A 56,408-nucleotide genomic window follows, 5' to 3' on the forward strand; every position below is an offset into this window, starting at 1 on the left:
AAGGGCCTCGCCGACTCGGTCGCGAGCCGGGCCCGGCAGGCCGGCTGGACCGTGTCCGGCTCGCCGGACAACTGGCACGGCAAGGTCGTCGAGAGCACCGTGTACTACCCGCCCGGCATGCTCGCCGCCGCCAACCAACTCGCCCACGACCTCGGTGTCGGCCGGTCCAAGGGCGCCCTGGACAACATGAAGAAGGACCGCCTGACCGTGATCCTCACCTCGGACTACGCGGGTTGATGGCGCGATGAGCACTCCGGTCCTGCAGACCGACGCCGGCCGCGACGGCTGGGAAGCCATCGTCACCGACCCGGCGAGCGCGGTGATCGCGACCGACTTCGACGGCGTCCTCTCGCCGCTGGTCGAGGACCCGGCGAGGTCCCGCCCGGTCGACGGCGCCCTGGACGCGCTCGCCCGGCTGGCGAAGTCCGTGAACCAGGTCGCGATCGTCACCGGCCGGCCCGCACTGGTCGCCACCGAGCTGTCCGGCGTCAGCGGCCACCCGGGCCCTCGGGCGGCTCGTCGTACTCGGGCACTACGGCCTGGAGCGCTGGGACGCGACGACCGGCAGGGTGACCAGCGCGCCGGTGCCCGCGGGCGTGGCGACGGCCCGCGACCGGTTGCCCGGTCTGCTCCGCGAAGCCGGCGTACCGGATGCGTTCGTGGAGGACAAGGACAGCTCGCTGGCCGTGCACACCCGTCGGCTGGACGATCCTTCGGGTTCGTTCGAGCTGTTGCGCGGGCCGTTGACAGCGCTCGCCGCGGAGACCGAGCTGCGGCTGGAGCCCGGCAACCTGGTCCTCGAACTGCGACCGCCCGGTATCGACAAGGGCGTCGCGATCCACGGCCTGCTCGAGTCCACCGGCGCCCGGTCGATCCTGTACGCCGGTGACGACCTGGGCGACCTGGCCGCGTTCCGGGCGATCCAGGCGCGGCGGGCCGACGGGCTGTCCGCCGTACTGCTGGCCACCCGGTCCTCGAACGCGACCGAGCTGATCGACGCCGCGGACATCGTCGTCGACGACCCGAGCGGCGTGGTGACCGTCCTCACGGCCCTTTCGGACGCGATCGCAGCCCGCTGAACGCCTGCGTCACGGTCCGCCCGAGCGGCTGGACCGGATGCTCGACGTACCCGCCGTCCTTCAGATTCGCGAGCCGCTCGAACGGGTTCCGGGACGCCGGGTCGCCGGTGAGCAGGAACGAGACGACGACGCCGACGACGTACAGCGGCAGCATCGGCAGGCCGAGCAGACAGAAGTACTGCCACGAGTGCCGCTCTTCGTGCCGCACGAGCCTGGCGTCGTCGAAGTACGAGCGGTCGTGCTTGCTGAGAATCACATTCCCGATCGTGAACGCCCCCGCCACCGGAAAACCCAGCCGGTACCCGTTGGCGAAGAACAACCCCCGAGGCCCCCGGCTGAACTCAGCCCGCCCGACCACCCCGACCAGCCCACCGGCAAGCGTGGACAAATTGAGAAAGTTCCCCACCAACTTCACCCACTGCCAGCCACTCATGCCGCTCAGTATCGAGCGGATGTCCCAATGTCTCAATTCTTAGGACATGGCCCGCGACAGGTTGATCGGACGTCGGCGACGTGACGGGCCGCTTGCCCCGCGGTGTTCCTGCATGCAGGCAAACTCTGAAAACTGGGCCGAAACGCCCTCAACACGTGGGTTTTGCCTGCGTGGCGGTCCAGCCGGCCGCGGATTGTCGGTGGGGTGGGTAACACTTGGGCGGTGAGTTCGGTGGTGCGGGTCTGGCGTCCGGGGCGGGTGGTGGACCCGCAGTCGGTGATCGGTGGGTTGCGGAAGGGGCCCGGGGATCCGGCGTACGTGTTCGACCCGGGGCGGCGGACCGTGTGGCGGGCTACGCGGACGCCTGCGGGGCCGGTGCTGTTGCGGTTGACGCCGTACGCCGGGGCTGTCGAGGCGGAGGCGTGGGGACCGGGTGCCGAGTGGGCGTTGGACGGCGTACCGGAGTTGCTGGGGGACGGGGACAGCTGGGACGGGTTCGAGCCGCTGCCGGAGCACCGGGTGCTGGTGGACGCGGCGCGGCGGTTCCCGGACGTGCGGGTGCCGCGGTCGCGGGCGGTGTTCGAGGCGATGGCGGCGGCCGGGATCGAGCAGGTGGTGACCGGCAAGGAGGCGTTCCGCGCGTGGCGGCTGCTGCTGCGCGAGTACGGCGAGCCCGCGCCGGGGCCTCATGAGCAGGGCAACCGGGTGATGATGGTGCCGCCGGCGCCGGAGGAGTGGCGGCTGATCCCGTCGTGGCAGTTCCTGCGGGCCGGGGTCGAGAGCAGGCGGTCGCGGGTGGTGCTGACGGCGGCGTCCCGGGCGGGCGCTCTGGAGCGGACGCTCGAGCTGACCGACGGCGCGGAGATCGAGCGGCGGCTGCGGTCGCTGCCCGGGGTGGGCGTGTGGACGGCGGCCGAAGTACGGCAGCGCGCCCACGGGGACGCGGACGCGTTCTCGTTCGCGGACTACCACGTGTCCCGGAATGTGTCGTACGCCCTGATCGGCGAGGAACTGGACGACGACGGCTGCGCCGAACTGATCGAGCCGTACCGCGGCCACCGCTTCCGCGTCCAGCGCCTGATAGAGCTCACCGGCATCGGCCACCCCCGCTTCGGCCCCCGCAAATCACTCCCCACCCACACCCCGGGAGCGACCCACCGCTTGTGAGATCGCGTGTCTCGAATGATGGGATCACAGGACACAATATGGACCCGATTGGGTAATCTCGGGGGAGCTCATCCAGAGGGACTGAGGGAAACGGCCCGTTGACGTCCCGGCAACCCTCCCCGTCGAGACCCCGTCCGGGGCGCTCAGCGAGGGACCGGTGCCAAATCCGTCCCACGCCGAGATCCGGCGCCCGGGGAAGATGAGAGGGGAACCTCACTCATGAGCCTGACCGCCACCCACACGATCCGTGAAGGTGCCTTCGGCAACGGTACGCACCTGAGCTGTCGCGCCTGTGGGGCGAAGTCGCCGCTCGGTCCGTTCTACGCCTGTATGGAGTGTTTCGGTCCGCTCGAGGTCGGATACGAGTACCCGACGATCACCCGCGAGCAGATCGAGGCCGGCCCGAAGAACATCTGGCGCTACCAGCCGCTGCTCCCCGTCCCGGTCGATGTGGCGAGCTTCCCGAACACCGAGCCCGGCTACACCCGGCTCGTCGACGCGCAGAATCTCGCCCGTGAACTCGGGCTCAAGAAGCTCTGGGTGAAGGACGACTCCGGCAACCCGACCCACTCCTTCAAGGACCGGGTGGTTGCCTCGGCGCTCAGCGCGACCCGCGAGCTGGGTATGAAGGTGTTCGCCTGCCCCTCCACCGGCAACCTCGCGAACGCCGTCGCCGCGGCCGCCGCCCGGGCCGGCATCCGCTCGGTGGTCTTCATCCCGAAGGACCTCGAGCGGCCCAAGATCATCACCACCGCCGTGTACGGCGGGACGCTGGTCGCCGTCGACGGCAACTACGACGACGTGAACAAGCTGGCCTCCGAGATCGCCGGCGAGGAGGAGGGCTGGGCGTTCGTCAACGTCAACGTCCGCCCGTACTACTCCGAAGGCTCCAAGACGCTCGCCTTCGAGATCGCCGAGCAGCTCGGCTGGCGGCTGCCGCAGCAGATCGTGATCCCGGTCGCGTCCGGCTCGCAGCTGACCAAGATCGACAAGGGCTTCACCGAGCTCGGCAAGCTCGGGCTGGTCGACGCCACCGACTACAAGGTGTACGGCGCGCAGGCGACCGGGTGCTCGCCGATCGCGCAGGCGTTCCGCGACGGCCACGACGTGGTCAAGCCGGTGAAGCCGGACACGATCGCGAAGTCGCTGGCGATCGGCAACCCGGCCGACGGGCCGTACGTGCTGGACGTGGCCCGCCGTACCGGTGGCGCGATCGAGGACGTCAGCGACGAAGAGGTCGTCGAGGGTATCCAGCTGCTGGCCCGGACCGAGGGCATCTTCGCCGAGACCGCGGGCGGGGTGACGGTCGCGACGCTGCGGAAGCTGATCGCCACCGGGCAGCTCGACCCCGAGGCCGAGACGGTGATCATCAACTCCGGCGACGGGCTGAAGACGCTCGACGCCGTGGCCGACCGGGTCGGCCCCAAGGTGACCATTCCCGCGTCGTACGACGCCTTCGTGAAGGCAGGCCTGCAGTGAGTGTGAGCGTTCGGGTTCCGACCATCCTGCGTCCGTACACCAAGGGCGTGTCCGAAGTGTCCGCGGAGGGCTCGACGCTGACGGAGGTGCTCGACTCGCTGGACACGTCGTACCCGGGGATCAAGGGCCGCGTCCTGGACGAGTCCGGCGAACTGCGCCGCTTCGTCAACGTGTACGTCGACGACGACGACGTACGCTTCGCCGAAGGCCTCCAGACCTCCATCAAGGACGGCGGCCAGGTCTCGATCATCCCCGCAGTCGCCGGCGGCTGATCCGCTGCCCGGTTCCGGGCGTCGTTCGTCCGGAACCGGGTCTATCGTCGCCCGGTATGGCGATCAAGTGGACGATCGGCGGGGATGCGACCGAACCGCTGCGGCTGGCCGAGGGGCAACGAGTTCTGCATCGGCTGATCCGCCGTCCCTGCGTTGAGTCGTGGATTGGGGTTGTGAGATCGGGGTTTTCGGCGCCGAATTCCACGATTCGCGGATGCGGGTGGGAACCAATTGCCACGAGTCGGCGGGGCTTTAGGATTCGGGGATGCGTGCTGTTGTGGTTGAGGCGTACGGCGTGGTGCCTGTCGTACGGGAGGTACCGCGGCCGGAGCCGGTGGATGGCGGCGTTGTTCTGAAGGTCGAGGCGACCGGGCTGTGCCGGAGCGACTGGCACGGATGGATGGGGCACGACTCGGACATCGTCCTGCCGCACGTGCCTGGGCATGAGTTTGCGGGGACGATCGCCGCGGTCGGTGCCGGCGTGTCGGGGTGGGCGGTCGGCGATCGGGTGACGACGCCGTTCATCTGTGCGTGCGGGAAGTGCGAGCAGTGCCTCGACGGTAACCAGCAGGTGTGTCCGAACCAGCTCCAGCCGGGGTTCAACTACTGGGGCTCGTTCGCCGAGTACGTCGCCGTACCGTACGCCGAGGTGAACCTGGTGCGGCTGCCCGACGACCTCGACTTCGCCACCGCCGCCGGCCTCGGCTGTCGCTTCGCCACCTCGTTCCGCGCCGTCCACCAGGTAGCGCGGGTAACCGCCGGCGAACGCGTCGCCGTCTTCGGCTGCGGCGGAGTAGGCCTGTCCGCCGTCATGATCGCCTCCGCCCTGGGCGCCGAGGTGATCGCCATCGACACCAACCCAGCCGCCTTAGCCCTGGCCCGCACGTACGGCGCCACCCACACAATCCAAGCCCCAACCCAGCCCACGCCAACTACACCCGGCCCCGACCCGGCTGCGACCGGCCCCCACCCGGCGCCGACTGGCTCCGACCCGGCTGCGACTGGCTCCGACCCGGCTGCGACCGGCGCCTATCCGGCGCCGACCCGCCCTCACTCGGCTGCGACCGGCCCGCACCCGGCGCTGGCCGGCGACCGGTCGGGCTCGGTGGTCGCACGGCTCGGGGAGCTGGGGCGTCCGCAGGTCACCATCGACGCTCTGGGTTCCGGTGACATCGTCCAGCAGGCCCTGCGGTCGCTCCGCCCCCGCGGCCGCCACGTCCAGGTCGGCCTCCTCCCAGACGGCGTACAACTGGACGTCTCCCGCCTGATCAGCCAGGAACTCACCTGGCTCGGCAGCCACGGCATGCCCGCCCACGCCTACTCCGAAATGCTCAACCTAGTTGCCACCGGCAACCTCAACCCCCACCAACTGATCACCCGCACCATCCGCCTCGAAGAAGCCCCAGCCGCCCTCGCAGCCCTCTCGAACGGCACCCCCGCCGGCGTCACCGTCATCACCCCGTAGCGCGGCACTGCCGACGAGACCGTGCCGTACGAGCATGCTGGTACGACGTGGCGGCGCGGTTCTTCGCGGAGGTGTTGCTCGGGTAGTCCTGTCTGGGTTTGCGGAACATCTTCGTCGCCAGGTGCGGAATTGTTACCGCAAACCGGCCGGCGGGTCGCGCTACAGGCGGATCAGGTAGACCGTGGGTGGGCGGCCGGTGCGGCCGTGTTGGTGGGTGCCGGTGGGGGCGGCGAGGCCGGCGCGTTCCAGGCGTTTCAGTACGCGGCGGGCGGTACGGAGTTGGACGGCCAGGTGGTCGGCGACGTCCTGGGTGGTGAGGCCGTCGGGGAGGGTGGCGGTGAGTTCCCGCATTCGGGCGAGGGTCTGGGTGTTGAGGCCGACCCGGCGGGCCAGCAGCGGGAGGCTCTCGGTGCCGCGGACACTCAAAGCCTGGTCGCCGGTGGGTTCGATGACGATCTCGACGTCGTCGGACATCGACACCACGCCCGCGACGGTACCGATCGACGCGGCCCGGCCGACTGCCCGGCGGGCGAGTGCCTCGGCCTCGGCGGCGGTCCGGCCGATGCCGAACCCGACGTACGCCGTGCTGTGCCGCGCGGCCAGGTGGTCGAGCAGCGGCATCCGGGAGAACTGCTCGGTCGCCTGCTCCAGCAGACCGCGCGTGGTGACGACGAGATGCCGGCCGTCGGGGAGCGCAGCCAGGCTGCCGCCGAGCGTGATCAGGTCGGCCGCGAGCGCGTCGTCCGGCTCCGGGAGGTCGATGACGCCGAGCGCGACCTGCGCGTCGCCGACGTGCTGCCCGGTGGTCGTCAGTACCAGCGCCTGCAGAGTCGAGCGGATCGAGTACCGCGACGGGGCGAGCCGCACCGACGGCATCTCGTTCTCGATCAGGTGGAACGCGGACCCAAGGCAGCTGATCGCGACCTTCGTGTCGTGCTTGTCCCGCGCCGTCCGATGGAACGAGACGATGTCGTCCGACGTCAGCCCGGGCCGGTACGGCAGGACGTGGATCCGGTCGGTCGGCAGCTTCGCCTCGATCAGCGTCTCCAGTACTTCGGAACGCCGGAGCGTGTCGATCGAGAACTGCGTGACGTTGTGCCCGAGCCGGAGCAGCTCGACGAGGGCCCGCAGCAGCGTCGCGCCGTCGTACGAGACGTACATCGCCGGCCGGTCGATCGCCCCGGCCTCGGTGGCGATCGTGTACGGGACGACGCCGGTGAACAGGAACGCGTCGACGTCTCCCTGCGCCTGCCGGACCAGGTCGACCGCCTCGGTCTCGTGCCGGTACGGGAGCGGGACCAGCGTCGTACCGCTCGGCGCGCCGACCGCGGTCACCCGCTGGACCAGATCCTCCGGCCCGACGACCCCGACCGCGAGCGCCATCAGTTCACGTCCGGAGCTGAGCAGATCCCCACGGCGATCCTCCGACGACTTCTGGTCTGGCCCTCAAGTCCCCTCAGAACGCAGAATAGCGCAGCCGGGTCCGAGATCTTGACGTTCGGCCGGTACTCTCCTAGTTTCGGTCAAGACCACAATTACCGCCACCCCCTGAGGCGGGTCCAGGGCGGCGTCGGTGTGGTGGAGCGAAGGAGGGAGCGCGCCACCTCACTGCCAGCCCGATCAGTGCAGTTCCTCCAGGCAGCGGATCACGAGCTCACGCTCGCTCGGCGGAAGCGATGGTCCGTACGGATCGTAAGCGGCCGCGGCCGGCACCAGCCCCTCCCACTCGGCCGCCCAGAGCATCCGCTGCACGTAGCCCTCGATCGGCGCGTAGAACGTCGCCGCCGCGAATCGGTCCAGCCGCTCCGACGCGGCCAGGAACTCCGAGTGCGCACCGGCCGTCCAGGCCCGCAGTACGGCGGCCGACAGCTCGACCTGTGCCGACGCGATCCCGACCAGCGCGGTGTCCGCGCCCCACATGAACGACGGCCCGTACATCCGGTCCTCGCCGGTGATCAGCAGCTTCCCGGTCCCGCGGCCGGCCCAGATCGCGTCCTGGCAGCCGATCGCCCGGTCCAGCGTCGCGGTCTTCACACCGAGCATCGCGTCCAACGACAACAGGTCTCGGATCAACGCAGGAGAGTACGGGTACCCGCCGGCCTCGCCGTGCAGGTAGAACCCGACCAGCGGCAGCCCGCTCTCCGCCGCCACCCGCTCGTGCAACGCCACCGCCTGCGCGTGCCCGTCCTCCAACTCACCGAGCGCCGCCAGCGGGTAGACCATCACCGCATCGGCCCCGCCCGCCGCCGCGGCCCGGGCCATCTCGACCGTCGCGTCGGCGGCCTCCTGCAGCGTCTGCGCCGACCGGTCCCGAGGTATGCCGACACCTGCCACGATCGGTACGTCGGTCGCCGTGCGCCAGGTCTCGAGCACCTTGGCCCGGTCGCCCGGCGACAGGTACAGCCCGCGGCCGGTGTGCGCCCACACCGCGACCCCGCCGATCGCCTGCTTCGTCAGCGTCACGGCGTACGCGGACAGGGCGTCGTACGCGACGACCCCGTCCTGGTCCATCGGGGTGACGACCGCGGGGAGGAGCGTGCCGCGGAGCCGTTCTACGAGCGGATGCATCAGATGACCTCTCTCAGAGGGTGTCGTGGAACGACACCCTCAGACATCGTGACCGAGACCGGGGCGTTTGGGTACGTCGATCCAGCCGTCGCAATCGGCGAACACGGTCGGGGCCAGCGGGTCCTCGTCGACCATCAGCGGGCCCACCAGGTCGGCCGCGACGGTGGCGCCCGGCACGGCCGCGGCCAGATGGACGGCGGCCAGCGTGGCGACGCCCAGCTCCGGCATCGAGCCTACCTTCACCGCGAGCCCGGCGGCCTCGGCGACCGCGGCGATCTGCAGCGCACGGTGCAGGCCGCCGACCTTGAGGATCTTGATGTTCAGTACGTCGGCGGCGCCGCGGCGGGCGATCTCCAGGGCGTCGTGCAGCGAGTGCATGCTCTCGTCGACCATCACCCGGACGTCGAGGCGGTCGCGGAGGCGGACCAGCCCGGTCAGGTCCCAGCGTGGCAGCGGCTGCTCGAGCAGGGTGAGGCCGGCGGCGCTCATCTTCGCGAGGTACGGGAGCGCGGTCGTGGCGTCGTACCCCTCGTTGGCGTCCAGGCAGAGCTCGGCGTCGGCGGGGATCGCGGCCCGGACCGCGCGGATCAGCTCGAGGTCCTTCGCCGGGTCCTGGCCGCCCTTGACCTTCAGGTGCATGAACCCGCGGCCGGCGTACTCCGCGGCCTCGGCGGCCATCTCGTCGAGCGTGCCGAGGCCGACGACCCAGGTGGTCTGCACGCGGTCCCGGACGCTGCCGCCGAGCAGCGCGTGCACCGGCCAGCCGCTGAGGCGCCCGGCGAGGTCGAAGAGCGCGATGTCGAGACCGGCCTTGGCGACCTGCTGACCGCGCAGTACGCCGTCCATCACGACGTGCGCGCCGGCCCGGTCGAGCGGGTCGCGGCCGATCAGCGCCGGGGCCAGGTGCTCCTCGATCGCCGCCTGGACACCGGCCAGCGTCTCACCCGTGTACGCCGTCATCGGGGACGTCTCGCCGATCCCGGCCGCGCCGTCCGCGGTGTGCACCTCGACGACCAGGCTGATCAGCTCGTTGCTGACACCGCTGCTGATCCGGAACGGCCGCCGGTACGGCGCGCTCACCACCCGGGTCTTGATCGCGCTGATCGGCGCCGCTGTTCCTCCGTCCGGCAACCCGGCCGGCGCTGGTGCAAGACTCATCGAGAGCTCCGGAAGCAGCCCCGTGGTTCAGCGTCGGGAAAAGTCCTCGATGGCCTGGGATGGTGCTGGAACTGTCGGTGGCGCATGGCAGTGTTCCTTTCGTGTCCAGGTTTCGTCTCGCACCCACTACGGAGCAAGAGGCGGCTCTGCTGGGGCTCTGCAGTCATACGCGGTTCATCTGGAACCTCGCTCTCGAGCAGTGGTCGATGTGGCGACCGGGCCGCCGTACCGCATCCCCCGGATACAACGCGCAATCGGCGCAACTGACCGAGGCGCGCGCGGTCAACGACTGGCTGCGGGCGGGATCGCAGACTGTGCAGCAGCAGGCATTGCGAGACTTCGGTCAAGCTGTCGAGAATTTCTACATTGGCACCCATCGGCGGCCGACTTGGCGGCGAGCCGGAGTCCATGAGGGGTTTAGGGTCGTCGGTCCACAGGCCGAGCGGGTAGAGCGGTTGTCGCGAAAATGGGGTCGGGTGCTCGTCCCGAAGATCGGATGGGTTCGGTTCCGGATTACGCGGGCGCTGCCTGCCGCGAAGGCCTACCGGATCACCCGTGACCGTTCGGGACGCTGGCACCTCGCGTTCGCCGCGATCCCGGAACCTATCCCCGCCCCGGGGACCGGTGCGGTGGTCGGTGTTGATCGCGGTGTCGTGGTCTCGGCGGCGCTGTCGACGGGGGAGATCCTCGCTGTCCCGGGGCTGCGGTGTAGCGAACGGCGTCGGTTGCTGCGGTTGCAACGCAGGCTGGCGCGGGCGCGGCGCGGGTCGAACCGCCGCAGGAGATTGCGGGTCGCGATCGCGAAGGTGAAGGCCCGCGAAACGGACCGGCGGACGAACTGGGCCGAACAGACGTCCACTGATCTGGCGCGCAGGTTCGATGTCATCGGGGTCGAGGACCTCCGCATCGCGCAGATGACTCGTTCTGGGCGCGGCACCATCGGGGAACCCGGCCGGAATGTCGCCCAGAAGGCGGGTTTGAACCGGGGCATTCTCGCGAACGCCTGGGGCATGCTTGTGACCCGTCTGGAGCAGAAGGCGCCGGGGCGGGTTGAGAGGGTCAATCCTGCCTATACGAGTCAGACGTGTTCGCGGTGCGGGGTCGTGGATCGAGAGGCGCGCGAGAGCCAAGCCGCCTTCCGGTGCCGATCCTGCGGTTATAGCGCGAACGCTGACGTGAACGCAGCCTGCAACCTTGCAGCACGCAGTATCGCGGCCGGACGGGCCGTGACAGCACGCCGAGATCCGATGACTGGGTCCGAGAAGCGTGAACCTCAACTCGCCACCTCCGCGTAGCGCAGTTGGAATCCTCTCCTGCAGAGAGAGGAGGACGTCAAGACCGGCTCCTAGCGTTCTGGGCGGAAAGCATTTACGGTCAAGACCGTAAATACCCCGAGCGCTCCCTGTCAACGGAAGGTGGCACCCCTGATGCGGCTGGGTCTGTATCTGAACCTCTACGGCACCCCGGACGAGCGGCCGCAACTGGCGGACGCGGTCGAGCAGGCGAAGCTGGCCGAACAGGCCGGGTTCGAGTGGGTGGTGCTCGGCGAACGGCACCTGCACCGGCCCGGGTACCACGAGATCCTCACGTCGATGACCTGGCTGGCCGCGCACACCTCGCGGATCGGGATCGCGACGGCCGGGATCGTGGCGCCGCTGTACGACCCGGTGGTGCTGGCGGAGACGCTCGCGCATATCGACGTACTGTCCGGTGGGCGGCTGACGGCCGGGTTCGTGCTCGGGTACCGTCCGGAGGAGTTCGCGCTGTACGGCGTACGGCAGCCGGAGCGGGTCGCGCGGTTCGAGGAAGGGCTGGAGATCCTCACCCGGTTGTGGACGTCGGACGAGGTGTCGTACGACGGGAAGTTCACGTCGATCCAGGACGCGTACCTGTCGCCGCGGCCGGTGCAGTCGCCGCGCCCGCGGTTGTGGAACGGCGGCCGGGTGTCCGCCGTACTGGAACGGACCGCGCGGATGTGCGACGGCTGGACCACGTCCTTCAACGAACTCGACGCCGACCTGCCCGACAAGATCGCCGAGTACCTGTCATATCCCCAAGGCCCTGAGTCGCTCGGCCACGAGGTCATCCTGTGCCGCGAGGGCTATTGCGCCGACACGTCCCAGGAGGCCCGCACAGCCCTCGATGAGCCGCTGCGGGACCTGTACGACGCCTACACCGGCTGGAAGCGTACGTCGACGGACGTGTCCCGCTACACCCAGGGCTGGGACGACATCACCGCCCGCAGCGTCATCGGCTCCAAGGCCGAATGCGCCGACCGCCTCGCCCACTACGAGGAACTGGGCGCCGACGGCATCATCCTCCGCATCCAGCCCCCGGGCATGAGCCAGTCCGACACCCTCAAATCCATCGAAAACTTCGGCAACCTCCTGTAAGCCGCCGGCGAGTTGCGGGCTGCCGCCCGCGATCTGCTCGCTGCGCTCGCGCGAGTGACCACCCAACGGACCGTGATACCGCCGACGCGACACACTCCGGCCGGAGGTGGTGTCCGGCCCCAACCGGTCGTGAGCCGTTGCCCTCAACAAACTCCCCGTACCGCCTGGCGTACTTTCCCGATGCTGACCTCGGAGTCCTCGGGCCAACGTTCGTCACGCCCTGGCAGGGGCAGACGACTTCCTCGGGCTCGCCTCGCCGAAGGAGCTCGTTCACCGGTCAGGGCACCCTCGGCAGAGTCCATTCGACCCCGCGCCCCTCGAGCCGAATGTGTTGCGAGTCGGGCTGCACGGAGATGGTGAACTGGACGCGGGCCGGCCGGCCGAGGCCTTCCCACTGTTCGTACGCTACCTCCACGGCGTTCCAGATCTGCTGATCCCCGGCCTGTGCGACCGTGCCGTTGTCGAGTCTGGCCCACGAGCCGTCCCGATGGGTGAAGATCGTGACCCCGGTCGGCAGTTTGCTCAGGAACCGCAGGCCGGGGAGCGCTGCGGCCAGCACGAAACTGAAGTCGTCGTCGAACCAGATCTTCTCGTCGAGGTCGGTCGTTCGGGTCGATCCGCTGTCCGGAGCGCCAAGGTTCTCATCGCTCTGTGCGTCATAACCGGAACGCTAAGCGACCACAGGATGAGAAAGTTTCCTGAGCGGAAACTGGGTCCGGTAGCGTTGGCTGCATGGACAACGACCTGGCGAACCTGGGCCAAGAGATCCGCCGCCTGCGCAAGTGGCGCAACATGACTCTTGATGCCCTCGCCGGTCAGGCCGGCATCACCAAGGGCTACCTGTCCAAGATCGAGAACGGCAACGCCAACCTCGAACGCCGCAAGACAATCAAGGCCATCGCGGATGCGCTCCGCGTGAGCGTGGCCGACCTGACGGGTGACCACTTCATCGCCGACCGCGCGAACAGCGACGCGCACGCCGCGATCCCAGACATCCGCATCGCGCTGATGGCGACGACGCTTGAGTTGCCGCACGGCGCACCCCTTCGAACCATCGAAGAGTTGAACCAGGAGACCCAGCGCCTCGCCGAAGCCCGCGCCGACAGCCAAGATGCCCTGGTCGGCCATGCTCTCCCGCCGCTGCTCAGGGACCTGCACGCCGCCGCAACGATCGACAGCAACGATCGCCTACCGGCCCTCAGGTCGTTGGTGCAGGCCACCAACTCGACGGCCCACTTCCTGAAGAACCTTGGTGCGATCGACCTCGCCTGGGTCGCGGCCGAGCGCGGTCACCAGGCCGCGCAGATTCTCGAAGATCCGCTGTACATCGCCGCCGCCGACTACACCCGGGCGCAGGCCCTGATCGGACTCAACGCCTACGACCGCGCCGATGCCATCGCGCGCAACGCCGTCTCCCTGCTGACCCCGGACAGCGTCGCCGCGACAGAGGTCCACGGCATGAACTTCCTGGCGACCGCGTTCTGTTCGGAGATGCTGGGCGAAGACCCCGAGGCCGCTCTCCAGGAAGCCCAGGAGAGCGCGGACCGGATCGACCCGCAGAACGCCTTCTGGCTGAACTTCTCCCGCGTGAACGTCGAGCTGTGGCGGACATCGATCGCGCTTGAGGCCGGCGACCACGTCAAGGCCGCGGAGATTGCCGCCGACATACGCCCCGAGGACATCCCGACCAAGGGCCGACGCATCCGATTCCTGATCGACCACGCACGGGCACTGCACGGCCTCAGAGGACGAGACGAGGACGTCACCCGGCTACTGCGACAGGCCGAGAAGCTGGGCGCGACCCGCACGCGACACAGCATCTGGGCCCGAGAAATCGTGAGCGAGATGGTCCTCCGCGCTCGCCGTGATGCAGGCGGCCGGGAGCTGCGCGGCCTGGCCGACCGCATGGGAATGCTTGCCGCGATCTGAGGAGCATTGCCCAGTGTCGGCTGTTCTTGGCATCTCTCAGTGCATCCTCTCGTCACGGCCGGCTCTGCCGACCATCCGTCTGGTGCCGAGGCGCATCGTCTCCACGTCTCGGCCCGGACAGGGGTCTGACACTCCCGATCGGCGCGATCAGATGAAGGCTGCGTGCCCTGGTGGCGACGCCTCGCGGACGCGTAGACACGTTTGCCCGCGACGATACGGGCGCCGGCGTACGCACCTCACCGCGTCCGCTCGGTAGAACAGTCGCGTCGGGCTCATCGCGGTCGGTTGGGTAGTCACTCGCGAGCGCCAGCGAGCAACTCGTCGGCGGTAGCCGGCAGCAGTCCGGGCGCTGGCCCGGGGGTGGGTGGGAGCGCGCGGAGCGGCCGCGTCTGAGGAGCGGAGCGACGAAGCTAGCGGCTGCGTAGCACGCGTGGGGCTCTTTAGGCCTTCAGGCCGGACATGGCGATGCTGTCGGTCAGGTAGCGCTGGAGGAGGCCGAAGACCAGGAGGCTGGGGACGACTGTGATGGTGGCCCCGGCCATGATCTGGTTGATGGGGACGGCTTGGCCTTGGAGGGTGGCGAGGCCGACCGTGAGGGTCTGCATCTTGCCGGACTGGCCGATGACCAGCGGCCAGAGGAAGTCGTTCCAGTGCCAGAGGAAGACGAAGATTCCCAAGGTGGCCAGGACGGGGCGGATCAGCGGCATCACGATCATCGTGAAGATGCGCCACTCGCCGGCGCCGTCGATCTCGGCGGCCTCGAAGAGTTCGTCGGGAAGTTGCAGGATGAACTGGCGCATCAGGAAGACGGCCTGCGAGTTCGCCAGCGTCGGGACGATCAAGCCCCAGTAGCTGTCCACCCAGTTCAGGTTCGCGACCAGGATGTACGTCGGGATCAGCGTCGCCTGGAACGGGACCATCAAGGTCGCGAGGAACGCCCAGAACATGATCTCCCGGCCGGGGAACTTCTTCTTCGCGAAGGCGTACCCGGCCATCGACGCGAACAGCAGTACGCACGCCACCGACACCAGTGAGTACAGCAGCGAGTTCACCGTCCAGCGTGGGATGTCCGAGCTGGACAGCACGTTCCGGAAGTTCTCCAGCGTGAAGTGTGCCGGGTTCAGCGCGCCTGGAAACGTCTGCCCGCTCGGTGGCGCGAACGCGACCAGCACCATCGCCGCGAACGGCACGATGGTCACGATCGCGGTCAGCGTCAGCAGGGTCGGCAAGGTCAGCCGGGCCGCCGTACGCCGACCCACGGTCTGCGTGTCGACCACCGAGCCGGCCTCGAGTACCTGAGCCATCTAGTCGTCCCTCCCGACGAGCCGGCGCTGTACGAGCGAGACGATCAGCACGATCAGGAACAGCACCAGACCGATCGCGCTGGCGTAGCCGAAGTCGAAGTACTTGAAACCGCTGTCGTACAGGAAGTACACGATCGAGTAGCTGGCGTGCACGGGCCCGCCGCCGGTCATCACGTACATCGCGTCGAAGACCTGGAACGCACCGATGGTCTCGATCACCAGCACGAAGAACAGGACCGGCCGCAGCTGCGGCAGCGTCACGTACCGGAACCGTTGCCAGGTCCCCGCACCGTCGATCATCGCCGCTTCGAGGTACGACTTCGGTACCGCCTGCAGGCCCGCGAGCAGGATCAGCATCGAGTACCCGAAACCCTTCCAGGCCGACGTCACCGCGATCGACGGCAGCACCGTGCTCGACTGGCTGAGGAAGTCGATCGGGCCGATGTGCACCAGCCCGAGGACCGAGTTCAGCAGACCGTCCTGGATGTCGTAGATCCACTTCCAGATCACCGCGGCCAGCACGATGCTTGTCACGTACGGCAGGAAGAACACGCCGCGGAAGAACCCGCGGCTCCACACCACGCGATGCAGCAGTACGGCGGTGCCGAGCGACAGCAGCACGGTCAGCGGGACGAAGATCACCGTGTACGTCAGCGTGACCACGAGCGCGTCGCCGAACATGCCGTCGGAGAACAGGCGCTTGTAGTTGTCGAGGGCGATGAAGTCCCACTTGCCGCTGATCCGGTAGTCGGTCAGCGAGAGCAGCAGAGCGCCGATCACCGGGAGGAACCGGAAGGCCAGGAACAACAGCAGCATGGGTGCGACGAACAGCAGGCCCACCCATGGCCTGCGTAGCGAGCGCCGCCGACCGGACACGGGTCCCGCCCGACCCGTGTCCGGCAGCTGTCGAGCCTCCGTCAACGTTGTCTCGACAGGAGGTCGTTGGCCTGTTTGGCGGCGTCGTCGAGCGCCTCCTGCGGCTGCTTCTTACCGGTCAGCACGGCCTGGATGTCCGTGCTCAGGAACGACATGATCTGCCGCGCCGCCGGGTTCGGTTCGCCCGGTACGGCGTACTGCAGGGCGGCGGCGAACTTCGGCGCGTTCGGGTCCGCGAGCCCGGACTTCGCGTCACTGCGCGGCGAGTAGTACCCGGACGCCTTGGCCAGCCCGTCGAGCTGGGCCGGCTGCATCATGAACGTGAGGAACTTCTTCGCGCCGTCGACGTTCGCCGAGGCCGCGTTCACCACCAGACCGCCCGGCAGGCCCAGCGCGGCCTGCTTCTCGTCCTTCAGCGGCAGCCCGATCTCGACGTTCGGCGCCCCCCAGGTCTTCGCGACCGTGCCGGCGTCGGCGAGTACGGCGCTGAACGACATCGCGACCTTGCCCTTGCCGAGCGGGGAGTCGGCGGCCACGTTGCCCGCGGTCAGCGCGGTCTTCGGGATCGCGTCCTCGTCCCACAGCGTCTTCAGGAAGGTCAGCGCCTTCAGCCCGGGCGCCTGGTTGAACGTGACGCTCTTGCCGTCGTCGGCGAACACCTTGCCGCCGGCCTGCCAGAGCAGCGGGTAGAAGTTCAGGTTCAGCGTCGCCTCCGGCGAGGCCGAGTAGTCCAGCGTCTGGAACCCGGCGGCCTTCAGCTTCGGCGCCGCGGCCTTGATCTCGTCCCAGGTCTCCGGCGGCTTGGCGATCCCGGCCTTGGCGAGGACGGTCTTGTTGTACATCGTCGTGGTGACGGTGTGGTAGATCGGTGCGCCGTACACCTTGCCCTGCACGGTCAGGCCCGGTACGGCCGACGGCAGGAACTGGTCCTTGAGCGGGCTGACCACGTCGTCGACCGGCTCCAGGTTCCCGTTCACGACGTACTGCGGGATCTGGTCCGGGATCATCGGCAGCACGTCCGGGCCCTTCTTGCCGGAGAACGCGGCCGCCAGTTTCTGGTCGCGGTCGGTCCAGGGCTGCTGCTCGATCTTCAGGTCGATGGTCGAGTTGGCGGCCTCGAAGTCGGTCTCGACCTTCTTCCAGTACGTGTCGTTGGCCGCCTTGTCGGCGATCACCGGGTACATCCAGAGCGTGAGGCTCTTCTTGCCCCCGCTGCTGCCGCTGTCGCTGCCGCCGCAGGAGCTGAGCGCTGCGGCAAGGACGAGCGCCGTGAGTGGTGCCGCGATGCGGCGGACGGTGGATCTCATCACACCCCCAGGGTGTCCGGAAGTCAGGGCCGGAAGTAGTTGCACCGAATAACGGTCAGGACCGAAAGTAGCCGGGGTGAATTTCGGCTGTCAACGGCTGATATCAATCCGGAACAGCTCGGACCCACTTGTCATCAGTAGTTGGTGATCTCCCCGGACGCCGAGCCGCCGGTGGGCGTGCGCGACGAACAGCGTCGGGACGGACTTCGCTCCGGGCGCGATCCGGTAGATCGTGTTCAGGTCGATACTCACGTACACCGCCTCCGAGGTCGCGACGATGTCGCCGCTGGAGGTCGTCGTGCCGAGCGTGAAGGAGCGCTTGAGCTTGCCGTTGCCCGGGGAGAGCGCGAACACCGTCTTGCCGGCCACGCCCCAGAGCAGGCCGTCCGGCCCGATCGTCACCGACGAGACCGTCGCCGCACCCGGCACCGGCACGGTTTCCCAGAGCTTCTTCTTGCCCGTCATGTCCCACGCGAACACTGTGCCCGCCTCCCGGGTCGGCGGGGTGGTCGTCAGGCCACCGGCGATCGACGTTCCGCCGTACACGATGCCGCAGCGGGACGTCAGGCCGAAGACGGACTCGTCCTGGACCACGTTCCGGTACTTCTCGCTGGTGCCGGTCTTCGGGTCGTAGATCACCAGCGCCCCGCCGAGCCGGTCGCCGTCCGGGACGGTGCCGACCGCGATCTTGCCGTTCACCTCGGTCAGCGCCCGGGCGCGGGTCTGGAACAGGTCCGGCTTCAGGTTCAGCAGCTGCGTCGGGTTGTCCGGCGTACCGGGCGGTCCGGGGGAGTACTCGGGGCTGCTCCACGTCTTCGCCGGGTCGTACGCGTAGAGCCGGGCCTCCGGGTACGCGCCGACGTACAACTTTCCGTCGGACGCCTCCATCAGCGCCTCGACCTGGGAGAACCGGTTGAACTTGGTCTCGCCGGTGTCCGGGTTCACGACGGACACGCCCCCGTTCAGGAAGCCGCCGGCGTAGACGCTGTTCTTCCCGCCGGCCACCGACAGGATCTCGATCGGCTCCCGGCGGACCTTGGTCTGGAAGATCTCGGACTTGCCGGTCTGCGGGTTGTACCGGAACTCGTCGCCCCGCCAGAGCGTACCGACCACGCTGGTCCCGGGGTAGTCGGGCAGGTTCAGGTCGGCGTACCCGATCGAGCGGGCGTTCTGGATCCGGCCGGTGAACGTCAGGCCGGTACCGGTCAGCGTCTTCGTGGCCGGGTCGTACTTCTTCAGCTCGCTCGCCTGGATCAGGTAGATCGCGCCGCCCGCGCCGATCGGCGAGATGTCCAGGCCGTGCTCGTTCGGGATCGTGTCGACCCAGGTCCGGGACGCGATGTCCCAGACGTACAGCGGGCCGGGGAACGCGGTGCTGACCCGGGCGTACATCCGGCCGCCGCGGACGTTCAGGTCGTAGACGACCTGGTTCTTCGGGTCGCCCATTCCGGGCGGTGCCGGGATCTCGGTGACCGCGCCGGTTTGGGTGTCGACCTCCGAGAAGTACGCGTCCGGCTCGGAACCGGTGTAGAGCTTGCCGTTCCAGTAGTCGATGCTCTTCACGTACCCCTGGCCGGCCTTGATCGTGCCGTAGTCGCGGACCGCGCCGGTCGCGTGGTCGTAGCGGAACACCTTGCCGTGCGGGTACGTACCGCCGTACACGTTGCCCTGCTCGTCGACCGTGATCCGCAGGATGAACGTCTCGGTGGACAGCGGCCGGCCGAGGTCCTCGGCGGTGGTCGCGCCCGGTCTCAACCGGTACAGGTGGCCGTTGTTGTAGGTGCCGGCGTAGATCGTGCCGTCGGGTGCGGCGGCGACCGCGTAACTGCCGTCGGCGCCCGGCAGTGCCGCGGACAGCAGGCTGTCGCCGGTGGCCGGGTCGATGGCGTTCAGGTACGCCGGACTTCCGCTGGACACGTTCCAGATCGCGGTCTTGCCGTTCGGGCCGGGCGCGACCGTACCGCCGATCAGCAGGACGTCGGACAGCGGAGTACCGAGTGAGACGACGGTGCCCACAGGTGGTTTGTGCCCCGCCTGGGCCGGTGTAGTCAGGGTCGTGCCGAGCACGGCGACGAGGGTCAGTGCGAGAAGGGAGCGGACTGATCGCATGCGATTGCCTCCGGGGTGCCGTATTTACGGTCCTGTCCGAAAGTGAAGCCCTCGCGCCGTGACGAAGTCAACGGTTCAGCGAAATTTGCCACTACTGGCAGGAATCCCTCCGGTTACGGCCCCGGCCGTTAGGTCCTGGGCAGCTTCGCCAGTAGCTCCTGGAGGAGTTCGCGGGTAGCGGCGAGGGTGTGGTCGGCCTCGCCGGCGGCCTCCGGTGACCAGCAGGCCGTCGTCCTCGACCTCGCCGACGAACCTGACCAGCTCGTTGCTGATCTTCAGATCGGTGTTGTACCGCAGGGCGCTGGTCACGAACTCCGCGAACGCCCGGGTCTGGTGGTACTCGTCCGCGGCCGCGTCGCACCCCTCACACGGTGAGACGACAGGTTATCGGTTACCGGACCGGACCGCTGGTCAGACCGGGGTGACCGCGTCGGCCTCCCGGCCCTTGGGCCCGTCGACGATCTGGAACTCGACCGGCTGTCCGTCCGCCAGCGTCTTGTACCCGTCGGAGACGATCTTGCTCCAGTGCACGAACACGTCGTCCTGCCCGTCGACGGCCAGGAAGCCGTAGCCCTTGTCCGCGTTGAACCACTTCACGGTGCCGCGCACCATCGAATCTCCTCGACCACGGAACCCGCTTCACCCGGGCCCCTCGCGACCAGCAATTCTAATGGAGCCGCCGACGAGCAGCGCCGCGCCCACCAGGGTCGCGCTCACCCACAGCGGCCCGCGGAACCCGGAGACGCCGATCGCGAGGCCGCCCAGCACCGGCCCGGCGGCGGCGCCGACGTTCAGTGCGGCGGTGGCCAGACCACCGCTCAGCACCGGGTACTCCGACCCGGCGTAGAGGGCGTACGCGATCAGCGTCGAGCCGACCGCGAAGGACAGCGCCCCTTGCACGAGGACCAGAACGACGGACGGTACGACGTACGCCGCGGTGAGCGCGAACGCGCACCAGCCGAGCAGCAGGATGCCTCCGGCAACGAGTACGAGCCGGTGATCGCGCTTGTCGGCGTACCGCCCGGCGACGGTCACCCCCGCGAACGCGCCGAGGCCGAACAACGCGAGCATCGGCGGCACCCAGCCGACGCCGATCCCGGTCACCTCGGTGAGCACCGGCGACAGGTACGTGAACGAGCAGAACGTAGCGCCGTTCACCAGCGCCCCGAGCAGCAGCAGTACGGCGAGCCGCGGCCGGATGCTGATCCTGGCTGGAGACGCCTGCCCCGTTGCACGCGTGGGGACCGAGCGGAGGATCCCGATCAGCGCCGGCAGTGAGATCAGCGCGACCGCCCAGAAGGCGGACCGCCAGCCGAGGTAGCGGCCGAGTACGGCACCCGCGGGTACGCCGACGATGCAGGCAAGCGTCGTACCGCCGAGCAGGACGGAGGTCGCGCGGCCCTTGGCGTCCGGGCGGACCAGGCCGGTCGCGGTGGCGAGCGCGATCGCGAGGAAGCCCGCGTTCGCGAATGCGGCCAGGACCCGGGTGGTGAGCAGTACGGCGAAGCTGCTGGTGAGCGCGCCGACCACGTGGACCGCGAGGAAGACGGTCAGTGTCGCCAGCAGCGTCCGGCGGCGCGGCCAGCGGGCGCCGAGGACCGCGATCGCCGGGGCGCCGACGACCATCCCGAGCGCGAACGCGGACGTCAGCCAGCCCGCCGCCGGGATCGAGACGCCCAGGTCCCGGGCGATGTCCGGGCCGAGCCCGGAGAGCATGAACTCGGAGGTCGCCTGGGCGAAAACGGCCAGGCTGAGCAGATACAGCACGAAAGGCAGTGCAGAAAACATGGAGGTACTCCGCAACCATGAGAAGACGGCATGAGGTCGTCTCCGGCGATTCCGGTACAGGAGCACGGGAACGGCCGGTGGTTACGGTCTGTCCGCCTCCGGGCTGGTCACGGCCTGGAGCCTAGAGAACGGCGGACACCGCCGTCCACCGAGTTAGGTACGGCGGGAGGCGGCCAGGCCCAGCAACCCCGCGGCGACCAGCAGCAGTGCGCTGGTCACACCGAGGTCGTCGGTCTGCAGCACGCCGTTGTCGGTGAGCATCCAGATCGTGGCAGCACCGCTCAGGACGGTCCCGGCCACCACACCGGGCACATCCGGCCGCGTCTTGGGTTGCTGGCTCATCCGCGCTCCACCTTGATGCTGCCGAGTTTGAGGTTCAGGTCCAGGGTGACCTGCTCGCCGGGCTTCGCGTCGGCGCCGAGGTCGTCCAGGGTCAGCTTGGCATTATGGCCGCTGCGGTCCTCGTTGAGGAAGGCGACGTTTCCCATCTCGGTGGACAGTTGCCCCTTCACGTCGACGTTCGCCGGGAGCTTGACGACCACCTCGCCGGCGCCGCCGTGGACCTCGACCTTGGCGCCGGGGGCGAACTTCGCCTTGGTCAGGTCCAGGTTCACCGACCCGGCGTCGAACTGGTAGCTCGACCCGGTCGCGGTGATCGTCTGGCCTTGCGGCGCGACGTAGTTCGTGTCGGCGAAGTTCCGCGGTACGGCGGTGAAGACCGTACTGACGACCGCGCCCATCGCGAGCAGGATCCCGAGCGGGAGCAGGCCGAGCGTCCGGCCGACGAACCCGCCGAGCAGCATGCCGCCGCCGAGCGTGGCCAGGCCGATCACCAGCATGGTGGACGTGGTCGCACCGGCCAGCGCCGCGATCGCGATCGCCAGCCCGGTCAGGACGACGACGATCGACTTGACGCCGCGCATGCCCTTCGCGGGCGGCCCGGCCGGCTTGCTCGTGGCCGGCGGACGGGTGCCGGCGGCCGGCTCGTCGGCGTACAGGCCGAGGGGGTCGTCCTCGGTCCACACAGACTGGACCGGTTCGACGGTGCGGTCCTGGGGTCGCTGTGTGGCCGAGGACGACGGGCCCGCCGGGGAAGCCGACGGACCGGTCTGCGGAGGCCCGTATGCCGATGGGTACTGCGCCGACGGGTCCTGCGCGGAGCTGTACGGCTGGGTCGTCGGCTGGGAGGTGTACGGCTGGCTGGTGTACGGCTGGGAGGTGTACGGCTGGGAGGTGTACGGCTGGCCGGGGTTCGCCGGCGGCACGGAGTCCTGTGGCCGCTGCCGGCCGTTCTTGGCGCAGTTGCCCTTGCGGTGCTTGGAGATCAGCCAGATGATCGCGATCACGATCAGCGGGCCGGGGATGAAGTGGCCGAACTTGAACGACGACATGGTCGCGATCCCGGCGAACACGCAGATCCCGATCACCACCGGCCAGAACCACGGGTGGTCGGTCCGGATCCGGTCGCCGAGCAGGCCCTGCACAGGGGCCCGGTCGCTGCCCTCCTCGGGCATCAGCGCCCAGGCGGCGAGGTAGAAGATCAGACCGGGTCCGCTGATGATCAGCACGGCCATCAGCACGCGGACCAGCACGGGGTCGATGTTCAGGCCGCGGCCGATACCGCCGCAGACGCCCGCGACCCAGCGGTCCGACCTGCTGCGCCGCCAGGTCTGGGGGTTCTGCAGGCGGTTGCGGTCGAACCCAGCGGGTCCAGTCTGGTTCTGCTCCATGCCATCGATGGTCACACCGAAGCCCCGGCCCGGACATCGGGGATCCACCCTGACGGCTCCCGGAGTGGCCGGAATTCGGGGTTGTCCCCGAGGGAACCCTGAATGCCGTACGCCGTCGCTGAGGACGCGGCCGGGGGCAAGCCCGCTGGTGTCGGGCCGGTCCGCATGTGACGATCGTTGTGATGAGCCAGCCAGCAGCAGCGCCGCCGGGCGGCCCCTCCGACAGCGAGGGCCGGCCTGAGCCCACGCCTGGGCAGAACCAGGACCAGTGGCGCTACAAAGGCTGGGGCCCCCAAGGCCCAGGCCAGTACCAAGGCCCGTACGCGGCATATGCCGCCCGCATGGGCGCCCAAGCCGGTGCACCAAGTGGTCCGGGTGGAGTGGGTGCTGCCGGTGGTGTTGGTGGTTGGGGTGGGGCTGTTGGTGCTGGGCAGCCGCAGGCGGGGTTGGGGGCGCCGTCGGCGGCGGACGGGCCGCGGCGGGCTTATCGGCGTACCGACGGGCGGGTGATCGCGGGTGTTGCCGGGGGGATTGCGGATCACCTGGGGATCTCGGACACCGTCGTACGGCTCGTGCTGATCGCGACCACGGTCTCGGGCGGCTTCGGCCTACTGATCTACGCGGCTTTGTGGTTCCTGATGCCACTCGCACCGGAGCGGGTGCCGGGCGCACCAGGACTGGCCGCGCACACGCGCAGCGGCATGCGGAGCGACGAGCCGCCGGCGCCGGTCACCGAGGCGAAGCAGCGGAAGCGGGAGAAGAGCCGCGGGCAGCTGCCCGCGCTGGTGGCCATCGGTATCGGCCTGCTGATCCTGCTGCAGGTCGCCGGGTTCGGCATCGCCGGGAAGCTGTTCTGGCCGCTGGTGTTCGCCGCGACCGGTCTGGCGCTGATCTGGCGGCAGGCCGACGAGAGCCAGAAGGACAAGTGGGCGCAGGACATCCGGGTCCCGATCCTCGGCCTGGTGCTCGGCAAGGGCGGCTGGAAGTCGCTGGTCCGGATCGCGGTCGGCCTGGTCCTGCTCGGTACGGCGGTCACGCTGTTCCTGGTCCAGAACGGCCGGCTCTCGATGGTCGGCGACGTACTGATCGCCCTGCTGCTGGCGGTCGTCGGGATCGGCGTGATCGCGGGCCCGTGGGTGCACCGGCTGACCCGGGACCTGAACTCCGAGCGCGCCGAACGGGTCCGCTCCCAGGAGCGCGCCGACATGGCCGCGCACCTGCACGACTCGGTTCTGCAGACGCTGGCGCTGATCCAGAAGCAGGCCGATGACCCGAAGGCGGTCGCCCGGCTGGCCCGGTCGCAGGAGCGCGAGCTGCGGTCCTGGCTGTACGACGAGGAACACGACGCCGACCAGACGATCGTCGGCGCCGCGAAGCAGGCCGCCGCCGAGGTCGAGGACTCGCACGGCGTACCGATCGAGGTGGTCACGGTCGGCGACTGCGACCTGAGCGAGCCGCTGGCGTCGATGGTCCGGGCCGCCCGGGAGTCCATGGTGAACGCGGCCAAGCACTCCGGTGCTGCGAAGATCGACGTGTTCGTCGAGGTGGACGGCGACCGGGTGGAGATGTTCGTCCGGGATCGCGGCAAGGGCTTCGAGGTGGACGAGGTCCCGGACGACCGGCTCGGCCTGCGGCACAGTGTGATGGGCAGAATGGAACGGCACGGCGGCCGCGCAACAGTGCGGTCCGATGCGGAGACTGGCACCGAGGTGCGACTGGAGATGGACAGATGAGCAGCAGGCGGGTTGTCGTCGTCGACGATCACGACATGTTCCGGGCCGGGGTACGCAGCGAGATCGGTACGTCGGTCGACATCGTCGGGGAGGGGTCCGACGTCGACACCGCGGTGAAGGCGATCGTCGGCACCGAGCCCGACGTCGTACTGCTCGACGTGCACCTGCCGGGCGGCGGCGGCACCGAGGTGATGAAGCAGGTGCACCAGCGGCACCCGGACATCAAGTTCCTGGCGCTGTCGGTGTCCGACGCCGCCGAGGACGTGATCGGCGTGATCCGGGCCGGCGCCCGCGGGTATGTGACCAAGAACATCTCCGGCGCCGAGCTGGTGGACGCGATCAACCGGGTCGCCGAGGGTGACGCGGTGTTCTCGCCGCGGCTGGCGGGCTTCGTACTGGACGCGTTCTCCGGCGCGATCGACATCGCCTCGGTGGACGAGGACCTCGACCGGCTGTCGCAGCGCGAACGCGAGGTGTTGCGGCTGATCGCCCGCGGGTACGCGTACAAGGAGGTCGCGCGCGAGCTGTTCATCTCGGTGAAGACCGTGGAGACGCACGTCTCGTCCGTACTGCGGAAACTCCAGCTCTCGAACCGCCACGAGCTGACCCGCTGGGCCACGGACCGCCGCCTGGTGTGACTTCGCGGGATCCCGTGCGACCATTCGGTCCGTGGGGTTCTACATCGTCCGTCGCCTCGTGTCGGCGTTGAGCGTGATCGTGGCGACGTTGGTGGCGACGTTCGCGCTGTTCTTCGTCGCGCCGACCGACCCGGCGGGCGCGATCTGCGGCGAACGCAACTGCACGATGCAGCGGTACAACGAGATCAAGGCGAACCTGCACCTGGACGAGCCGAAGGCCGAGCAGTTCGCCCGGTTCGTGAAGGGCATCGTGGTCGGCCGCGACTTCGAGACCTCGGGGGTCGTGCAGCACTGCAGCGTGCCCTGCCTCGGGTTCTCGTTCAAGAACGACCAGCCGGTCACCGGTCTGCTGGCGACCAGGTTGCCGGTCACCGCGTCGCTGGTGCTCGGGCAGGCCGTGATCGTGCTGACCGTCGGCGTCGCGGCCGGTGCAGTCGCGGCGCGGCACCGCGGCACGATCGGTGACCGGATGCTGATGAGCGGTGCCATGCTTGTCAGCGCGGTGCCGTACTACATCGTCGGCCTGCTCGCGGTCCTGTACCTGACCGTGCTGCACCCGATCCTGCCCCGCGGCGGCTGGACACCACCGACGCACAGCCTGTGGAAATGGGCCGGCGGGCTGGTGGCGCCCTGGCTCGTCCAGGGGCTGTACGGGTGCACGGACTACGCGCGGTTCGCCCGTGGCTCGATGGTCGAGTCGCTCGGCGAGGACTTCATCCGGACTGCCCGGGCCAAGGGCCTGCCGGACTGGGTGGTCACCTACAAGCACGCGCTGCGGGCCGGGCTGATCCCGGTGATCACGATCTTCGGGCTGGACATCGCCGGCAGCCTGTCCGGCGCGATCTTCACCGAGAAACTGTTCGACCTGCCGGGTCTCGGCGTCTTGTCGCTGGACAGCGTGAACAACTTCGACCTGCCGTTGATCATGGGCACCGTGTTGCTGGCGACGGTGTTCCTGGTCGCATTGAACCTGGTGGTCGACATCACCTACAGCCTGATCGATCCGCGCGTCCGGCTGAGTTGAGTGGCGCGTTTCGGCCAGGGCATGGATTCGCCACTCCGATCCCTCGGTACGCGCTTGGTGGCTGTTATACGGTCGACTGTTATGGAGCGGAATCTCACAGCCGATCAGCTCGCGCTCTTCGAGAAGGAGTTCGCGTCGAACCCGCAGTACCGGGTGATGCAGAACGCCGTCACGCAGACGCCGGTCAACAGCATTGCCCTGGATCGTCAGGTCGTCACGTCGATGGACCATTCGGTGTCCCATCTGCTGGACGACTGGAAGGTGACCAATCAGAAGAAGAGCGGCCGGTGCTGGATGTTCGCCGGACTGAACCTGCTTCGGGTCGGCGCCGCCGGGAAACTCGGCGTCAAGGACTTCGAGTTCTCGCAGAACTACGTGCTGTTCTGGGACAAGTTCGAGCGGGCCAACTTCTTCCTCGAGGCGATCATCGAGACCGCCGGCCGGGACGCCGACGACCGGACGGTGGCGCACCTGCTGTCCGACCCGATCGGTGACGGCGGCCAGTGGAACATGTTCATCGCGGTGGTCCGCAAGCACGGCCTGGTGCCGAAGTCCGCGATGCCGGAGAGCGAGAGCTCGTCGGCCACCGCGCAGCTGAACGACATCCTCCGCAAGCTGCTCCGGCAGGGCGCGCGCGACCTGCGGGCGCTGGACGGCGACGACGCCCGGCGCGACCGCAAGGGCGAGATCCTGACCACCGTGCACCGGGTGCTGAGCATCCACCTGGGCACGCCGCCGCAGAAGTTCCTGTGGCAGTGGAAGGACACCGACAAGGGCTTCCACCGCGACGGCTGGATCACCCCGACCGAGTTCGCTGCGAAGTACGTGCAGCTGCCGGTCGACGACTACGTCTGCCTGGTGCACGACCCGCGCTCGACCAGCCCGGTCGGCCGGACGTTCACCGTGGACTTCCTCGGCAACGTGATCGACGCGCCGCCGGTGGTGTACCTGAACGTCGAGATCGACCTGATGAAGCAGCTCACCCAGGACGCGATCGTCGGCGGCGAGCCGGTCTGGTTCGGCTGCGACGTCGGCAAGCAGATGAACGGTGACCTGGGCTTCTGGGACGCCAAGCTGTACGACTACGCCGCGGTGTACGACACCGAGTTCACGCTGGACAAGGCCGAGCGCCTGGTGCACCACGAAACGCTGATGACGCACGCGATGCTGTTCACCGGTGTCGACGTCGTGGACGGCACGCCGCGCCGCTGGCGGGTCGAGAACAGCTGGGGCGACGAGAAGGCCGACAGTGGCTTCTGGACCATGAACGACTCGTGGTTCGGCGAGCACGTCTTCGAGATCGCCGTACGCCGCTCCGCGCTGCCGGCCGACCTCCAGGCCCGCCTGGACGACGAGCCGATCGTCCTCCCGGCCTGGGACCCGATGGGCGCCCTCGCCGACTGAACGACCACCCGAACGTCCCGGGCTCCCTGCGGGGTCCCGGGACGTTCTGTCAGTGCCGCCGGAGGGCCGTGGCCAGGTGGTGGAGGCGTCTGCGGCGTGGGCGGAGAGATGTCTGCCGGCCTTGCGGGCGGGCAGCCGCGACCGTCGCCGCACGGAGCGCCAGGTCGTCGTCGAGCGGTTCGAGTTCCTCGATGCCGTACCGGCGGTGCAGTGCGCAGAGCAGCAGGTGATCGGCGAGCCCCGGGTTCTTCGGAAGCGCCGGCCCGTGCAGGTACGTGCCGATCGTGTTACCGACGACGGCCCCCTCGTCCCCGGTGCCGCCGTTGTTGCCGAACCCCTGCCGAACCGTGCCGAGGGCCTGCTGACCTTCCTCGAGCACCGTCCGCCCCGAGTGGTTCTCGAACCCGACCAGCTGCCCGAACGGGCTGTCCACCACGATGTTCCCGATCATCCGGTGCCGGCCCGCGGTGGTGCTGCTGCGGAAGATCCCGAGCCCGGGATAACGTCGTCCGTCGGCGTCGACGAATTCCCGCCCGAACAGCTGGTAGCTCCCGCAGATCAGCAGCATCGGGACCCCGTCGGCGGATATCTTCCGCAATTCGTCGCCGCGCGCGAGCAAATCGTCCGCATTGACGGCCTGCGCGGAATTCTGGCCGCCGCCGCCGAACACCAGGTCGACGCTCGAGAAGTCGAAAAAGTGGCCTGGTTCGACCGGCAGGATCTCGGCCCGGAATCCACGCCATTCGAGCCGTTTGGCCAGCGTGATGACATTTCCCAGATCCCCGTACACGTTGAGATCCCGGGGATACAGGTGCGCGACCCGCAACGTCTTGATCATGCTGCCTCCTGACGGCCGCGGAGTGCCCGGCGTACCTGCAGCATCGCGGTGTAGGTCGGCAGGATGTACCCGTCCCCGCCTGGCGGCAGCCCTTCCAGCAACCGGGAGATGCCGTCGTCGACGCTGGAGGCCACCGCCGCCTCGGTCCCGGCGTAGTGCAGCCGCAACGCCATCTCGGCCGCCCGTGTACCGGCGGTGACGACCTCCGGCCGGCTCGCCGACAACGCCTCCAGCGGTACGTCCCACAACCAGGACACGTCGCGACCATCGGCAGGCAGGTCGTTGACGGCGATCATGACCTGCGGCTGCGTCCGCCCGATCAGGAAGGTGTCCAGCACCTGCGCGAACCCTGCCGGATTCTTGATCAGCAGCAGCCACAGCGTCCGGCCCTGCACCTCGGTCTTCTCGACCCGCCCGAATGCGGCCTCGGTGGTCCGCACCGCCTCCGCCGTCACCGCGGGGTCCACGCCCAGCCCGGCCGCCACGCTCACCGCGGCCAGCGCGTTGTAGAGGTTGTACGTCCCGGACAACCCGCACCGGACCTGCCGGCGTACGCCGCCGGCCGACACCGTGAACTCCGTGCCGTCGAGGTCCGCGTGCACCACGTCGGTGACCGTGACGTCCGGCCGGGGCCGGTCGAAGTCGCCGTTCGGGCAGCTGTAGTGGCCGAGATGGCTGTAGAAGATCCGGTCGAACCGTAACCGTTCGCCACAGCTCGGGCACCGGTCCGAGTCGACCGCGGACCGGGCATCGGTCAGCCGGTCCGGCAGTTGCTCGACCCCGAAGTAGCTGACCCGATCCGGTCCGCTCGCGGCGGCGGCCAGGCTCGCGACCCGTGCGTCGTCGGCGTTCAGGTACAGCCGGGCGTCCGTGGCCGCGATGCCTTCCGCGAGCAGCGCGGCCGTGGTGTCGACTTCGCCGTACCGGTCGAGCTGGTCGCGGAACAGGTTCAGGACCACGATGTGCCGCGGCCGGAGCTCCGGCGCGACCAGGCGCAGGCTTGCCTCGTCGACCTCGAACACCCCGACGGTCGCGCGGATCCGCCCGCGCAGGTCCGCTGCCGAGAGCAGCGCCGAGACGACGCCGCTGCGCAGGTTCGCGCCGGAGTCGTTCGTGAGCACGGACTCGCCGCTGCGCCGGAGCGCGGCGACCAGCAGTTTGGTGGTCGTCGTCTTTCCGTTCGTGCCGGTTACCAGAATGCAGCCACCTGGTAATTGTCCGGCCAATTTCCGGGGCAAGTTCGGTGCTATTTTTCCGACGATCACGCCGGGCAGCGTCCGGCCCCCGCGGCCGAGGCGGCGGCTGAGCGTGGCCACGGTCCGGGCAAGGGCGATCGCAGCCGTTTCTCGCATGCCTGAATTCTAGGACCGCTGGTCAATTGAAACCCAGCCTCCGCTAAGAATGAAGCTCAGCGTCCGCTCAGCTCAGTAAATACTCAGGAAGCAAATGTTAATGCCTCGGCGGGACGCTCGAGGGTGGGCAGATGCCCGGCCCAGGGGAGGTGCACCCGCTCGGAGCCGGGGAGCCGCTCCGCGAGGTAGTCCGCGCAGTCGGTGAAGAACCGGTAGTCGTGCCCGCCGGTGATCAGCCGCACCGGGACGGTGAGCTTCTCCGGCTCGACCGGCCATTCCTCGTTGTCGACGTCGCCGGCGGCCAGTTGTACGGCGTACGCGTGCTTCTGCATCTCCCGCAGCAGTTCGCGGGCCTCGTCGTCGGCTTCCGGGCCGATCCAGTGCCGAACCATCAGGTCGGTCGCGCCGTCGACGTCGCCGGCCTCGAGGAGCGCTTCCTCCGCGGTCCACAGCGCGCGCAGGTCGTCGTCGGGTTCCACGTTGTCGGTCGGCGCGCAGATCAGCACCAGCCGCGCGAACAGGTCCGGCCGCCGGCTCGCCACCTGCTGTACGACGTACCCGCCGAACGAGGCCCCGACCGCCGTCACGTCCTTGGCGCCGAGCTCCTCGAGGACCGCGAGCACGTCGCCGGCGTCGGAGTACTTCCGGGCCGACGGCGTGTCGCCGTACCCGCGCAGGTCGAGGGTGATCACGCGGTGGCCGGCCTGCAGTTCCGCCACCTGCCGCGCCCACATCCGCGAGTCGGCGACACCTGCGTGGACCAGCAGCAGATCCGGGCCGTTCCCGGTTGCCTCATGAGAAATCGTCATGGGCGCCAGCTTCCCGGCGCGCGGCCCGGCGGGCAAACGGAATTACAGGCGGACGACCGTGAAGGCTTCCGCGTAGTGGCCGGCGGGGAATCCGGCGGTGCCGGCGACCCGGGCGAAGTTGGCCCGGATACCGGTCCGGAGACCGCCGGGGTCGCGGTGCTGGCTGGTGTGCGACATCAGCGCGGCGATCTTCCGGTCGAACGTGTCGGTGATGTCGACGTAGTGGTTCGCGGTCGGGTGGTCCATCATCCACAGCTCGCCGACGTCCCACGCCTCCTCGGTCAGCTCCGGGTACGCGTACGGGTTGCCGGCCGCCGGGTAGAACGCGCGGACGGTCGCCTCGGCCGCGGCCAGGTGGTCGGGGTGCGAGACCTGCAGGCGGTGCCACGAGCGCTCGGGGGACTGGGTCAAGAGCCGTTGCGGGCGGACCTTGCGGATCACCCGGCTGATGTCGCGGACCAGTTCGGCGGTCGGCTCCACGGCGCCGTCCTGGTACCCGAGGAAGTGCAGGTCGTGGACGCCGACCTGGTGCGCGGCGGCGGTCTGCTCGGCCCGCCGTACGGCGGGGATCTCGGCCCGGTCGCGGTCCGGTTCGAAGCCGCCCGCCTGCCCGTCGGTGACGATGCAGTACTGCACCTCGATGCCGGCCTTGGTCCACAGCGCGACCGTGCCGGCGCCGCCGAAGTCGATGTCGTCGGGGTGTGCGACCACCACGAGGATGCGTTCGATCTCGTCATCGGGTCGTGGTTCGGTCACGGCCTGACACTAGCTGCTTGCGCGGGCAGGCACAGTGGAATTCATGGAGTTCGGTGGCACCTGCGATCCACAGGACGCCGGCTTCGATCCCGAACGGCTCGCGGAGGCGTTCGGGCTGATCGAGGCGCGGGGTGTCGTCGCGCAGCTCTGCGTCGTCCGCAACGGGCGGGTGGTGGTGGACCGCGCGTTCGGGTGCGCACCCGACGCGTTGTTCTGGCTCTTCTCCGCGAGCAAGCCGTTCGTCACCGTCGTCATCCACCAGCTGGTCGAGTCCGGCCGGCTGCACCTCGACGACGCGGTGGCGGCGTACTGGCCGGAGTTCGCGCAGAACGGGAAGCGCGAGATCACCGTCCGGCAGGTGCTGCGGCACCGGTCCGGGGTGTCGCACGCCGGCTCGTACCTCGGCGAGGCGCGGGCGATGAGCGACTGGGCACGGTCGCTGCGGCGGATCGAGGACGCCAAGCCGCGCTGGCCGATCGGGACCGTCGCGTACAGCCCGTTGGCGTTCGGGTTCGTCCTCGCCGAGGTCGCGCGCCGGTGCAGCGGCTTCGCGATCGACGAGCTGGTACGGCGGGAGGTGCTCGAGCCGCTCGGGCTCGGCGACACGTACCTCGGGCTGCCCGCCGAGGAGTGGGGCCGGCACGTCCCGATCAAGGCGAGTGGTCCGGTGGGGCCGTTCTTCCAGTCGATGCTGAACCGGCGGACTACCCGTGCGGCCGTCGTACCGGCGGCCGGGATCTCGACGACGGCCCGGGACCTGGCGACGTTCTACCAGGGGTTGCTGGTGGGTGCGCTGCTGGCCCCGGAGACGCTCGCGGTTGCGGCGGAGCCGAGCAGCGACGGCGAGCTGGATCGGACCCTGCAGGCGCCGATCCGGTGGTCGCAGGGCTTTCAGCTGGGCGGACCGCGGTCGCTCGACGGCGCGGACACGCCGCTCGGGTCGCTGAGCAGCCCGCGGACGTTCGGCCACAACGGCAGCAACTGCTGCATCGGCTGGGCCGACCCGGACCGCCGGATCGCGTACGCGTACCTGACGAACCGCGTCGGCCACCCGAAGGCCGACCTGCTGCATCACGCCGCCGTCGCGGACAAGGTGCTGTACGCCGCTACCTAGGACCTACACGAGCGCCGGGGTCGGGAGGTGTTCGGCGATGACGTGGTCGACGATGCCGTACGCCTTGGCGCCCTCGGCGGTGAGGACGTGGTCGCGGTCGGTGTCGTGGCGGAGGCGTTCGACGGTCTGGCCGGTGTGCCGGGCGAGGATCTCCTCGACCTGGCCGCGGACCCGCACCACCTCGTCGGCCTGCAGGATCAGGTCCGGGATGGTGCCCTGGCCGCGCCCGGCCGGCTGGTGCAGCACGACCCGCGCGTGCGGCAGGATCGCGCGCCGCCCCGCGGTGCCGCCGGCCAGCAGCACGGCCCCGGCCGAGATCGCCTGCCCGACGCCGTACGTCGCGACCGGCGCCTGGATGTATCGCATGGTGTCGTAGATCGCCAGCATGGCGGACATGTCGCCGCCCTCGCAGTTGATGTAGAGGTTGATCTCCGCCTCGGGACTGTCCGTCTCCAGGTGCAGCAGCTGCGCGATGATCGCGTTCGCGACGCCGGAGTCGATCGGCGTCCCGAGGTACACGATCCGCTCGGTCAGCAGATGCGAGTAGACGTCCATGATCCGCTCACCCCGCGGGTGCGACGCGATCACGTTCGGAATCGTGTAGCTGCTCATGCTGCCTCCCTCCGTGGCATCACCTGGTCGAACGATTCGACGATGTGGTCGATGAAGCCGTACTCGCGGGCCTGTTCCGAGGTGTACCAGTGGTCGTGCAACGAGTCCTCGTGCACGACGTCGAACGGTTGCCCGGTGTCGCTGGCGATCAGCCCGAGCACGGTGTCCCGGATGTGTCGCAGGTCGTTCGCCTGGATCTCGATCTCCACCGCGGAGCCGCCGATCCCGGCCGAGCCCTGGTGCATCAGCACCCGCGCGTGCCGCAGTGCGTACCGTTTGCCCGGTGTACCGGCCGACAGCAGGAACTGTCCCGCGCTGCAGGCCAGTCCGATCGCGAGCGTCGACACGTCGCACGGCACCAGCCGCATCACGTCCCGGATCGCCAGCATCGACGGCACCGAGCCACCGAGCGAGTGGATCCAGAACGCGATGTCCGTGTCGGGGTCCTCGGCCGCCAGCGTCAGGATCTGGGTGGCCAGCAGGGTCCCGTTGTCGTCGTCGAGGTTTCCGTCCAGTACGACGATCCGCTGCCCGAACAACCGCTGCCGCGCGGTCTCGTTGAACAGCGGCGGTTTCATGTCTTCTGCCATGTCTCCACCCTGACCGGGCGCACCGCGCGGTCCCAGCTTTTCTGCTGACGGCGACTCTGCCGACAGCGAATCAGGCACGATGCCTGTTCTTCGCGATCTCGGCGTACCTGCTGCCCCGGTCGTACGAGCGCAAGGGCGGCCGCCGGTTCCTCCAGCAGCTGCTGGAGGGCGCGCGCCGGCACCTGGCCGCGTTGCGGACCGAGCCGCCGGACGACCCGGTGTTCGCCTCCGGTCCGCTGGCCGAACGGAGTGCCGCGAACCAGCGGCTGATCGCCAAGGGACTGCTCGGCTTTCGGTAACTGTCGGCGGGAGCGCCTAAGGTGTTGGGTGATGACTACGCTGTTCTCGCCTGATGAGCTTCCGGTGCCGCTGGAGGAGTCCAAGACGTCCCGTCCCGACCCGGACGCGCTGCTCGAGGGACTGAATCCGCAGCAGCGCGCGGCCGTCGTCCACGCCGGGAAACCGTTGCTGGTGGTCGCCGGCGCGGGGTCGGGCAAGACCCGGGTGCTGACCCGGCGGATCGCCTACCTGCTGGCGGCCCGGGACGCGCACCCCGGGTCGATCCTCGCGATCACCTTCACCAACAAGGCCGCCGCGGAGATGCGGGAGCGGGTCGTCGAGCTGGTCGGGCCGCGGGCGAAGCTCATGTGGGTCTCGACGTTCCACAGCTCGTGTGTCCGGATCCTCCGCCGCGACATCAAGCGGTTCGGGATCAGCTCGACGTTCTCGATCTACGACGACACCGACTCCCGGCGGCTGATGACGCTGGTCTGCCGCGAGCTCGACCTGGACGTCAAGCGGTACAACCCGCGCGCCGTGCTGAACTGGATCTCGACCCAGAAGAACGAGCTGATCGACCACGAGACGGCTGCCGCGAAGACGGAGAACCATCTCGAGGAGACGTACGCGCAGTGCTACCGGATCTACCAGGAGCGGCTCGCCCAGGCGAACGCGCTGGACTTCGAGGACCTGCTGATGACCACGGTCAACCTGCTGCAGGCCTTCCCCGAGGTCCGGGAGTACTACCGGCGCCGTTTCCGCCACGTGCTCGTCGACGAGTACCAGGACACCAACCACGCGCAGTACACGCTGATCCGCGAGCTCTGCGGTGAGGACCCCGCCGCCGGCAACAATTCAAATGGCAACGGGCCGACGGCACCGCCGGCAGAGCTGATGGTGGTCGGCGACTCGGACCAGTCGATCTACGCGTTCCGCGGCGCGACGATCCGGAACATCCTCGCCTTCGAGGAGGACTTCGCCGGCGCCGAGACGATCCTGCTGGAGCAGAACTACCGCTCCACCCAGACCATCCTGTCCGCCGCCAACGCGGTGATCGCGCGCAACGAGGGCCGGATGGCGAAGAACCTCTGGTCCGACCAGGGTGCCGGCGAGCAGATCGCGGTGTACGTCGCGGACAACGAGCACGACGAGGCGCAGTTCGTCGCCGACGAGATCGACCGGCTCGCCGACGCGGAGAGTGTGAAGCCGTCCGACGTCGCGGTGTTCTACCGGACCAACGCGCAGTCCCGGGTGTTCGAAGAGGTCTTCATCCGCACGGGTCATCCGTACAAGGTGGTCGGCGGCGTCCGGTTCTACGAGCGCAAAGAGGTCCGCGACGCACTCGCGTACCTGCGCGTCCTGGTGAACCCGGAGGACACCGTCTCGCTGCGCCGGATCATGAACGAGCCGAAGCGCGGGATCGGCGACCGGGCCGAGGCCGCGATCGAGTCGCTCGCGCAGCGGGACCGGATCTCGTTCGCGGCCGCGATGCGCCGGGCACAGGACGCGCCGGCGATGGCGTCCCGTTCGGTGAACGCGGTGCAGGCGTTCGTGGACATCCTCGACGAGCTGACCGCGATGGTGGACTCGGGCGCCCCGCCGGACGATATCCTGGACGTCGCGCTGCACCGCTCGGGGTACTACGAGGCGTTGCAGAAATCCCCGGATCCGCAGGACGAGACCCGCCTGGAGAACCTGGACGAGTTCATCTCGGTGGCCCGCGAGTTCGTCGAGGAGCGGACCGCGGCGGGCGAGCCGGCCGACCTGCAGGCGTTCCTGGAGCGGGTCGCACTGGTCGCCGACGCCGACCAGATCCCGGACGCGACCACCGACGGCGTGGTCACGCTGATGACGCTGCACACCGCGAAGGGCCTGGAGTTCCCGGTGGTGTTCCTGACCGGCATGGAGGACGGCGTCTTCCCGCACTCGCGGTCGCTGACCGACCTGAAGGAGCTCGAGGAGGAACGCCGGCTCGCGTACGTCGGTATCACCCGGGCCCGGCAGCGCTTGGCGATCTCCCGGGCCGCGGTGCGGTCGGCGTACGGCGCTCCGCAGCACAACCCGCCGTCCCGGTTCCTGGAGGAGATCCCGGCCGAGCTGCTCGACTGGCGCCGCGACGACTCCGCGATCACCCGCTGGTCCGGCACCGGCACGACCCGTGGCGGTGGGATCCCGAGCCGCTACGAGCCGGCCCGCAAGACCGCCTCCGACAAGCCCGTGATCAGCCTGAATCCGGGCGATCGCGTGGTGCACGACAGCTTCGGCATGGGCACCGTCGTGGTGGTCCGCGGCGACGGCCAGCAGGCCCAGGCCGACATCGATTTCGGCTCCGAGGGAGTCAAGCGGCTGCTGCTCCGGTATGCACCTGTGGAGAAGATCTGACGTAGATGCGTTGCATCTGACCCGGAGATTGAGACAATCAAGGGTCTTCGGCCCCTCCCGGAAGCGTCCGCCACCATGTCCAGCAAGTCGTCGGCCCCGAACCGCCGGATCATTCTGGCGGGGTCGAACCCTGGGCTCCGGCTGTTCGACCCGAACGGCCGGGTCACGGCGTACGCCTCGATCTGGATGGTCGACTGGTCGATCCGCGGCTCCGGTACGGCGGTGGTGCTGTGGTTCGACGGGATCGTCCGGGTGGTCTCCGAGGACGTCGACCTGGCGTCCTGGCTGGAGCGGTATTTCGTCCGCTCGTTCCTCGAGGTCCAGGGCCTGCCGTGGCACGAGCCGGCCGTCGAGCGGGACCTGGTCCAGGTCTCGATGAACCTGGCCGACGGGCTGAGCGCCAAGGCCGCGGACATCCAGATCGAGATGGGCGGCGTGCTGGACCGGCGGCTGTTCTCGACCGACAACTTCCAGCTTGCCGAGGGCAACCACAGCCTCAGCCTGGTGATCGCTCCGGTGCGCTCGGCGACCGTGTCGATCGGCGGCGCCTCGGTGCCCGGGTTCGTCCAGGTCGACGGCTCGCCGGAGAGGCCCGGATCGTCCGCGTTCCTCACGACCGCCGAGGTCTGGCAGCGCTGATCACCGGCTGACCCACCAGTTCTCCATCCGCTCGACCGCGCGCTGGTCCCCGTCGACGGCCCGCTGCAGCCGGAACAGGTACGCCGAGATCCCGGCCGCGCCCTGCATCCACCCGACCCCCGGCCGCAGCAGCGGGTCCTCGTCGCGATGCTCCACGAACCGCCAGTACCCCTCCGGGTAGGCGTGCTCGACGAGCGTGTCACCCATCCGTACGGCGAACTCCAGATCCCGCTGGTCCTCGTCGCGGTGCCACGCGTCGAGGAACACGTCGCCGACCCCCGCCGTACCGCAGCAGCGGCCGTCGTTGTCCCAGAACCCCGGATGCAGCCGCTCGGGGATCCCGGAGTACCGCACGCTGTCCAGGCAGCGCCGGCGCCAGGTCGTCGGCGTGGCGCCGGCGATCGACGGTACGCCGGCGTACTCGAGGGCGCCGAACGCGACCGCGGTCCCGGCGCCGCCGTGGCACCAGTTGTACGTGAACTCGTCACCGTGCCGCTCGGCCCACGGAATCACCCGCGGCACCCGGAAGCCCCACGGCCGCGCTGGATCACCAGGCGGGCCCTGCTCGTCGGTGATCCCGATCGTCACCAGATGCTCGGCGCCGCGCCGGGCCAGGTCGACGAGGTCGGGACGGTCGAGCTCGACACCTGCCAGCGCGAGTACGGCGGCGATACCGGCCAGCCCGTGCGAGAAGTTCGGCATCTCGGTCGGCTCGTCGCTCCGGAACCGCCGCGACACGAACTGCCAGTTGACCCCACTCGCCACCTCCTCCCGCTCTCCAACCAACAACTCCACCGCCCGCCCGGCAAGCTCCACCGCGCGCTCGGCGTGCTTCACCGCCCGCCCGGCATGCTCCACCGCACGGTCCGGCGGGTCGGTCGCGTTCCTGCTGTGGCGCAGCGCCCAGAGCGAGCCGAGGAGGATTGCGCCGGTCCCGAGTGTGAGGTCGTTGGCGACGGCGCCGGGCTGGTACCGCGGCTCGTCCAGGAAGCTCGCCGGCCAGCCGTTGCTGGTCGCCAGCTCCTGCAGCCGGGCGAGCGCCGCGTCCGTGCCGGGCTGCCCGAGCGCGGTGAGTACCCCGATCGAGCTGACCAGCCCGGTGAAGAACGTCTTCTCGGTCGTGGCCGGAATCGTCGTACGGATCCGGTCCCCGATCGCGCCCGCCAGGTCCTGCTCAAGGGAAGTCCACGGGCGCGTCAGGCGGATCTCGGCCAGCGCGTGCGCCAGACCGCCGATGCCGTGGTGCATGCTGTCGCGGTACTCGTTCGGGCGTTCGTCACCGGCGTACTCCGAGATCCACGGGCCGTCGTCGTCCCACCGCAGCTGGTCGAGCACCCAGGACCAGGACGTCCGCGCGACCTCGCCGTACTTCACGGCCTGGCGTTCCTGAGCCGGATGCCGCTCCACTCGACCGTGCTGGCGGTCGCCGCCGCCCAGAAGTCGTGCAGCCGGGGCAGTACCCGCAGCTGGATCCCCGCCTCGTCGTGCAGTACGAACAGGTCGCCGACCCGCTCGGGCGGTCCCAGCGGCCGGACGTCGGTGGTCGCGACGACCGCGGCGTCGTGCGCGACGAAGACACCGGCGGGCAGTCGGTACGCGTACAGCTCGACCGTACGCATCGCGTCCAGCCAGCCGTACTCGACGGCGTGCACGCGGGTACCGGAGCCGATGCCGATGATCCGGTCGCGGTCCTCGGGGGTTGTGTCCGGGCCGACCCAGGCCATCGCGCGCGGGCACCGTCGCGGGAACCAGTAGTCGGGCGCACGGTCATGGCCGACGGCCCAGACGTACGCGGTGCCCTCGTCCGACGTCTTTGCGACGTGCGGACGGAAGATCTCGATGGTCGGATCCTCGGAGAAATGCAGGACTTCACCGGCAGCCGGACGCATGCGCCGCAGCTTAGTGCGTGTCCGGGTTCGTCACATGGCGGTGTACGGGTTCAGGCCGCAGTGGTTGCGCAGCCACGGGTCGGGGTCGACCGCCGGACCGCCGCCCGGGTGCACCTCGAAGTGCAGGTGCGGACCGGTGGTGTTGCCGGTCATTCCGACCGCGCCGACCGGGTCACCGGCGTACACGGTCTCGCCGACCGACACGCTGAACTTCGACATGTGGTTGTACCAGGTGGTGGTGCCGTCCTCGTGCCGGACCTGGACCTGGCGGCCGTACGGGCCGGCCCAGTCGGCGAAGATCACCACGCCCTTCATCACGGCGCCGATCCGGGTCCCGATCGGGGCGGCGAAGTCGAGGCCGGTGTGGTTGTGGGCCCAGCGGTTGCCGCCCTGCCCGAACGTCGCGGTGATGTGGTAGCCGGTCAGCATGATCTGACAGCGGGTCGCCGACTCGCGGGCCTGCTTCTCGGCCGCGGCGGCCTTGGCCTTCGCGAGGGCCAGCGCGCTCGCCCGCTTGGCGGTGAGAGCCTGGCTGGCGATCAGCTTCGCGGCCCGGGCCTTGGCCAGCTGGCTGGCCGCGGACTGCTTCTTGGTGGTCGTCGTGTCGGCCAGCTGGACCCGGGAGGAGTCACGGGTGGCGAGCTGGCGCGCCTGGATGCGTGCCGTGGTGATACCGGACAGACGCTGCCCACCGTCCAGGCTGAGCGCCGCGAGGTTGACCGCGGTGTTCGCCTGGGTCGGTGACGCCAGTGAGCTGTGGCTGAAGCCGACAGCTCCGGCGGCCGCGGCGAGCGCGGCGGTCAGTCCGACGATCTGGGTACTGCTCGGGGTGTTACGCCTGGCGACGCGATGCTTGGCACTGTGACGTCCTGCGCCGTTCTTGCGCGCAGCGTTGCCGGGCGTGACGCGGTCTCCCGCGGCACGGTGCTGGGACACAACGTGGCCTTTCGGTCACAGGGGAGGGGATCTGTCCGTCCTTCCGAGGGGTTATTCCCCGAGAGGACTCACAGACCATAACGGAAGGGTCACGGGGTGACAAACCCCGCCACCCGTTTTTCCGGCGCGCCTTCACGAAACTTTTGCATGCGCGCCTGCACGTGCATCCGCCCGAAGCGCTCAGAACGCTTCCTGGTCAGGCAGTTCTGGGCCCCTCGTCAGGTGTGCTCGCGTCCAGTTGCGCCAGTACGCCGGTGATCCGGTGGACCACGTCGCCGTGGAACGGCAACGAGAGATGGCCGACGCCGTGCACCCGGATGTTGGTCGCCTGCAGGTCGGGGTGCCGGATCCGGGCCCGGCGCTGCGGCACGATCAGCTGGTCGACGTCGCTGTAGAACGCCAGGAACCGCGTCTCGCAGCCCGGCGCGGGTTCGTCGAGCTCGGCCAGCAGGTCGCTGTCCGGCCGGACCTGCTTGACCAGCGGCCACGGCAGCAGCTTGGCGGCCATGGTGCCCTGGTGCGGCGTGCCGAGCGTGACGCAGGTGTGCACCCGGGCGTCGCCGCCGAGGCGCTGCACGTAGTACCGCGCGATCAGTCCGCCGAGGCTGTGCCCGATGACGTGGATCTGGTCCGACCCGGAGGCCTCACAGATCGCCTCGATCTCCCGGCCCATGCGCTCGGCGGTACGGCGTACGTCGAGCGTCAGCGGCGAGTAGGAGAACGTGTGGATGCTGCCGAACCCGTGCCGGACCAGGTGCCGGCGCATCAGCGCGAAGACCGTGTGGTTGTCGATGATCCCGTGTGCGAGCAGGATCGGCGTCCCGGCGGCCCGGACGTCGCTGACCAGCAGGCCCCGCTGGGCCGGGCCGAGGCCCGCAAGACTCAGCCGGGCGGGCCGGGCGGGCGCGCGGCTGACCAGGCCGAGCGGGTACATCGCGAGATGTGTGGTCAGCCAGCCGAGCTCGACCGCGGCCCCGTGCAGTACGCTCGGCGAGAGTGCGGAGCGCGCGCCGTACGCGAGTCCGTCCAGCGCGCCGCGGACGTCGTCCTGCCAGTTGCCCATGGCGACTCCTCACCAAACCAGACCCCCCGGTGGTCCGATCACTTTCAACGGTAACCGGTTCCCCCCGAGCGTGTGGGGGAACACACGCGTCCGTGTCTTATCCGTAGCTGACGCAGCGGGTTAGCCTGCCCTCATGCCTGCTACCAGCCCGTTGCGCGTCGTCGTCGCCAAACCCGGTCTTGACGGTCACGACCGCGGTGCCAAGGTCGTCGCCCGCGCCCTCCGGGACGCCGGCATGGAGGTCATCTACACCGGGCTGCACCAGACCCCGGAGCAGATCGTCGAGACCGCGATCGCCGAGGACGCGGACGCGATCGGCCTGTCGGTGCTGTCCGGCGCGCACATGACGCTGTTCAAGCGGGTCCGCGAACTGCTCGCGGAGCGGGAGGCCGAGGACATCGTGGTGTTCGGCGGCGGGATCATCCCGGACGCCGACCTGCAGCCGCTGGCGGAGCTCGGCGTGCACAAGATCTTCACCCCGGGCGCCACCACCACCGAGATCGTCGAGTGGGTCCGGGCGAACGTCGGCGACGCGTCGGCCTCACCCGCCTGAGCTCGGCTGAGGCCCGGCTGAACGGCGTAGCCTCTGGCCGGAGTTGTGGATCCGCTCCGGAGCGTGATGACGACTGCACTCGTTCTGAATATTTCTGGTCGTTCTGAACGTCATGCCCGTTTCAGCAAGGTTACTAATCGGTAATACCGAATCGTTAGGAATTGCCCGGTTGTGCGGGCTTCCCAAACGCGGTCGCATACAGCCATATAGCTGACCGTTTCAGAGACCGTGGAGCAGGCTGTGTGTGGCTCAGAACACATCGGCCCCGTTCTCGGTTACTGTCCGGACAGGGTGGATCGCAGCGAGGTGGGGAACTGCGAACCACCACCGCAGGACCAAGCGACGTCCCGAATCGGGAGAGGGCAGGTAGACGATGAGGTTTGAACGATCACACGCACGCGGGATGGCTTTCGTAGCCGTCGCGGGCAGCCTGGTGCTGCTTGCCGCCGCGTGTGGTAGTGGCAACAGCGGAAGCAGCAGCAGCGGGGGCAGCTCGACCGGGGCGCTCGACGGCCGCGGCCCGATCACGTTTGCCACCGGCAAGGACACGTCCGGATTCCTGCCGAAGCAGATCGCGGCATGGAACTCGGCGCACCCGAACGAGAAGGTCGAACTGAAGGAGCTGCCGGAGAGCGCGGACGCGCAGCGCCAGCAGATGGTCCAGAACGCGCAGGCCAAGTCCGACGCGTTCACCGTGCTCAACATGGACGTGGTCTGGACCTCGGAGTTCGCCGCGAACCAGTGGATCACCCAGATCCCCGAGGACAAGGTGCCCGACCTGGGCAAGTTGATCCCGGCGACGGTCGAGACCGCGAAGTACCGCGACAAGCTGTACGGCGTGCCGATCACGTCCGACGGCGGCCTGCTGTACTACCGCAAGGATCTGCTGACCAAGGCCGGTGTCACGACGCCGCCGGCGACCTGGGCCGACATGCTCACCGACTGCCAGAAGGTCGCCGCGCTGCCCGAGGCCAAGGGTATGAGCTGCTACGCAGGCCAGTTCGAGAAGTACGAGGGCCTGACGGTGAACTTCTCCGAGGCGATCAACTCCGCGGGCGGTGTCATCGTCGGAAAGGACGGCAAGCCGAACGTCAACACCCCCGAGGCCAAGGCCGGCCTCGAGGAGCTGGTGAACGGCTTCAAGACCGGCGCGATCCCGAAAGAGGCGATCACCTACACCGAGGAGCCGAGTCGCCGCGCGTTCCAGGACGGCAAGCTGCTCTTCCTGCGCAACTGGCCGTACGTGTACTCGCTGGCGAACAAGACCGACGGCTCGTCGAAGGTCGCGGGCAAGTTCGCGGTCTCACCGCTGCCCGGCAAGGCCGGCCCGGGTGTGTCCTCGCTCGGTGGTCACGACTACGCGATCAGTGCGTTCGCCAAGAACAAGGCGACCGCGGTCGACTTCATCAACTTCATGGCGAGTGAAGCCCGCCAGAAGGCGAACCTGGAGGCGACCTCGCAGGCTCCGACCTGGCAGTCGCTGTACGACGACCCGACACTGGGCAAGCAGTTCCCGTACCTGGCGCCGTTGAAGGCTTCGATCCTCGGTGCGCAACCGCGGCCGAAGGTGGTCAAGTACGGCGACGTCACCGCAGCGATTCAGGCGGCGGCGTACGGCGCACTGAGCGGGACGGTGGCGCCGGACAAGGCACTCGCCGACCTGCAGACCAAGCTGCAGTCGCTCATCACGAACTGACCGTTGTGCCGGGGCCGGTGAGTGGTTTGTGCGACCACGCGCCGGCCCCGGCCAGTCCCTGCCGGGTTCTGCCCGGGAAACAAAGGAGTCTCAGGTGACTGCAACTGCGCCGGTCGTGGACCGACCGGCCAAGAAACCGAAGCGCGAGCAGCGCTTCGACGAGGGCACCGGCCGGCTGGCCGCGGTCCTGCTCTCCCCGACGCTGGTCGTGCTCGCCCTCGTGGTGCTGTTCCCGATCATCTCGGCGCTGCGCGAATCGCTGTTCCAGAGCGGCCAGCACCTGGACGCGAACGGCTTCGTCGTCCAGGGCTCGACGTTCGTCGGGCTGCAGAACTACGCCGACATCTTCCGCGGCGACACCGGGCACCGGTTCTGGAACGCCTTCTACAACACGACGTTCTTCACCGTGGTGTGCGTCGTTCTCGAAACCGTGCTCGGCGTTGCGATGGCGCTGATCATGCACAAGGCCTTCAGGGGCCGCGGCATCGTCCGGGCCAGCATTCTGGTTCCGTGGGCGATCCCGACCATCATTTCGGCGCTGCTCTGGAAGTGGATCTTCCAGGCCGACGGTGTTTTCAACGCCATCATCGGCACCCAGGTGCTGTGGTCGACCGACGGCTGGCAGGCCAAGTTGTCGATCGTGATCGCGGACACCTGGAAGACCGCACCGTTCATCGGCCTCCTGGTCCTGGCCGGGCTGCAGACCATCCCGGCCGAGGTCTACGAGGCCGCGAAGGTCGACGGTGCCAGCGCGTGGAAGACGTTCACCAGGATCACCCTGCCGCTGGTGAAGCCGGCGCTGCTGGTGGCAGTGCTGTTCCGGATCCTCGACACGCTGCGGATCTTCGACCTGCCGTTCGTGCTGGTGGGGCCGCACAAGGACTCGGTCGAGACGCTCTCGATGCTGGCCTACGACGAAGCGTTCAACGTGCGGTTCGGACCGGCTGCGGCGTACGCGACCGTGCTGTTCCTGTACGTCGCCGTGGTCGCGTACATGTTCGTGAAGATCCTCGGCGCCGACGTCATCGGTGAAGCCCGCGCCAAGAAGCCCGGTGGTGGCGGCGGGGGCAAGGGCTGGCGCCGGAAGAACGCGGTCAAGGCCTCGCCGGGTACGTCGGTCGGTGCCGTCTCCATGGGAGGTGGAGTGTAATGGCTGCCGTAGCTCCGCAACCGGCCGAGGCCGGCCCGCTGCGCCGGTGGGCGCCGCTGATCGGCGTCGCGGTGATCGTGATCTACTGCCTCGCGCCGTTCTACTGGATGCTGGTCTCGGCGTTCCGGCGGCCGTCCGACCAGTTCTCGAACGCGCCGATCCCGGCGCCGTTCTCGTTCCAGAACTTCAAGGACGTGTTCAGCGGGGACAACGGCTTCGGCCGGGGTCTGCTGAACAGCCTGATCGTCGCCGGGTCGGTGACGATCCTGACGCTGATCATCGGCATGGTGGCGGCGTACACGCTGGCCCGGCTGGACTTCAAGTTCAAGAACGTCGTGCTGGCGATCATCATCACCACATCGATGTTCCCGGGCATCTCGCTCGTCGTACCGCTGCTGAAGCTGTTCGTGAACATCCACTGGATCAACACCTACCAGGCGATGATCGTGCCCAGCCTGTCGTTCGCGCTGCCGCTGGCGGTGTGGAACCTGACCGCGTTCTTCCGGCAGATGCCGCGGGAGCTCGAGCAGGCGGCGATGGTGGACGGCTGTACGCCGGCCCAGGCGTTCCGCAAGGTGATCATCCCGCTGGCGGCACCGGGCGTGTTCACCACCGCGATCATCACGTTCATCGCGGCCTGGAACGAGTTCCTGATCGCGCTGAGCATGACCAACAAGAAGTCGATCCAGACCGCGAACGTGATCATCGCGCAGTTCACCGGTACCACCGGCCGGGACCAGCCGTTCGGCAGCCAGATGGCCGCCGGTGTGGTGGTCACGATCCCGCTGGTGATCGCCGTACTGCTGTTCCAGCGCCGCATCGTCGCCGGCCTCACCGCAGGTGGCGTGAAGTGAACCGGGACCACCTGGATCGGGAGGATCGGGACCGGCGCGACCGGGAAGACCGCGACCGCCGGGACCGAGAGGATCGGGACCGCCGGGACCGGGACGACCGGGACCGCCGCGACCGCGACAGATACCGCTGAACAAGAAACGGCCGGAGCCAACGCTCCGGCCGTTTCTTTTGTTGGTCAGACCTGCAGCCAGACGGTGGTGTCGGTGGGTACCTCGTTGTTCGTGAGGGGTTCGCTGCTCAGCAGGATCTGCTCGTGGGCCGGCAGCGGAATCGGCCTGTCGGTGAGGTTGACCACGCAGCGGAAGCCGGGGTCGCGGGTGAACGACAGGACGCCTTCGGGTGCGTCGGTGTCCCAGGTCAGGCGGCCTTCGCCGAGGGCCGGGTGGTCGTGCCGGATGCGGAGCGCCGCCTTGTACAGATTCAGGTGGCTGCCGGGATCGCCGGACTGAGCCTCGGCGGTCAACGGCGCCCAGTCGGACGGTTGCGGGAGCCACGGCTGACCGGTGCCAGGGCCGAAGCCGTACGGCGGCTCCGCGCCGGACCACGGGATCGGCACCCGGCAGCCGTCGCGGCCGCGGACGGTGTGCCCGGAACGCTCCCAGGTCGGATCGTCGAGCTTGTCCTCCGGCAGGTCCTCGACCTCGGGCAGACCCAGCTCGTCACCCTGGTAGATGTACGCGCCACCCGGCAGCGCCAGCTCCAGCAGCGCCGCGGCCCGTGCCCGGCGCAGCCCGAGTGCCAGGTCCGTCGGTACGACGCCCGCTCCTTCCAGTGCGTCCTTCGGATCCCGCCCGTACCGCGTGCGGTGCCGGATCGTGTCGTGGTTGCTCAGCACCCAGGTCGCCGGCGCCCCGACCGCCCACAGGTTCTCGGTGGTGTGGTCGATGACCTCGCGCAGCTCCTTCGCGTCCCACTTCGCCCGCAGCGCGTCGAAGTTGAACGCCGAGTGCAGCTCGTTCGGCCGCACGTACTGCGCGAGCCGCTCGGCCGGCGACAGCCACGCCTCGGCCACGAACACCCGCGGCCCCTGCGGCGTATCGGCGTACTCGTCGGCGATCGCCCGCCAGCGCTGGTGGATGGTGTGTACGCCGGGCTGGTCGTAGAACGGGTTCCCGACGTACTTCTCCCGGGTCGGCTCGCCGTTCTCCAGCGGTACGTCGGGCAGCGCCGGGTCCTTCGCCATCGAGTCGGCGACGTCGATCCGGAACCCGTCGACGCCGCGGTCGAACCAGAACCGCAGGATCGCGTCGAACTCCTCGATCACCTTCGGGTGGTCCCAGTTCCAGTCCGGCTGGGAGATGTCGAACAGGTGCAGGTACCACTGCCCGTCCCCTGAATCGGCACTGAGCTGCTGCCAGGCGGGACCGCCGAACGCGGCCGGCCAGTTCGTCGGCGGCTTGCCGTCCGCGGAGTCCCGGAACCAGAACAGGTCGCGCTCCGGCGAGCCCTTCCCGGCGGCCAGCGCGGCCTTGAACCACGGGTGCTCCCAGGAGCAGTGGTTCGGGACCAGGTCGATCAGGATCCGCAGGCCCAGCGCGTGCGCCTCGGCGATCAGCGCGTCGGCGTCGGCGAGGGTGCCGAACTCCGGGTTGATGTCGCGGTAGTCGGCCACGTCGTACCCGCCGTCGAGCAGCGGGGACGGGTACCAGGGGCTGATCCAGATGGCGTCGACCCCGAGCTCGGCGAGGTACGGCAGCCGGGCGCGGATCCCGTTCACGTCGCCGGTGCCGTCACCGTCCGCATCGGCGAAGGAGCGCGGATACACCTGGTAGACGACGGCGCTACGCCACCAATCGTCAACTGGTTTGGTCCCGGAGTCGGGTACAGGATCGGTCATGCGGACTAGCCTCGCACGGTCGCCGGAGAGCCTGTGACAGTCGTCTCAGCCAGTACCCCGGCTGTTGCTCTCGGCACAAGGGTGGCTAGTGTCAGGAATCCGTACAGGCGAGAGAGGGACCACACTCGTGGATCTGATGGAATTCCAGGCGAAGACGGTCTTCGCCAAGCACGGGGTGCGGACGACCGTGGGTGCGGTCGTCACGACTCCGGAGGAAGCGCGCGCGGCAGCCGAGAAGATCGGTGGCCGGGTGGTCGTGAAGGCCCAGGTCAAGACCGGCGGCCGCGGCAAGGCAGGCGGCGTCAAGCTGGCGAGCAGCCCGGACGAGGCGGAGGAGAAGGCCCGCGAGATCCTCGGGCTGGACATCAAGGGTCACGTCGTCAAGATCCTGAACATCGTCCCGGCCGCGGCGATCGCGGAGGAGTACTACTTCTCCTTCCTGGTCGACCGGGCGAACCGCAACTACCTCTGCATCGCCTCCGCCGCCGGCGGTATGGAGATCGAGGAGATCGCGCACACCGACCCGGACGCGATCGCGCAGATCTCGATCGACCCGGCCAAGGGTGTCGACGACGCGTTGGCGCGCGAGATCGCGGTGGCCGCGAAGTACCCGGCCGACGTGATCGACGCCGTCGTACCGGAGATCGTCAAGCTGTACGACGTGTTCATCGCCGAGGACGCGTCGCTGGTCGAGGTGAACCCGCTGGTCAAGCTCGAGGACGGGAACGTCGAGGCGCTGGACGGCAAGGTCACGCTGGACGAGAACGCGGACTTCCGGCACCCGGAGCACGCCGAGTTCGAGGACGTCTCGGCGGCCGACCCGCTGGAGGCGGCGGCCAAGGCCAAGGGCCTGAACTACGTGAAGCTCGACGGCTCCGTCGGCATCATCGGCAACGGCGCCGGCCTGGTCATGTCCACGCTGGATGTCGTGGCGTACGCCGGTGCGGAGTTCGGTGGCCAGAAGCCCGCGAACTTCCTCGACATCGGTGGTGGCGCTTCGGCCGAGGTGATGGCGAACGGCCTGGAGATCATCATCTCCGACCCGCAGGTGCAGAGCGTGTTCGTGAACGTGTTCGGTGGCATCACCGCCTGTGACGCGGTTGCCAACGGCATCGTGCAGGCGTTCGAGCTGCTGGCGTCGCGCGGCGAGGCCGTGAACAAGCCGCTGGTCGTGCGGCTGGACGGGAACAACGCCGAGGAGGGCCGCCGGATCCTCGACGAGGCGGGTCTCGCCGGTCTGGAGCGGGTCGACACGATGGACGGCGCCGCCAAGCGCGCCGCCGAGCTGGCTGCGAAGTAAGGGATCGCCGAACAATGTCTATCTTCCTGACCAAGGACAGCAAGGTCATCGTCCAGGGCATGACCGGCTCCGAGGGCACCAAGCACACCACCCGGATGCTTGCCTCGGGCACCAACATCGTCGGCGGCGTGAACCCGCGCAAGGCGGGTCAGAGCCAGGACTTCGACGGCAAGTCGGTCGCGGTGTTCGGCACCGTCGCGGACGCCGTCAAGGAGACCGGCGCGAACGTGTCGGTCATCTTCGTCCCGCCGAAGTTCACCAAGGACGCCGTACTGGAGGCCGTCGAGGCCGAGGTGCCGCTGGTCGTGGTGATCACCGAGGGCGTGCCGGTGCACGACACCGCCGCGTTCTTCGCCGCCGCGCAGGCGACCGGCAAGACGCGGATCATCGGCCCGAACTGCCCCGGCATCATCACGCCGGGCGAGTCGAACGCGGGCATCATCCCGGCCGACATCGCCGGCCAGGGCCGGATCGGTCTGGTCAGCAAGTCCGGCACGCTGACGTACCAGATGATGTACGAGCTGCGGGACTTCGGGTTCTCGACCGCGATCGGGATCGGTGGCGACCCGATCATCGGGACCACGCACATCGACGCGCTGCAGGCGTTCCAGGACGACCCGGACACCGACGCGATCGTGATGATCGGTGAGATCGGTGGGGACGCCGAGGAGCGGGCGGCGGCGTTCATCAAGGAGAACGTGACCAAGCCGGTCGTCGGGTACGTCGCGGGCTTCACCGCGCCGGAGGGTAAGACGATGGGTCACGCCGGCGCGATCGTCTCCGGCTCGTCCGGGACCGCGGCCGCGAAGCAGGAGGCCCTCGAGGCCGTGGGCGTGAAGGTCGGCAAGACGCCGACCGAGACCGCCAACCTGATGCGCGAGATCATGCAGGGCCTGAACAAGTAACGCTCGGAGCGGGACCTGCCCCCGTTGGGGGTGGGTCCCCTCTCACATTGAACGCCGCCTATTGGTAGGCAGCCGAGCGGTCGACCGCGCGGGCGAGCGTCTCGTTGAACGCGGCGTCGGTCAGGTCCAGGTCCTTCAGCACCGGGAACAGCAGGTACACCGCGCGGTCTCCCGACCCGGCGATCCCGATCCGGTAGTGGTACTTCTTGCCGTTCCCGCTGTCGTACGTCGCGGTCCAGCTCTTGCCGGAGATCGTGCTGGTCTTGAGGGTTCCGGTGGACTGGACCTTCGCGTTCGAGACGTTCTTCTCGCAGGCGTCGACGTTCTTCCGGACCTTCGCCACGAAGTCCGTCGCGGCGGCCGCGGTGGCGAACTTGACGACCGTGTCGTCCATCCCGAACTCGGTCGGCACCTTCGCCTCCGGCGCGACGTACGTGATCGTGCCGGCCTTCGTCGGCTTGGCCTTCTTCAGGCCGAGCTTCTCGCAGCCGGTGCCGTCGCCCGGCTGCGCGGGGGCGCTCACCCACGGCTTGTCCACCTGGGAGAGCAGCGGCAGGTCGACCGGGGCCATGAAGCCCGGGGTGTCGGTGTTCGGCAGCAGGGCCGGCGTCGCGGCCGGGACGCCGGTGGGGCAGCCGCCGGTCTCGGCACAGATCTTCGTCGCCGCCGCGGTCGTGGTGGCCAGCACCACGTCCGGCTTCGGCGGGGTCTGCGCCATCGTGTCGTGCTCGACGACCATCGTCGCCTGCCCGGCCAGCGTCACCGAGACGGTCCGGTACTTCGTCGACTTCGCGCCCGGGACCTGCCCGAAGACCGCGATCACGCCGGTCTGTCCGACGCCGGAGGTCACGTAACCGGCCGTCAGCCGGGTCTGCGGCGTGGTGCACTGACTGAGCCAGTGCACGACCGTGTTGTAGGTCTTCGCGGCCGTGGCCTTGTCGTTGGACACGTCGATGTACTGCACCGCGGTGTCCTTGGTGGTCGAGTTCTGCAACGTCCGTACCCAGGTCCGGAGGCCGGACGGGTCGGCGAACCGCTGCAGCTGGCAGGCGAACGAGGTGTCCGGTGCCGAGTCGCCGCCCGCGGTCCCGGTGACCGCCCAGGCACCGGTCGCGCCGAGCGTCTTCGCGCCGGCCGCGTCCAGCAGCACCTTGTCGTCGGACAGCACGTTCGACTGGCTGGACTTGTTGTCGGTCGGGCTGCTGCCGGCCTTCGGCCCGGGCGCCTTGTCGCCGCCGAATGCGTTCAGCGCCGCGACTCCGCCGCCGCCGACCAGGACCACGACCGCCACGCCTGCCGCGATCGTCTGGTTCCGCTTGCGCGCCTGCTGGCGCCGCGCCTCCCGGGCAGCGGCGCGGGTGCCGCCGCGTTGTCCACGGTGGGAACCGGCCAAAGCTCGACCTCCTGACTGATTCCACCTGACAGTACCCGGTGGACCCATGCCCTCCCATTCCGCTACCACCAGGCGAACAGCCCTGAACGGAGCGTGAGCAGGCGGGCTGAAGTCTTCCACATCCGGCGTGTCAGGACGAGTCAGGTCCGGGCCCGGGGAGACGATGGGAGTCAGATGACCGACATGCTGAGCCGCCCGGGCGCGCGGGACGGCGACACGCCCACGTCGGAGATCACCGCCCAGACCAAGCCGCTGCCGGTGGCGGCCGTGATCTCCGCCGGAGCCTGCCTGCTCACCGGCCTGCTGACGTGTGCCGCGGTCGCGGTGATCGGCTGGCTGGGTGCGACCTTCGGCGGTGCGTCCGGCGCGGTCCGGGCCGGGGCCGCCGCCTGGCTGGTCGCGCACAAGGCCGCCGTCACCATTGGCAGCAGCACGATCGGCAGCGGCCGGATCAGCGTCGCGCCGCTCGGTCTCACCCTGTTCTTCGCCTGGTGCCTGTACCGCGGCGGCAAGTCCGCGACCCGCACCAGCGGCGCCGACCGGACCCGGGACCTGATCGGTCTGGCGCTCGGGTTCGCGGCCGTCTACGGCCTCGGCGGGCTGGTCGTGGCGTTGCTCACGGCGCAGGGCTCGCTGAAGGTGTCGCCGCTGTCCGCGTTCCTCGGCACGTTCTCGCTGGCCCTGGTGGCCGGTCTCGCGGGCATCATCGTCGAGTCCGGCGCCGGCCACGACCTCGCCGATGCCACCCCGGCCGGGCTGCGGGACGTCGTACCGGCCGCGATGGCAGCGGTGCTCACGATCGTCGCGCTCGCCTCGATGCTGTACGCCGTGCTGCTCGCGATCCACTTCTCCCGGATCACCGGGATGCTCGAGCTCCTGGACGCGGGCGTGATCGGCTCGATCGTGCTGTTCGCGATCTGCCTGATGCTGGTGCCGAACATGGTGCTGTACGTCGTCGCGTTCCTCGCCGGACCCGGTTTCCAGCTCGGGACCGGTACGACGATCGCGCCGACCGGCGTGAACGTGGGCAGCCTGCCGGCGTTTCCGCTGCTGGCCGCGGTACCGGCCGACGGCTCGACGCCGACGTACCTGCTGGCGCTGACCGCGCTGGTGCCGCTGCTCGCCGGGGTTGTCGCGGGCCTGGTCGTCGTACGGCGGGGGCTCGCGGAGCGGGACGCGGACGCGCTCGGCTGGGACGCGTTCGCGCTGCGCGGCGGGATGGCCGCGGTGCTCGCGGGCGTCGTGCTGTTCGCGCTGCTGGCGATGTCGGGCGGCTCGGCCGGACCGGGACGGATGTCCGTGGTCGGGGTCCCGGGCGCGCTGCCGGCGGCCGGCGTACTGGTCGCCGGGATGGCGATCGGGGCCGCGATCACGGCGGCGGTGCTGGCCGCCCGCCGACCGGCCGACGCAGACCCGCCGACCGACTGAGCCCTGGCCGCCGACCGGCTGACGGCTGCGCGGAGGCCGGGCGATAGGCTTTCGGCCGTGACTTCTGCTGCTTCCGGCTCCGGTTCTGCGCGCCTCGTCGTGCTCGTCTCGGGGTCCGGGTCGAACCTGCAGGCCTTGCTGGACGCCTGCGCCGACCCGGCGTACGGCGCCCAGGTGGTCGCCGTCGGCGCCGACCGGGACGGCATCGCCGGGCTGGACCGGGCCGCGGCCGCCGGGGTGCCGACGTTCGTGCACAAGGTCAAGGAGTACGGCGAGCGGGCCGGCTGGGACCGGGCGCTGACCGCGTCGGTGTCGGAGTACAAGCCCGATCTCGTGGTGTCGGCCGGGTTCCTTAAGCTGGTCGGGGACGACTTCCTCGCCGCGTTCGGCGACCGGTACATCAACACCCACAACGCGCTGCTGCCGGCCTTTCCCGGGATCCACGGACCCCGGGACGCGCTGGAGTACGGCGTGAAGGTCGCCGGGGCGACGCTGTTCTTCGTGGACGGCGGCGTCGACACCGGGCCGATCATCGCGCAGGTCGTCGTACCGGTCGAGGACGACGACACCGAAGAAACCCTGACCGAGCGGATCAAGGAGGTCGAACGCCGCCAGCTGGTGGAGTGGGTCGGCCGGCTGGTCCGCGACGGCTGGACCATCACCGGACGAAAGGTTCGACTGAAGTGAGCACCGACCGCAGGCCGATCCGCCGCGCGCTGATCAGCGTCTACGACAAGACCGGTCTGGAGGAGCTCGCTTCGGCGCTGCACGCCGCCGGTGTCCAACTGGTGTCGACCGGTTCCACCGCGGCCCGGATCGCCGCCGCCGGCGTACCGGTGACCAAGGTCGAGGAGCTGACCGGGTTCCCGGAGTGCCTGGACGGGCGGGTCAAGACCCTGCACCCGATGGTGCACGCGGGCCTGCTCGCGGACGTCCGCAGGCCGGAGCACGTCGAGCAGCTGAAGGAGATGCGGGTCGAGCCGTTCGACCTGCTGATCAGCAACCTGTACCCGTTCACCGAGACGGTCGCGTCCGGCGCGTCGGTCGACGAGTGCATCGAGCAGATCGACATCGGCGGGCCGTCGATGGTGCGCGGCGCCGCCAAGAACCACGCGAACGTCGCGGTGGTGACGTCCGCTGCGCAGTACGACGCGCTCTACACCGCCATCGAAGAGGGCGGCTTCTCGCTCGCGGAGCGGCAGCAGCTCGCGGCGGCGGCGTTCGTGCACACGGCGGAGTACGACATCGCGGTCGCGTCCTGGATGGGCAACGTGCTCACGGACTCCAGCGAGGGCTCCGGCTTCCCGGCCTGGGTCGGCGCGTCCTGGGACAAGTCCGCGGTGCTCCGGTACGGCGAGAACCCGCACCAGCCGGCCGCCCTGTACCTGAACGGGCGCGGCGGACTGGCGGCGGCGGAGCAGCTGCACGGCAAGGAGATGTCGTACAACAACTACGTCGACGCCGACGCGGCCCGGCGGACGGCGTACGACTTCAGCGACCCCGCGGTGGCGATCATCAAGCACGCGAACCCGTGCGGGATCGCGGTCGGCAAGGACATCGCCGAGGCGCACCGCCGGGCGCACGAGTGCGACCCGGTGTCGGCGTACGGCGGGGTGATCGCGACGAACCGGCCGGTCACCGTGGAGCTGGCGAAGCAGGTCGCGGAGATCTTCACCGAGGTGCTGGTGGCGCCCGGGTTCGAGGACGGCGCCGCGGAGATCCTGCAGGCGAAGAAGAACATCCGGCTGCTGGTGGCGCCGGAGGTGTCCGCCGACGAGACGGTCGAGCTGCGCGCGATCAGCGGCGGCCTGCTGCTCCAGCACCGCGACCGCTTCCAGGCTCCCGGCGACGACCCGTCGACGTGGACCCTGGCCGCCGGTTCGGCTGCCTCCGACGAGGTCCTGGCCGATCTGGCGTTCGCCTGGAAGGCGTGCCGCGCGGTCAAGTCCAACGCGATCCTGCTCGCCGCCGACGGCGCCTCGGTCGGTGTCGGCATGGGCCAGGTCAACCGCGTCGACTCCTGCCGCCTGGCCGTCTCCCGCGCCGGCGACCGCGCCACCGGCTCGGTCGCCGCGTCCGACGCGTTCTTCCCGTTCCCCGACGGCCTCGAGGTCCTGATCGAGGGCGGCGTCAAGGCAGTCGTTCAGCCCGGCGGATCGATCCGCGACGAGGCCGCCATCGAAGCCGCCACCAAGGCCGGCATCACGATGTACTTCACCGGAACCCGGCACTTCTTCCACTGATCGGCGATGACAGAGCGGATGGGCAGCCCCCGCCTGCGGGAACTCGACCCGGCTCGGACGGACGAGTTCTGGGCCGAGGTCGCGGAACGTGGTACGCCGCTGGTCGAACCGGCCGGTGACGACGACGTCTGGCTCACCTTCCTCTATCGGGCCGGAGAGCCGGTGTCGGACGTCTCGGTGTCGGATGTCTCGGTGTTCGGCGGACCGGCGGGCTGGGATCCGCCGGGCAACGTGATGCATCACCTGGCGGGTACCGACGTCTGGTACCTGACCTTCCGGGTCCGCGCGGATCTTCGCTGCACGTACCGGCTGGCCGTCGACGACGTCGGCAGTACGGCGGCAGCGGCCGAGGACTGGTCCGAGCGGACGGCGCACTGGTTCGCCGATCCGCTCAACCCGGCGACGTTCGTCTATCCCGAGGACGAAGCGACGGACAGCCACGAGACCGTCGTCTCATTGGCCTCGTTGCCGAGCGCGCCCTCGCAGCCGTGGATCACTCCGCGGGCCGGTGCAGCAGGTGGCGAGCTTGCGCAGTACTCGCATCGCAGTGAACTCCTCGGCAACGAGCGGCGGATCTGGGTCTACACGCCGCAGGGCTATACGCCAGATGTCGAGCCGTTGCCGCTGCTCGTGCTCTTCGACGGCGACACCGTGCGCGGCCCGATGCCGATGCCGGCGATCCTCGACAACCTGATCGGCGACGGCCAGATCCCGCCGATGATCGCCGTACTCGTCGACAGCCTGACCCAGGAGGTCCGCAACCGCGAACTTCCTTGTGGTGCGCCGTTCTTGGAGTACCTCACGGACGAGTTGCTGCCCTGGGTCCGCGAGCGCTACCGGATCACGACCGATCCTGCGCGCACGATCGTTGCCGGCCAGAGCCACGGCGGGCAGGCTGCCGCCTTCGCAGCGCTGCGACGACCGAATGTGTTCGGCAACGTCATCTCGCAGTCAGGCTCGTTCTGGTGGCGCCCCGACGGCGAGGACGAGCACGAATGGCTGACCCGGCAGTACGCGGAGTCCGCGCGGCAGCCGGTGCGCTTCTACCTCGAGGCCGGTCTGCAGGAGCGCGGCCAAACCCCCGACGCCGGCCCGTCGATCCTGGTCGCGAACCGGCACCTGCGGACGATCCTGCTCAGCAAGGGCTACGAGGTGCAGTACTCCGAGTTCAACGGCGGCCATGACTACGCCTGCTGGCGGGGATCGATTGCCGCCGCCCTGATCGCACTTACCTGAGGCTGCGACGATAGGAAACCTGGCGGCCTTCGTCACGGCTCTGCGGGGTAAGCGTCCAGCCGGTTCTGGCGTAGAAGTTCTGGCCCTGCGGGTAGTTCGCGAGCGTCCAGAGGATTGCTTCGTCGTACTGCGTCGCCAGCTCGTCGAGCGCCTTCTGCATGAGGGCGGTGCCGACCCCCTGCCGCCAGTACGGCCGATCGACAGCAATCGTGTCGAGCTCCCCGAGCCCCGGCCCGACCGGGTCCCGACTCGGCCCGATCCCGACGAACCCGGCAATCACCCCACCCGCCTCAGCCACCCACCAGTTGCCCCCAGCAACAGTTTGCGTCCACCGGGCGATCCGTCCCTCGTCCAGCACCGCAACCGGCATCAGTTCTCCGAACCCGTCGTTCCACGAGTCTACGTAAACCCGCGCAACCTCCGCCCCATCCGCACCGACACCCAGCCGAATCCGCACCATCCCCCGAGTATTCCCGGCCCGGGGCTGGAGTGCAGGCGGTTATCAGTTGGGGACGATCAGGCCGAGGATGGCGATGGCGGCTGCGGTGAGGAAAAGGAAGGTGGTGTCGAACATGCGGCTGCGGACGCGGAGGAGGCCGGCGGCGGTGTCGGTGAGGGTGGCTCGGAGGAGGCCGGCCAGGCCTACGGCGCCGGCGAAGATCAGGACGCCGTTGCGCCAGTTGTAGAACCAGAGCAC

Annotated in this window: 53 protein-coding genes, 1 pseudogene and 1 riboswitch (2 of these 55 only partly in view); of the genes and pseudogenes, 27 read left to right on the top strand and 27 right to left on the bottom strand. The window is 69.2% G+C overall.

The genetic code is table 11. The annotated features are described in order from the left end of the window. The 3 genes and pseudogenes from JOF29_RS30285 to JOF29_RS43760 form a co-directional block, all read left to right on the top strand. Positions 1-237, top strand: partial view of a LytR C-terminal domain-containing protein gene (locus tag JOF29_RS30285; RefSeq protein ID WP_307863763.1) — the 3' end only. Its footprint begins 360 nt before the window's first position; only the last 237 of its 597 coding nucleotides appear in the window; its start codon lies off the left edge, out of view; it ends in the stop codon at positions 235-237. A 7-nt stretch (positions 238-244) separates the two neighbouring features. Continuing rightward, a pseudogene (locus tag JOF29_RS43755) lies at positions 245-430 on the top strand (trehalose-phosphatase); the annotation flags it as partial. A gap of 139 nt (positions 431-569) precedes the next feature. After that, on the top strand, positions 570-1,079 hold the full coding sequence (locus tag JOF29_RS43760) for a trehalose-phosphatase (RefSeq protein WP_307863764.1): 510 nt from the start codon (positions 570-572) through the stop codon (positions 1,077-1,079). Here JOF29_RS43760 and JOF29_RS30295 read toward each other — a convergent pair. Beyond that, positions 1,045-1,512: a hypothetical protein gene (locus JOF29_RS30295; RefSeq protein WP_209697816.1), complete on the bottom strand. Its 468-nt coding sequence runs from the start codon at positions 1,510-1,512 to the stop codon at positions 1,045-1,047. The two genes, JOF29_RS43760 and JOF29_RS30295, sit on opposite strands and share 35 nt — an antisense overlap. A 222-nt stretch (positions 1,513-1,734) precedes the next feature. Here JOF29_RS30295 and JOF29_RS30300 point away from each other — a divergent pair, with 222 nt between their 5' ends. The 4 genes from JOF29_RS30300 to JOF29_RS43765 all read left to right on the top strand — a co-directional run bounded on the left by JOF29_RS30300 (position 1,735) and on the right by JOF29_RS43765 (position 5,895). Then, the gene (locus JOF29_RS30300) at positions 1,735-2,679 is read left to right on the top strand and encodes a DNA-3-methyladenine glycosylase family protein (RefSeq protein WP_307863765.1); all 945 of its coding nucleotides are present in this window, start codon (positions 1,735-1,737) and stop codon (positions 2,677-2,679) included. Between the two features lie 65 nt (positions 2,680-2,744). Further along, positions 2,745-2,885: riboswitch (SAM riboswitch) on the top strand. Between the two features lie 13 nt (positions 2,886-2,898). Then, positions 2,899-4,158 carry a threonine synthase gene (gene thrC, locus JOF29_RS30305; RefSeq protein WP_209697818.1) on the top strand — a complete coding sequence of 420 codons (1,260 nt, stop codon included), beginning with the start codon at positions 2,899-2,901 and terminating at the stop codon, positions 4,156-4,158. After that, complete coding sequence (locus tag JOF29_RS30310; protein ID WP_209697819.1) at positions 4,155-4,430, top strand: ubiquitin-like small modifier protein 1; 276 nt, start codon at positions 4,155-4,157, stop codon at positions 4,428-4,430. The genes thrC and JOF29_RS30310 overlap by 4 nt, the downstream gene beginning before the upstream one ends. A 265-nt stretch (positions 4,431-4,695) precedes the next feature. Beyond that, on the top strand, positions 4,696-5,895 hold the full coding sequence (locus tag JOF29_RS43765) for an alcohol dehydrogenase catalytic domain-containing protein (protein WP_245359617.1): 1,200 nt from the start codon (positions 4,696-4,698) through the stop codon (positions 5,893-5,895). Positions 5,896-6,054: 159 nt separating this feature from the next. On the opposite strand, the gene JOF29_RS30320 is transcribed toward JOF29_RS43765, so the two are convergent. The 3 genes from JOF29_RS30320 to JOF29_RS30330 form a co-directional block, all read right to left on the bottom strand. Beyond that, positions 6,055-7,278, bottom strand: coding sequence for a response regulator (locus tag JOF29_RS30320; RefSeq protein WP_209697820.1), 1,224 nt, complete (start codon positions 7,276-7,278; stop codon positions 6,055-6,057). A 237-nt stretch (positions 7,279-7,515) separates the two neighbouring features. Further along, complete coding sequence (locus tag JOF29_RS30325; protein WP_209697821.1) at positions 7,516-8,463, bottom strand: dihydrodipicolinate synthase family protein; 948 nt, start codon at positions 8,461-8,463, stop codon at positions 7,516-7,518. 39 nt (positions 8,464-8,502) lie between these two features. Continuing rightward, the gene (locus JOF29_RS30330; protein WP_209697822.1) at positions 8,503-9,621 is read right to left on the bottom strand and encodes a mandelate racemase/muconate lactonizing enzyme family protein; all 1,119 of its coding nucleotides are present in this window, start codon (positions 9,619-9,621) and stop codon (positions 8,503-8,505) included. A gap of 59 nt (positions 9,622-9,680) precedes the next feature. On the opposite strand from JOF29_RS30330, the gene JOF29_RS30335 reads away from it, so the two are divergent. Both JOF29_RS30335 and JOF29_RS30340 read left to right on the top strand, forming a co-directional pair. After that, entirely contained in the window at positions 9,681-10,916 is a 1,236-nt protein-coding gene (locus JOF29_RS30335; RefSeq protein ID WP_245359620.1) for an RNA-guided endonuclease InsQ/TnpB family protein, read from the top strand. Positions 10,917-11,048: 132 nt separating this feature from the next. Continuing rightward, entirely contained in the window at positions 11,049-12,014 is a 966-nt protein-coding gene (locus JOF29_RS30340) for an LLM class flavin-dependent oxidoreductase (RefSeq protein WP_209697823.1), read from the top strand. A 277-nt stretch (positions 12,015-12,291) separates the two neighbouring features. On the opposite strand, the gene JOF29_RS30345 is transcribed toward JOF29_RS30340, so the two are convergent. Then, on the bottom strand, positions 12,292-12,573 hold the full coding sequence (locus JOF29_RS30345; RefSeq protein ID WP_209697824.1) for a hypothetical protein: 282 nt from the start codon (positions 12,571-12,573) through the stop codon (positions 12,292-12,294). A gap of 173 nt (positions 12,574-12,746) precedes the next feature. Here JOF29_RS30345 and JOF29_RS30350 point away from each other — a divergent pair, with 173 nt between their 5' ends. Further along, positions 12,747-13,943, top strand: a complete 1,197-nt coding sequence (locus JOF29_RS30350) for a helix-turn-helix domain-containing protein (protein ID WP_209697825.1) — start codon at positions 12,747-12,749, stop codon at positions 13,941-13,943. A gap of 440 nt (positions 13,944-14,383) precedes the next feature. On the opposite strand, the gene JOF29_RS30355 is transcribed toward JOF29_RS30350, so the two are convergent. From JOF29_RS30355 to JOF29_RS30390, 8 genes are all read right to left on the bottom strand, one after another. Then, the gene (locus JOF29_RS30355) at positions 14,384-15,247 is read right to left on the bottom strand and encodes a carbohydrate ABC transporter permease (protein WP_209697826.1); all 864 of its coding nucleotides are present in this window, start codon (positions 15,245-15,247) and stop codon (positions 14,384-14,386) included. Beyond that, a complete protein-coding gene (locus JOF29_RS30360) occupies positions 15,248-16,087 on the bottom strand; it encodes a carbohydrate ABC transporter permease (protein WP_307863766.1) in 840 nt (279 codons plus the stop codon). A 77-nt stretch (positions 16,088-16,164) separates the two neighbouring features. After that, on the bottom strand, positions 16,165-17,430 hold the full coding sequence (locus tag JOF29_RS30365; protein ID WP_209700076.1) for an extracellular solute-binding protein: 1,266 nt from the start codon (positions 17,428-17,430) through the stop codon (positions 16,165-16,167). A gap of 90 nt (positions 17,431-17,520) precedes the next feature. Next, positions 17,521-19,539, bottom strand: coding sequence for a hypothetical protein (locus tag JOF29_RS30370; RefSeq protein WP_209697827.1), 2,019 nt, complete (start codon positions 19,537-19,539; stop codon positions 17,521-17,523). Positions 19,540-19,950: 411 nt separating this feature from the next. Next, entirely contained in the window at positions 19,951-20,151 is a 201-nt protein-coding gene (locus JOF29_RS30375; RefSeq protein ID WP_209697828.1) for a cold-shock protein, read from the bottom strand. A gap of 27 nt (positions 20,152-20,178) precedes the next feature. Next, a complete protein-coding gene (locus JOF29_RS30380; RefSeq protein ID WP_209700077.1) occupies positions 20,179-21,315 on the bottom strand; it encodes a Cmx/CmrA family chloramphenicol efflux MFS transporter in 1,137 nt (378 codons plus the stop codon). 165 nt (positions 21,316-21,480) lie between these two features. Then, complete coding sequence (locus JOF29_RS30385; RefSeq protein WP_209697829.1) at positions 21,481-21,669, bottom strand: hypothetical protein; 189 nt, start codon at positions 21,667-21,669, stop codon at positions 21,481-21,483. Further along, positions 21,666-23,057, bottom strand: coding sequence for a PspC domain-containing protein (locus tag JOF29_RS30390; RefSeq protein ID WP_209697830.1), 1,392 nt, complete (start codon positions 23,055-23,057; stop codon positions 21,666-21,668). Before JOF29_RS30390 ends, JOF29_RS30385 begins: the two co-directional genes overlap by 4 nt. Positions 23,058-23,239: 182 nt before the next feature. Between JOF29_RS30390 and JOF29_RS30395 the strand changes: the two genes are divergently transcribed. The 4 genes from JOF29_RS30395 (at position 23,240) to JOF29_RS30410 (ending at position 27,856) form a co-directional block, all read left to right on the top strand. Continuing rightward, on the top strand, positions 23,240-24,790 hold the full coding sequence (locus JOF29_RS30395) for an ATP-binding protein (protein WP_209697831.1): 1,551 nt from the start codon (positions 23,240-23,242) through the stop codon (positions 24,788-24,790). Further along, the gene (locus JOF29_RS30400) at positions 24,787-25,428 is read left to right on the top strand and encodes a response regulator (RefSeq protein WP_209697832.1); all 642 of its coding nucleotides are present in this window, start codon (positions 24,787-24,789) and stop codon (positions 25,426-25,428) included. The genes JOF29_RS30395 and JOF29_RS30400 overlap by 4 nt, the downstream gene beginning before the upstream one ends. A gap of 31 nt (positions 25,429-25,459) precedes the next feature. Further along, positions 25,460-26,452, top strand: a complete 993-nt coding sequence (locus tag JOF29_RS30405) for an ABC transporter permease (RefSeq protein ID WP_209697833.1) — start codon at positions 25,460-25,462, stop codon at positions 26,450-26,452. Positions 26,453-26,533: 81 nt separating this feature from the next. Next, positions 26,534-27,856 (top strand): C1 family peptidase, encoded by a 1,323-nt coding sequence (locus JOF29_RS30410; RefSeq protein ID WP_209697834.1) that lies wholly within the window; start codon positions 26,534-26,536, stop codon positions 27,854-27,856. A 49-nt stretch (positions 27,857-27,905) separates the two neighbouring features. Here JOF29_RS30410 and JOF29_RS30415 read toward each other — a convergent pair whose 3' ends face one another. The 4 genes from JOF29_RS30415 to JOF29_RS30430 form a co-directional block, all read right to left on the bottom strand. Then, positions 27,906-28,694: a type 1 glutamine amidotransferase gene (locus JOF29_RS30415; RefSeq protein ID WP_209697835.1), complete on the bottom strand. Its 789-nt coding sequence runs from the start codon at positions 28,692-28,694 to the stop codon at positions 27,906-27,908. Further along, positions 28,691-30,046: a Mur ligase family protein gene (locus JOF29_RS30420; RefSeq protein WP_209697836.1), complete on the bottom strand. Its 1,356-nt coding sequence runs from the start codon at positions 30,044-30,046 to the stop codon at positions 28,691-28,693. Before JOF29_RS30420 ends, JOF29_RS30415 begins: the two co-directional genes overlap by 4 nt. An 83-nt stretch (positions 30,047-30,129) precedes the next feature. Continuing rightward, positions 30,130-30,855, bottom strand: coding sequence for an alpha/beta fold hydrolase (locus tag JOF29_RS30425; RefSeq protein ID WP_209697837.1), 726 nt, complete (start codon positions 30,853-30,855; stop codon positions 30,130-30,132). A gap of 42 nt (positions 30,856-30,897) precedes the next feature. Next, positions 30,898-31,611: a PIG-L deacetylase family protein gene (locus JOF29_RS30430; protein ID WP_209697838.1), complete on the bottom strand. Its 714-nt coding sequence runs from the start codon at positions 31,609-31,611 to the stop codon at positions 30,898-30,900. Between the two features lie 43 nt (positions 31,612-31,654). Between JOF29_RS30430 and JOF29_RS30435 the strand changes: the two genes are divergently transcribed. Then, positions 31,655-32,725 (top strand): serine hydrolase domain-containing protein, encoded by a 1,071-nt coding sequence (locus JOF29_RS30435; RefSeq protein WP_209697839.1) that lies wholly within the window; start codon positions 31,655-31,657, stop codon positions 32,723-32,725. Between the two features lie 3 nt (positions 32,726-32,728). On the opposite strand, the gene JOF29_RS30440 is transcribed toward JOF29_RS30435, so the two are convergent. Together JOF29_RS30440 and JOF29_RS30445 are read right to left on the bottom strand one after the other, a co-directional pair. Next, positions 32,729-33,337, bottom strand: coding sequence for a ClpP family protease (locus tag JOF29_RS30440; RefSeq protein ID WP_209697840.1), 609 nt, complete (start codon positions 33,335-33,337; stop codon positions 32,729-32,731). Then, the gene (locus tag JOF29_RS30445; protein WP_209697841.1) at positions 33,334-33,927 is read right to left on the bottom strand and encodes a ClpP family protease; all 594 of its coding nucleotides are present in this window, start codon (positions 33,925-33,927) and stop codon (positions 33,334-33,336) included. Before JOF29_RS30445 ends, JOF29_RS30440 begins: the two co-directional genes overlap by 4 nt. 330 nt (positions 33,928-34,257) lie before the next feature. Between JOF29_RS30445 and pcrA the strand changes: the two genes are divergently transcribed. Together pcrA and JOF29_RS30455 are read left to right on the top strand one after the other, a co-directional pair. Next, positions 34,258-36,588: a DNA helicase PcrA gene (gene pcrA / locus JOF29_RS30450; protein WP_209697842.1), complete on the top strand. Its 2,331-nt coding sequence runs from the start codon at positions 34,258-34,260 to the stop codon at positions 36,586-36,588. 75 nt (positions 36,589-36,663) lie between these two features. After that, entirely contained in the window at positions 36,664-37,227 is a 564-nt protein-coding gene (locus JOF29_RS30455; protein ID WP_209697843.1) for a hypothetical protein, read from the top strand. Here JOF29_RS30455 and JOF29_RS30460 read toward each other — a convergent pair whose 3' ends face one another. The 4 genes from JOF29_RS30460 to JOF29_RS30475 form a co-directional block, all read right to left on the bottom strand. Next, positions 37,228-38,634: a lanthionine synthetase LanC family protein gene (locus JOF29_RS30460; protein ID WP_209697844.1), complete on the bottom strand. Its 1,407-nt coding sequence runs from the start codon at positions 38,632-38,634 to the stop codon at positions 37,228-37,230. Continuing rightward, positions 38,598-39,116, bottom strand: a complete 519-nt coding sequence (locus JOF29_RS30465) for a DUF6886 family protein (protein WP_209697845.1) — start codon at positions 39,114-39,116, stop codon at positions 38,598-38,600. Before JOF29_RS30465 ends, JOF29_RS30460 begins: the two co-directional genes overlap by 37 nt. A 30-nt stretch (positions 39,117-39,146) precedes the next feature. Further along, entirely contained in the window at positions 39,147-40,052 is a 906-nt protein-coding gene (locus tag JOF29_RS30470; RefSeq protein ID WP_307863767.1) for a M23 family metallopeptidase, read from the bottom strand. 196 nt (positions 40,053-40,248) lie between these two features. Continuing rightward, positions 40,249-41,115 carry an esterase/lipase family protein gene (locus tag JOF29_RS30475; protein WP_209697846.1) on the bottom strand — a complete coding sequence of 289 codons (867 nt, stop codon included), beginning with the start codon at positions 41,113-41,115 and terminating at the stop codon, positions 40,249-40,251. A gap of 133 nt (positions 41,116-41,248) precedes the next feature. Here JOF29_RS30475 and icmB point away from each other — a divergent pair, with 133 nt between their 5' ends. From icmB to JOF29_RS30495, 4 genes are all read left to right on the top strand, one after another. Next, the gene (icmB, locus tag JOF29_RS30480; RefSeq protein ID WP_209697847.1) at positions 41,249-41,668 is read left to right on the top strand and encodes a coenzyme B12-dependent isobutyryl CoA mutase small subunit; all 420 of its coding nucleotides are present in this window, start codon (positions 41,249-41,251) and stop codon (positions 41,666-41,668) included. A gap of 403 nt (positions 41,669-42,071) precedes the next feature. Beyond that, complete coding sequence (locus tag JOF29_RS30485; protein WP_245359624.1) at positions 42,072-43,364, top strand: ABC transporter substrate-binding protein; 1,293 nt, start codon at positions 42,072-42,074, stop codon at positions 43,362-43,364. Between the two features lie 94 nt (positions 43,365-43,458). Next, on the top strand, positions 43,459-44,514 hold the full coding sequence (locus JOF29_RS30490; RefSeq protein WP_209697849.1) for a carbohydrate ABC transporter permease: 1,056 nt from the start codon (positions 43,459-43,461) through the stop codon (positions 44,512-44,514). Beyond that, a complete protein-coding gene (locus JOF29_RS30495) occupies positions 44,514-45,368 on the top strand; it encodes a carbohydrate ABC transporter permease (protein WP_245359626.1) in 855 nt (284 codons plus the stop codon). Before JOF29_RS30490 ends, JOF29_RS30495 begins: the two co-directional genes overlap by 1 nt. A gap of 176 nt (positions 45,369-45,544) precedes the next feature. Here JOF29_RS30495 and JOF29_RS30500 read toward each other — a convergent pair whose 3' ends face one another. Further along, complete coding sequence (locus JOF29_RS30500; RefSeq protein WP_209697850.1) at positions 45,545-47,206, bottom strand: glycoside hydrolase family 13 protein; 1,662 nt, start codon at positions 47,204-47,206, stop codon at positions 45,545-45,547. A 127-nt stretch (positions 47,207-47,333) separates the two neighbouring features. Between JOF29_RS30500 and sucC the strand changes: the two genes are divergently transcribed. Both sucC and sucD read left to right on the top strand, forming a co-directional pair. Beyond that, the gene (gene sucC, locus JOF29_RS30505; protein WP_209697851.1) at positions 47,334-48,506 is read left to right on the top strand and encodes an ADP-forming succinate--CoA ligase subunit beta; all 1,173 of its coding nucleotides are present in this window, start codon (positions 47,334-47,336) and stop codon (positions 48,504-48,506) included. Positions 48,507-48,520: 14 nt separating this feature from the next. Beyond that, the gene (gene sucD / locus JOF29_RS30510) at positions 48,521-49,411 is read left to right on the top strand and encodes a succinate--CoA ligase subunit alpha (protein ID WP_209697852.1); all 891 of its coding nucleotides are present in this window, start codon (positions 48,521-48,523) and stop codon (positions 49,409-49,411) included. A 58-nt stretch (positions 49,412-49,469) separates the two neighbouring features. Here the strand turns inward: sucD and JOF29_RS30515 are convergent, their stop codons facing one another. Continuing rightward, on the bottom strand, positions 49,470-50,804 hold the full coding sequence (locus tag JOF29_RS30515; protein ID WP_209697853.1) for a hypothetical protein: 1,335 nt from the start codon (positions 50,802-50,804) through the stop codon (positions 49,470-49,472). A gap of 174 nt (positions 50,805-50,978) precedes the next feature. Between JOF29_RS30515 and JOF29_RS30520 the strand changes: the two genes are divergently transcribed. The 4 genes from JOF29_RS30520 to fes are packed head-to-tail and all read left to right on the top strand — an operon-like array spanning position 50,979 to position 55,711. After that, complete coding sequence (locus JOF29_RS30520; protein WP_209697854.1) at positions 50,979-52,232, top strand: cell division protein PerM; 1,254 nt, start codon at positions 50,979-50,981, stop codon at positions 52,230-52,232. A gap of 57 nt (positions 52,233-52,289) precedes the next feature. Further along, positions 52,290-52,919 carry a phosphoribosylglycinamide formyltransferase gene (gene purN, locus JOF29_RS30525; protein WP_209697855.1) on the top strand — a complete coding sequence of 210 codons (630 nt, stop codon included), beginning with the start codon at positions 52,290-52,292 and terminating at the stop codon, positions 52,917-52,919. Continuing rightward, complete coding sequence (purH, locus tag JOF29_RS30530; protein ID WP_209697856.1) at positions 52,916-54,475, top strand: bifunctional phosphoribosylaminoimidazolecarboxamide formyltransferase/IMP cyclohydrolase; 1,560 nt, start codon at positions 52,916-52,918, stop codon at positions 54,473-54,475. Before purN ends, purH begins: the two co-directional genes overlap by 4 nt. A gap of 6 nt (positions 54,476-54,481) precedes the next feature. Next, positions 54,482-55,711, top strand: coding sequence for an enterochelin esterase (fes, locus tag JOF29_RS30535; protein ID WP_209697857.1), 1,230 nt, complete (start codon positions 54,482-54,484; stop codon positions 55,709-55,711). On the opposite strand, the gene JOF29_RS30540 is transcribed toward fes, so the two are convergent. Both JOF29_RS30540 and JOF29_RS30545 read right to left on the bottom strand, forming a co-directional pair. Next, a complete protein-coding gene (locus JOF29_RS30540; RefSeq protein ID WP_209697858.1) occupies positions 55,704-56,081 on the bottom strand; it encodes a GNAT family N-acetyltransferase in 378 nt (125 codons plus the stop codon). The genes fes and JOF29_RS30540 overlap by 8 nt on opposite strands. Positions 56,082-56,213: 132 nt before the next feature. Continuing rightward, positions 56,214-56,408 carry the 3' portion of a DUF3017 domain-containing protein gene (locus tag JOF29_RS30545; protein WP_209697859.1) on the bottom strand. 75 nt of this gene lie beyond the right edge of the window, so 195 of the gene's 270 nt are visible here — the last part of the coding sequence; the start codon falls outside the window, past its right edge; it ends in the stop codon at positions 56,214-56,216.

It is taken from the genome of Kribbella aluminosa, assembly GCF_017876295.1.
Lineage (GTDB): Bacteria > Actinomycetota > Actinomycetes > Propionibacteriales > Kribbellaceae > Kribbella > Kribbella aluminosa.

Bases quoted from the DNA above. Each gene is read 5' to 3' on its own strand.
- JOF29_RS30465 (WP_209697845.1), bottom strand. From the start codon at position 39,116: ATGCGTCCGGCTGCCGGTGAAGTCCTGCATTTCTCCGAGGATCCGACC.
- JOF29_RS30350 (WP_209697825.1), top strand. From the start codon at position 12,747: ATGGACAACGACCTGGCGAACCTGGGCCAAGAGATCCGCCGCCTGCGC.
- JOF29_RS30425 (WP_209697837.1), bottom strand. From the start codon at position 30,855: ATGACGATTTCTCATGAGGCAACCGGGAACGGCCCGGATCTGCTGCTG.
- JOF29_RS30365 (WP_209700076.1), bottom strand. From the start codon at position 17,430: ATGAGATCCACCGTCCGCCGCATCGCGGCACCACTCACGGCGCTCGTC.
- JOF29_RS30395 (WP_209697831.1), top strand. From the start codon at position 23,240: ATGAGCCAGCCAGCAGCAGCGCCGCCGGGCGGCCCCTCCGACAGCGAG.
- JOF29_RS30445 (WP_209697841.1), bottom strand. From the start codon at position 33,927: ATGGCAGAAGACATGAAACCGCCGCTGTTCAACGAGACCGCGCGGCAG.
- JOF29_RS30295 (WP_209697816.1), bottom strand. From the start codon at position 1,512: ATGAGTGGCTGGCAGTGGGTGAAGTTGGTGGGGAACTTTCTCAATTTG.
- JOF29_RS30435 (WP_209697839.1), top strand. From the start codon at position 31,655: ATGGAGTTCGGTGGCACCTGCGATCCACAGGACGCCGGCTTCGATCCC.
- icmB (WP_209697847.1), top strand. From the start codon at position 41,249: ATGCCTGCTACCAGCCCGTTGCGCGTCGTCGTCGCCAAACCCGGTCTT.
- JOF29_RS30400 (WP_209697832.1), top strand. From the start codon at position 24,787: ATGAGCAGCAGGCGGGTTGTCGTCGTCGACGATCACGACATGTTCCGG.
- JOF29_RS30340 (WP_209697823.1), top strand. From the start codon at position 11,049: ATGCGGCTGGGTCTGTATCTGAACCTCTACGGCACCCCGGACGAGCGG.
- sucD (WP_209697852.1), top strand. From the start codon at position 48,521: ATGTCTATCTTCCTGACCAAGGACAGCAAGGTCATCGTCCAGGGCATG.
- JOF29_RS30520 (WP_209697854.1), top strand. From the start codon at position 50,979: ATGACCGACATGCTGAGCCGCCCGGGCGCGCGGGACGGCGACACGCCC.
- JOF29_RS30335 (WP_245359620.1), top strand. From the start codon at position 9,681: ATGGTGCTGGAACTGTCGGTGGCGCATGGCAGTGTTCCTTTCGTGTCC.
- JOF29_RS30455 (WP_209697843.1), top strand. From the start codon at position 36,664: ATGTCCAGCAAGTCGTCGGCCCCGAACCGCCGGATCATTCTGGCGGGG.
- JOF29_RS43765 (WP_245359617.1), top strand. From the start codon at position 4,696: ATGCGTGCTGTTGTGGTTGAGGCGTACGGCGTGGTGCCTGTCGTACGG.
- JOF29_RS30330 (WP_209697822.1), bottom strand. From the start codon at position 9,621: ATGAGTCTTGCACCAGCGCCGGCCGGGTTGCCGGACGGAGGAACAGCG.
- JOF29_RS30385 (WP_209697829.1), bottom strand. From the start codon at position 21,669: ATGAGCCAGCAACCCAAGACGCGGCCGGATGTGCCCGGTGTGGTGGCC.
- JOF29_RS30420 (WP_209697836.1), bottom strand. From the start codon at position 30,046: ATGCGAGAAACGGCTGCGATCGCCCTTGCCCGGACCGTGGCCACGCTC.
- JOF29_RS30325 (WP_209697821.1), bottom strand. From the start codon at position 8,463: ATGCATCCGCTCGTAGAACGGCTCCGCGGCACGCTCCTCCCCGCGGTC.
- JOF29_RS30375 (WP_209697828.1), bottom strand. From the start codon at position 20,151: ATGGTGCGCGGCACCGTGAAGTGGTTCAACGCGGACAAGGGCTACGGC.
- JOF29_RS30500 (WP_209697850.1), bottom strand. From the start codon at position 47,206: ATGACCGATCCTGTACCCGACTCCGGGACCAAACCAGTTGACGATTGG.
- JOF29_RS30390 (WP_209697830.1), bottom strand. From the start codon at position 23,057: ATGGAGCAGAACCAGACTGGACCCGCTGGGTTCGACCGCAACCGCCTG.
- JOF29_RS30320 (WP_209697820.1), bottom strand. From the start codon at position 7,278: ATGGCGCTCGCGGTCGGGGTCGTCGGGCCGGAGGATCTGGTCCAGCGG.
- JOF29_RS30440 (WP_209697840.1), bottom strand. From the start codon at position 33,337: ATGAGCAGCTACACGATTCCGAACGTGATCGCGTCGCACCCGCGGGGT.
- fes (WP_209697857.1), top strand. From the start codon at position 54,482: ATGACAGAGCGGATGGGCAGCCCCCGCCTGCGGGAACTCGACCCGGCT.
- JOF29_RS30415 (WP_209697835.1), bottom strand. From the start codon at position 28,694: ATGATCAAGACGTTGCGGGTCGCGCACCTGTATCCCCGGGATCTCAAC.
- JOF29_RS30410 (WP_209697834.1), top strand. From the start codon at position 26,534: ATGGAGCGGAATCTCACAGCCGATCAGCTCGCGCTCTTCGAGAAGGAG.
- JOF29_RS30355 (WP_209697826.1), bottom strand. From the start codon at position 15,247: ATGGCTCAGGTACTCGAGGCCGGCTCGGTGGTCGACACGCAGACCGTG.
- pcrA (WP_209697842.1), top strand. From the start codon at position 34,258: ATGACTACGCTGTTCTCGCCTGATGAGCTTCCGGTGCCGCTGGAGGAG.
- JOF29_RS30495 (WP_245359626.1), top strand. From the start codon at position 44,514: ATGGCTGCCGTAGCTCCGCAACCGGCCGAGGCCGGCCCGCTGCGCCGG.
- thrC (WP_209697818.1), top strand. From the start codon at position 2,899: ATGAGCCTGACCGCCACCCACACGATCCGTGAAGGTGCCTTCGGCAAC.
- JOF29_RS30540 (WP_209697858.1), bottom strand. From the start codon at position 56,081: ATGCCGGTTGCGGTGCTGGACGAGGGACGGATCGCCCGGTGGACGCAA.
- JOF29_RS30370 (WP_209697827.1), bottom strand. From the start codon at position 19,539: ATGCGATCAGTCCGCTCCCTTCTCGCACTGACCCTCGTCGCCGTGCTC.
- JOF29_RS30475 (WP_209697846.1), bottom strand. From the start codon at position 41,115: ATGGGCAACTGGCAGGACGACGTCCGCGGCGCGCTGGACGGACTCGCG.
- JOF29_RS30485 (WP_245359624.1), top strand. From the start codon at position 42,072: ATGGCTTTCGTAGCCGTCGCGGGCAGCCTGGTGCTGCTTGCCGCCGCG.